The 54775-nt window shown below is 72.2% G+C and carries 58 protein-coding genes (2 of these 58 cut by a window edge); 35 read left to right on the plus strand and 23 right to left on the minus strand.

The genetic code is table 11. From position 1 onward, the window contains the following. The 9 genes from MILUP08_RS06765 to MILUP08_RS06800 form a co-directional block, all read left to right on the plus strand. Nucleotides 1-635: the 3' portion of a DEAD/DEAH box helicase gene (locus MILUP08_RS06765; RefSeq protein ID WP_007455991.1), read on the plus strand. 5716 nt of this gene lie to the left of the window's left edge; 635 of the gene's 6351 nt are visible here — the last part of the coding sequence; its start codon lies off the left edge, out of view; its stop codon occupies nt 633-635. Further along, nucleotides 635-2770: a UvrD-helicase domain-containing protein gene (locus MILUP08_RS06770; RefSeq protein ID WP_007455992.1), complete on the plus strand. Its 2136-nt coding sequence runs from the start codon at nt 635-637 to the stop codon at nt 2768-2770. The genes MILUP08_RS06765 and MILUP08_RS06770 overlap by 1 nt, the downstream gene beginning before the upstream one ends. Nucleotides 2771-2892: 122 nt before the next feature. Beyond that, nucleotides 2893-3879, plus strand: coding sequence for an HNH endonuclease (locus MILUP08_RS06775; protein ID WP_007455993.1), 987 nt, complete (start codon nt 2893-2895; stop codon nt 3877-3879). A 211-nt stretch (nt 3880-4090) separates the two neighbouring features. Beyond that, nucleotides 4091-5188: a DNA cytosine methyltransferase gene (locus tag MILUP08_RS06780; RefSeq protein WP_007455995.1), complete on the plus strand. Its 1098-nt coding sequence runs from the start codon at nt 4091-4093 to the stop codon at nt 5186-5188. Nucleotides 5189-5404: 216 nt separating this feature from the next. Continuing rightward, entirely contained in the window at nt 5405-5653 is a 249-nt protein-coding gene (locus tag MILUP08_RS06785) for a hypothetical protein (RefSeq protein WP_007455996.1), read from the plus strand. A gap of 25 nt (nt 5654-5678) precedes the next feature. Then, nucleotides 5679-5849 carry a hypothetical protein gene (locus tag MILUP08_RS35795; RefSeq protein WP_007455997.1) on the plus strand — a complete coding sequence of 57 codons (171 nt, stop codon included), beginning with the start codon at nt 5679-5681 and terminating at the stop codon, nt 5847-5849. A gap of 20 nt (nt 5850-5869) precedes the next feature. Next, the gene (locus MILUP08_RS06790; RefSeq protein WP_007455999.1) at nt 5870-6076 is read left to right on the plus strand and encodes a hypothetical protein; all 207 of its coding nucleotides are present in this window, start codon (nt 5870-5872) and stop codon (nt 6074-6076) included. 85 nt (nt 6077-6161) lie between these two features. After that, nucleotides 6162-6614: a hypothetical protein gene (locus MILUP08_RS06795; protein WP_039905529.1), complete on the plus strand. Its 453-nt coding sequence runs from the start codon at nt 6162-6164 to the stop codon at nt 6612-6614. Nucleotides 6615-7111: 497 nt separating this feature from the next. Then, entirely contained in the window at nt 7112-7804 is a 693-nt protein-coding gene (locus MILUP08_RS06800; RefSeq protein WP_007456003.1) for an 8-oxoguanine DNA glycosylase OGG fold protein, read from the plus strand. On the opposite strand, the gene MILUP08_RS06805 is transcribed toward MILUP08_RS06800, so the two are convergent. Beyond that, nucleotides 7718-8086: a DUF4180 domain-containing protein gene (locus MILUP08_RS06805; protein ID WP_007456005.1), complete on the minus strand. Its 369-nt coding sequence runs from the start codon at nt 8084-8086 to the stop codon at nt 7718-7720. The two genes, MILUP08_RS06800 and MILUP08_RS06805, sit on opposite strands and share 87 nt — an antisense overlap. Next, on the minus strand, nt 8079-8528 hold the full coding sequence (locus tag MILUP08_RS06810) for a helix-turn-helix domain-containing protein (protein WP_007456007.1): 450 nt from the start codon (nt 8526-8528) through the stop codon (nt 8079-8081). Before MILUP08_RS06810 ends, MILUP08_RS06805 begins: the two co-directional genes overlap by 8 nt. A gap of 186 nt (nt 8529-8714) precedes the next feature. Here MILUP08_RS06810 and MILUP08_RS06815 point away from each other — a divergent pair, with 186 nt between their 5' ends. Further along, the gene (locus MILUP08_RS06815; RefSeq protein ID WP_007456009.1) at nt 8715-12143 is read left to right on the plus strand and encodes an ATP-binding protein; all 3429 of its coding nucleotides are present in this window, start codon (nt 8715-8717) and stop codon (nt 12141-12143) included. A 22-nt stretch (nt 12144-12165) separates the two neighbouring features. Here the strand turns inward: MILUP08_RS06815 and MILUP08_RS06820 are convergent, their stop codons facing one another. Both MILUP08_RS06820 and MILUP08_RS06825 read right to left on the minus strand, forming a co-directional pair. Beyond that, the gene (locus MILUP08_RS06820) at nt 12166-13017 is read right to left on the minus strand and encodes an ABC transporter permease (protein WP_007456011.1); all 852 of its coding nucleotides are present in this window, start codon (nt 13015-13017) and stop codon (nt 12166-12168) included. After that, nucleotides 13014-14027 carry a daunorubicin resistance protein DrrA family ABC transporter ATP-binding protein gene (locus MILUP08_RS06825; protein WP_007456013.1) on the minus strand — a complete coding sequence of 338 codons (1014 nt, stop codon included), beginning with the start codon at nt 14025-14027 and terminating at the stop codon, nt 13014-13016. Before MILUP08_RS06825 ends, MILUP08_RS06820 begins: the two co-directional genes overlap by 4 nt. Before the next feature lie 141 nt (nt 14028-14168). Here MILUP08_RS06825 and MILUP08_RS06830 point away from each other — a divergent pair, with 141 nt between their 5' ends. Further along, nucleotides 14169-14684: a GNAT family N-acetyltransferase gene (locus MILUP08_RS06830; RefSeq protein ID WP_007456014.1), complete on the plus strand. Its 516-nt coding sequence runs from the start codon at nt 14169-14171 to the stop codon at nt 14682-14684. 24 nt (nt 14685-14708) lie between these two features. Here the strand turns inward: MILUP08_RS06830 and MILUP08_RS06835 are convergent, their stop codons facing one another. Beyond that, complete coding sequence (locus MILUP08_RS06835) at nt 14709-15695, minus strand: aldo/keto reductase (RefSeq protein ID WP_007456016.1); 987 nt, start codon at nt 15693-15695, stop codon at nt 14709-14711. An 83-nt stretch (nt 15696-15778) separates the two neighbouring features. Then, a complete protein-coding gene (locus MILUP08_RS06840) occupies nt 15779-16531 on the minus strand; it encodes an SDR family oxidoreductase (protein ID WP_007456018.1) in 753 nt (250 codons plus the stop codon). Between the two features lie 102 nt (nt 16532-16633). On the opposite strand from MILUP08_RS06840, the gene MILUP08_RS06845 reads away from it, so the two are divergent. Then, complete coding sequence (locus MILUP08_RS06845) at nt 16634-17476, plus strand: helix-turn-helix transcriptional regulator (protein ID WP_007456020.1); 843 nt, start codon at nt 16634-16636, stop codon at nt 17474-17476. A 66-nt stretch (nt 17477-17542) separates the two neighbouring features. Here the strand turns inward: MILUP08_RS06845 and MILUP08_RS06850 are convergent, their stop codons facing one another. Further along, the gene (locus tag MILUP08_RS06850; protein WP_007456022.1) at nt 17543-18394 is read right to left on the minus strand and encodes an aldo/keto reductase; all 852 of its coding nucleotides are present in this window, start codon (nt 18392-18394) and stop codon (nt 17543-17545) included. A gap of 97 nt (nt 18395-18491) precedes the next feature. Beyond that, entirely contained in the window at nt 18492-19460 is a 969-nt protein-coding gene (locus MILUP08_RS06855; RefSeq protein WP_007456025.1) for a LysR family transcriptional regulator, read from the minus strand. 51 nt (nt 19461-19511) lie between these two features. On the opposite strand from MILUP08_RS06855, the gene MILUP08_RS06860 reads away from it, so the two are divergent. Continuing rightward, nucleotides 19512-20426, plus strand: a complete 915-nt coding sequence (locus MILUP08_RS06860) for a serine hydrolase (protein ID WP_007456026.1) — start codon at nt 19512-19514, stop codon at nt 20424-20426. 154 nt (nt 20427-20580) lie between these two features. Further along, entirely contained in the window at nt 20581-21558 is a 978-nt protein-coding gene (locus MILUP08_RS06865) for an MBL fold metallo-hydrolase (RefSeq protein ID WP_007456028.1), read from the plus strand. A gap of 32 nt (nt 21559-21590) precedes the next feature. On the opposite strand, the gene MILUP08_RS06870 is transcribed toward MILUP08_RS06865, so the two are convergent. From MILUP08_RS06870 to MILUP08_RS06880, 3 genes are read right to left on the minus strand one after another with little or no spacing between them, the layout of a single operon-like run. Next, entirely contained in the window at nt 21591-22130 is a 540-nt protein-coding gene (locus tag MILUP08_RS06870) for a DUF1697 domain-containing protein (protein ID WP_007456029.1), read from the minus strand. Between the two features lie 29 nt (nt 22131-22159). Continuing rightward, nucleotides 22160-22828: a response regulator gene (locus MILUP08_RS06875; RefSeq protein ID WP_007456031.1), complete on the minus strand. Its 669-nt coding sequence runs from the start codon at nt 22826-22828 to the stop codon at nt 22160-22162. Beyond that, nucleotides 22825-23982, minus strand: a complete 1158-nt coding sequence (locus MILUP08_RS06880; RefSeq protein ID WP_063827242.1) for a sensor histidine kinase — start codon at nt 23980-23982, stop codon at nt 22825-22827. The genes MILUP08_RS06875 and MILUP08_RS06880 overlap by 4 nt, the downstream gene beginning before the upstream one ends. Nucleotides 23983-24150: 168 nt before the next feature. Here MILUP08_RS06880 and MILUP08_RS06885 point away from each other — a divergent pair, with 168 nt between their 5' ends. Genes MILUP08_RS06885 through MILUP08_RS06895 form a run of 3 tightly spaced genes read left to right on the plus strand, consistent with a single transcriptional unit; the run spans nt 24151 to nt 27758 of the window. Then, nucleotides 24151-24924 (plus strand): ABC transporter ATP-binding protein, encoded by a 774-nt coding sequence (locus MILUP08_RS06885; RefSeq protein ID WP_051065676.1) that lies wholly within the window; start codon nt 24151-24153, stop codon nt 24922-24924. Further along, nucleotides 24921-27347, plus strand: a complete 2427-nt coding sequence (locus MILUP08_RS06890; RefSeq protein WP_007456037.1) for an ABC transporter permease — start codon at nt 24921-24923, stop codon at nt 27345-27347. The genes MILUP08_RS06885 and MILUP08_RS06890 overlap by 4 nt, the downstream gene beginning before the upstream one ends. A 48-nt stretch (nt 27348-27395) precedes the next feature. Further along, entirely contained in the window at nt 27396-27758 is a 363-nt protein-coding gene (locus MILUP08_RS06895) for a hypothetical protein (protein ID WP_007456040.1), read from the plus strand. Between the two features lie 18 nt (nt 27759-27776). Here MILUP08_RS06895 and MILUP08_RS06900 read toward each other — a convergent pair whose 3' ends face one another. Genes MILUP08_RS06900 through MILUP08_RS06915 form a run of 4 tightly spaced genes read right to left on the minus strand, consistent with a single transcriptional unit; the run spans nt 27777 to nt 30803 of the window. Continuing rightward, nucleotides 27777-28340, minus strand: a complete 564-nt coding sequence (locus MILUP08_RS06900; protein WP_007456042.1) for an SOUL family heme-binding protein — start codon at nt 28338-28340, stop codon at nt 27777-27779. A 32-nt stretch (nt 28341-28372) separates the two neighbouring features. Continuing rightward, nucleotides 28373-29110 carry a YqeB family protein gene (locus tag MILUP08_RS06905; RefSeq protein WP_007456044.1) on the minus strand — a complete coding sequence of 246 codons (738 nt, stop codon included), beginning with the start codon at nt 29108-29110 and terminating at the stop codon, nt 28373-28375. Between the two features lie 2 nt (nt 29111-29112). Beyond that, nucleotides 29113-29910: an ABC transporter permease gene (locus MILUP08_RS06910; RefSeq protein ID WP_007456046.1), complete on the minus strand. Its 798-nt coding sequence runs from the start codon at nt 29908-29910 to the stop codon at nt 29113-29115. Continuing rightward, entirely contained in the window at nt 29907-30803 is an 897-nt protein-coding gene (locus MILUP08_RS06915; RefSeq protein ID WP_007456048.1) for an ABC transporter ATP-binding protein, read from the minus strand. Before MILUP08_RS06915 ends, MILUP08_RS06910 begins: the two co-directional genes overlap by 4 nt. A 132-nt stretch (nt 30804-30935) precedes the next feature. Here MILUP08_RS06915 and MILUP08_RS06920 point away from each other — a divergent pair, with 132 nt between their 5' ends. The 3 genes from MILUP08_RS06920 (at nt 30936) to MILUP08_RS06930 (ending at nt 33521) form a co-directional block, all read left to right on the plus strand. Continuing rightward, nucleotides 30936-32186, plus strand: coding sequence for a sensor histidine kinase (locus tag MILUP08_RS06920; protein WP_007456050.1), 1251 nt, complete (start codon nt 30936-30938; stop codon nt 32184-32186). Continuing rightward, the gene (locus MILUP08_RS06925; protein ID WP_039905539.1) at nt 32165-32902 is read left to right on the plus strand and encodes a response regulator; all 738 of its coding nucleotides are present in this window, start codon (nt 32165-32167) and stop codon (nt 32900-32902) included. The genes MILUP08_RS06920 and MILUP08_RS06925 overlap by 22 nt, the downstream gene beginning before the upstream one ends. A 127-nt stretch (nt 32903-33029) precedes the next feature. Continuing rightward, nucleotides 33030-33521 (plus strand): hypothetical protein, encoded by a 492-nt coding sequence (locus tag MILUP08_RS06930; protein ID WP_007456055.1) that lies wholly within the window; start codon nt 33030-33032, stop codon nt 33519-33521. A 94-nt stretch (nt 33522-33615) separates the two neighbouring features. On the opposite strand, the gene MILUP08_RS37070 is transcribed toward MILUP08_RS06930, so the two are convergent. Beyond that, the gene (locus MILUP08_RS37070) at nt 33616-34404 is read right to left on the minus strand and encodes a D-Ala-D-Ala carboxypeptidase family metallohydrolase (protein ID WP_007456057.1); all 789 of its coding nucleotides are present in this window, start codon (nt 34402-34404) and stop codon (nt 33616-33618) included. 305 nt (nt 34405-34709) lie between these two features. Here MILUP08_RS37070 and MILUP08_RS06940 point away from each other — a divergent pair, with 305 nt between their 5' ends. Then, nucleotides 34710-35348: a DUF6642 family protein gene (locus tag MILUP08_RS06940; RefSeq protein WP_007456059.1), complete on the plus strand. Its 639-nt coding sequence runs from the start codon at nt 34710-34712 to the stop codon at nt 35346-35348. A gap of 56 nt (nt 35349-35404) precedes the next feature. Next, nucleotides 35405-35869, plus strand: a complete 465-nt coding sequence (locus MILUP08_RS06945; RefSeq protein ID WP_007456062.1) for a PPOX class F420-dependent oxidoreductase — start codon at nt 35405-35407, stop codon at nt 35867-35869. 295 nt (nt 35870-36164) lie between these two features. Here the strand turns inward: MILUP08_RS06945 and MILUP08_RS06950 are convergent, their stop codons facing one another. Together MILUP08_RS06950 and MILUP08_RS06955 are read right to left on the minus strand one after the other, a co-directional pair. Further along, the gene (locus tag MILUP08_RS06950) at nt 36165-36806 is read right to left on the minus strand and encodes an NAD(P)-dependent oxidoreductase (RefSeq protein ID WP_007456064.1); all 642 of its coding nucleotides are present in this window, start codon (nt 36804-36806) and stop codon (nt 36165-36167) included. Nucleotides 36807-36859: 53 nt separating this feature from the next. Continuing rightward, a complete protein-coding gene (locus MILUP08_RS06955; protein WP_007456065.1) occupies nt 36860-38092 on the minus strand; it encodes a serine hydrolase domain-containing protein in 1233 nt (410 codons plus the stop codon). 94 nt (nt 38093-38186) lie between these two features. Between MILUP08_RS06955 and MILUP08_RS06960 the strand changes: the two genes are divergently transcribed. The 3 genes from MILUP08_RS06960 (at nt 38187) to MILUP08_RS06970 (ending at nt 40366) form a co-directional block, all read left to right on the plus strand. Further along, nucleotides 38187-38780 carry a pentapeptide repeat-containing protein gene (locus MILUP08_RS06960; RefSeq protein WP_007456067.1) on the plus strand — a complete coding sequence of 198 codons (594 nt, stop codon included), beginning with the start codon at nt 38187-38189 and terminating at the stop codon, nt 38778-38780. A 189-nt stretch (nt 38781-38969) separates the two neighbouring features. Next, a complete protein-coding gene (locus MILUP08_RS06965) occupies nt 38970-39938 on the plus strand; it encodes a hypothetical protein (RefSeq protein WP_007456069.1) in 969 nt (322 codons plus the stop codon). Between the two features lie 98 nt (nt 39939-40036). After that, the gene (locus MILUP08_RS06970) at nt 40037-40366 is read left to right on the plus strand and encodes a hypothetical protein (RefSeq protein WP_007456070.1); all 330 of its coding nucleotides are present in this window, start codon (nt 40037-40039) and stop codon (nt 40364-40366) included. Nucleotides 40367-40402: 36 nt separating this feature from the next. Here MILUP08_RS06970 and dacB read toward each other — a convergent pair whose 3' ends face one another. After that, nucleotides 40403-41995 carry a D-alanyl-D-alanine carboxypeptidase/D-alanyl-D-alanine endopeptidase gene (gene dacB, locus MILUP08_RS06975; protein ID WP_007456072.1) on the minus strand — a complete coding sequence of 531 codons (1593 nt, stop codon included), beginning with the start codon at nt 41993-41995 and terminating at the stop codon, nt 40403-40405. Between the two features lie 67 nt (nt 41996-42062). Then, entirely contained in the window at nt 42063-42779 is a 717-nt protein-coding gene (locus MILUP08_RS06980) for an MIP/aquaporin family protein (protein WP_007456074.1), read from the minus strand. Nucleotides 42780-43076: 297 nt separating this feature from the next. Here MILUP08_RS06980 and MILUP08_RS06985 point away from each other — a divergent pair, with 297 nt between their 5' ends. Continuing rightward, nucleotides 43077-43358 (plus strand): adhesin, encoded by a 282-nt coding sequence (locus tag MILUP08_RS06985; protein ID WP_007456076.1) that lies wholly within the window; start codon nt 43077-43079, stop codon nt 43356-43358. Nucleotides 43359-43419: 61 nt separating this feature from the next. Here the strand turns inward: MILUP08_RS06985 and MILUP08_RS06990 are convergent, their stop codons facing one another. Then, complete coding sequence (locus MILUP08_RS06990) at nt 43420-44490, minus strand: beta family protein (RefSeq protein WP_007456078.1); 1071 nt, start codon at nt 44488-44490, stop codon at nt 43420-43422. A gap of 91 nt (nt 44491-44581) precedes the next feature. On the opposite strand from MILUP08_RS06990, the gene MILUP08_RS06995 reads away from it, so the two are divergent. The 4 genes from MILUP08_RS06995 to MILUP08_RS07010 all read left to right on the plus strand — a co-directional run bounded on the left by MILUP08_RS06995 (nt 44582) and on the right by MILUP08_RS07010 (nt 49612). Continuing rightward, nucleotides 44582-45469 carry a sulfotransferase domain-containing protein gene (locus MILUP08_RS06995; protein ID WP_007456080.1) on the plus strand — a complete coding sequence of 296 codons (888 nt, stop codon included), beginning with the start codon at nt 44582-44584 and terminating at the stop codon, nt 45467-45469. Between the two features lie 292 nt (nt 45470-45761). Then, nucleotides 45762-46154 (plus strand): cupin domain-containing protein, encoded by a 393-nt coding sequence (locus MILUP08_RS07000; RefSeq protein WP_007456082.1) that lies wholly within the window; start codon nt 45762-45764, stop codon nt 46152-46154. A 42-nt stretch (nt 46155-46196) separates the two neighbouring features. After that, nucleotides 46197-47993 carry a glycoside hydrolase family 15 protein gene (locus MILUP08_RS07005; protein ID WP_007456084.1) on the plus strand — a complete coding sequence of 599 codons (1797 nt, stop codon included), beginning with the start codon at nt 46197-46199 and terminating at the stop codon, nt 47991-47993. Between the two features lie 242 nt (nt 47994-48235). Continuing rightward, nucleotides 48236-49612 (plus strand): pectate lyase, encoded by a 1377-nt coding sequence (locus MILUP08_RS07010; RefSeq protein WP_007456085.1) that lies wholly within the window; start codon nt 48236-48238, stop codon nt 49610-49612. A gap of 39 nt (nt 49613-49651) precedes the next feature. Here the strand turns inward: MILUP08_RS07010 and MILUP08_RS07015 are convergent, their stop codons facing one another. After that, nucleotides 49652-50842, minus strand: coding sequence for a threonine synthase (locus MILUP08_RS07015; RefSeq protein WP_007456086.1), 1191 nt, complete (start codon nt 50840-50842; stop codon nt 49652-49654). Between the two features lie 14 nt (nt 50843-50856). Then, entirely contained in the window at nt 50857-51906 is a 1050-nt protein-coding gene (locus MILUP08_RS07020; protein WP_007456087.1) for a DNA polymerase ligase N-terminal domain-containing protein, read from the minus strand. Between the two features lie 94 nt (nt 51907-52000). Here MILUP08_RS07020 and MILUP08_RS07025 point away from each other — a divergent pair, with 94 nt between their 5' ends. The 5 genes from MILUP08_RS07025 to MILUP08_RS07040 all read left to right on the plus strand — a co-directional run. Next, entirely contained in the window at nt 52001-52789 is a 789-nt protein-coding gene (locus MILUP08_RS07025) for an aldo/keto reductase (RefSeq protein WP_007456088.1), read from the plus strand. Between the two features lie 125 nt (nt 52790-52914). After that, a complete protein-coding gene (locus MILUP08_RS35800) occupies nt 52915-53070 on the plus strand; it encodes a hypothetical protein (RefSeq protein ID WP_007456089.1) in 156 nt (51 codons plus the stop codon). Then, nucleotides 53070-54032, plus strand: coding sequence for a golvesin C-terminal-like domain-containing protein (locus MILUP08_RS07030; RefSeq protein WP_007456090.1), 963 nt, complete (start codon nt 53070-53072; stop codon nt 54030-54032). Before MILUP08_RS35800 ends, MILUP08_RS07030 begins: the two co-directional genes overlap by 1 nt. A gap of 108 nt (nt 54033-54140) precedes the next feature. Then, nucleotides 54141-54599: a hypothetical protein gene (locus tag MILUP08_RS07035; RefSeq protein WP_007456091.1), complete on the plus strand. Its 459-nt coding sequence runs from the start codon at nt 54141-54143 to the stop codon at nt 54597-54599. A gap of 46 nt (nt 54600-54645) precedes the next feature. Next, a protein-coding gene (locus MILUP08_RS07040; RefSeq protein WP_237747040.1) for a hypothetical protein crosses the window boundary here: on the plus strand, nt 54646-54775 show its beginning. The gene runs 233 nt beyond the window's last position; only the first 130 of its 363 coding nucleotides appear in the window; its start codon is at nt 54646-54648; the stop codon falls past the right edge of the window.

Raw genomic sequence — 54775 nt, forward strand, 5'->3', positions numbered from 1 at the left:
TCCAGGTCTCCGAGACGGTGGCGCTGGAGGAGGTCGGCCGGGCGGTCCTGGTCGACGAACACCTGCCGGCCGGTGACCGGCGTGTGTTCGTCCGCCGCGCGGGCGCGCTCGCTGTCGTGGTCGAGATGTCGTCGACGATGGTCGTGCAAGTCGCCGCCGTCCTCGACGATCGTGACGAGGTCCTCGACGATGCCCACGCGAAGGCGTGGCGGGCCTGGCTCCGCTTCTCCAACGCCCTCGCGCTGCGCGACTGGCCGACCGTCGTGACGACGACGAGCCTGGTTGCTGGACCGTCGGGCAGCGCCTCCGTCGCAGACCCTGTCGGACCTGGCCGTCCACTGGGTGCGTGGGCGGACGTCTACGACGCAGCCGCCCCCGGCGAAGAGCGCAACCTCGTCGCCGCCCTCGCCGCCCAGGACGGCCTCGCTCCACCCGTGGTCGGTGCCGAAGGCCCTGACGGCATCCCGCTCGACCTATCCTGGCCCGACCAACGGGTCGCGGTTGCGTTCCCACACATGCCACGCCAAGATCGAGTCGATCTTGCCGCTGCGGGTTGGCGCGTCCTCGATCCCTCGCCCGACCGCGTGGCCGCCACCTTGGCCGGCGCCGCCCCTGAGAAGCACGGAGACGGTTGATGCCGACGATCATCATGGGCAAGCTCGCCAGCAAGATCGACGGCTCGATCCGCGGCAAGGCGATGACCTTCCTGCAGAAGCTCGGCGCCGACGACACGACGCCGGGCCTGCACGTCGAACCGATCAACGACTGCGTCGACCCGCGGGTGCGCACCGGTCGTGTCGACGACTTTTGGCGAGCGGTCATGTTCCGGCTTGATGGAGACGGCGAGACCCACTACGTCATCCACGGCATCTGGGCGCACGACGACGCGATCGCCGTCGCCCGACGTGTACGGCTCAAGGTCAACCCGATCAACGGCCTACCGCAGATCGACGAGATCGCCCCGCCGACCGCGGCCTTGCCCGTCACCCCTCCGGCGGCAGAACAGCCGGCGAAGCCGCTCTTGGTTCGCCTGGGGCACGATCCCGTCGATCTCGTCGAGACCCTTGGCCTGCCCGACGACATCGTCGATCGGGCGATGGCCGCCGCCGACGAGGACGCCGTGCTCGATCTCGCCCAACGTCACGAAGGGTGGATCGGCAGCATCCTCGTCGATCTTGCCGCAGGCGACACGGTCGATTCGATCGTCGTCCGCATGCAGCTCGAGAAGACCCCGCCGTCCGACGACGCCGACGCCGACGTCCTCCAGTCCCTCAGGCGACCCGCCGCTGCACTGCAGTATGCGTTCATCGACGATCAGGACGAGCTTCGCAGGGTCATCGAAGGGGGCGACTTCACTGCGTGGCGGATCTTCCTGCACCCCGAGCAGCGTCGCTACGTAGACCGCAGCTACAACGGCCCGTTCCGACTCTCGGGCGGGGCCGGCACCGGCAAGACGGTGGTGCTCATCCACCGTGCTCGCTCTCTCGCCCAGCGCAACCCCGATGCCCGCATCGTCCTGACGACCTTCACCACGAACCTCGCGGAAGCTCTCGGCGACGGTCTCACTCAGCTCGACCCGCGCGTGCGTCAAGCCAAGGCGCTCGGCCAGCCTGGTGTCCACGTCGCCGGCGTCGACGCCCTTGCCGCCGCGGTGCTCCGCGGGGCCGGCAGCAGCCTCACCGAGGCCGTTCGCAAGGTGCTCGGCGAGGAACGCTCCGCCCCGCTGGCTCGCACGGTTGGAACGCGGTGGCGTGAGGTTGTCGAGTCGACCGGCACAACCCTGCCGCACGAGCTGGCCAACGAGACCTTCCTGTCCACCGAGTACGCCCACGTCGTGCTGCCGAACAAGATCCACGACGAGGCCGGCTACCTCCGGGTACGCCGCCCCGGGCGCAGCGTCGCCCTCGACCGCGCAAAGCGGTCGGCCGTGTGGGCGTTGATCTCCGCGTATCGGTCCCAGAGCCGTATCGACGGAAGCCTCGACTTCACCGAGGCCGCTGCCGTCGCTGCCACCCACTTGGCGCAGCAGGGCGACCACCCCGCCGATCATGTGCTCGTCGACGAGGGGCAAGACCTCTCTCCCGCCCACTGGCTGTTCCTGCGTGCCCTCGTCGGGGAACACGCCGACGACCTGTTCATCGCCGAGGATTCCCACCAGCGCATCTATGGCACACGGGTCGTCCTCGGTCGATACGGCGTCGCCATCGTCGGTCGTTCCCAGCGGCTCACGCTGAACTACCGCACCACCGCGCAGAACCTGCACTACGCGATGAGCATCCTCGACGGCGGCCAGTACGTCGACCTCGAGGAAGAAGGCGAGACGACGGGCTACCGTTCCGCTCGCACCGGTCCGGCACCCGCCATCGAGTCGGTCGACTCACTCCCCGGCGAGCTGGGGGCGATCGTCGACCACGTTCGCGGCTGGCTCGACGACGGAGACGCCCCCGAGACCGTAGCGGTCCTGGTGCCGGACCGGTTCCATCGAGACCGCGTGGTCACCGCCCTCACCGAAGCGGACGTCCCGGCCCGCGCCGTCGATCGTGAACGGCCGCAGGCCGACAGAGTGCCGGTCATGACCATGCATCGGGCGAAGGGTACGGAGTTCTCCAAGGTCGTCCTCGTGACTGGCAACCCGTCGCCCGCCGAATTGGCACGTCTCGAGTCGTTGGACCCGTCTGAACGGGCGGATGCGCAATTGCGGGCCCGATCCCTGAGGTACGTGGCAGCTACCCGAGCCCGAGACCGACTGGTGGTGGTGACCCGAGGCTGAGCGGAGGTCGGGGAGGCAGGTGCCCGCCAGCAGGCGAGCGAAAGGATCGGGACCGTGGCGGCGGCAGCTGGCGGAAGTTGCGGCTGTGCCCGCGGTCGAAGGGCATGCAAAGGAGCGCATCGATGCCGACCATCGGCGACTATCTCGATCTGAGCGCCGGGCAGGCGGTGAGTCAGTGGAGGTCGATCCTCCGACGGACTCCCAGGCCTGGAGCCAGGCAAGAGGACTTCACTCCCGTCGAGACCCTCCTGTGCCTTGCGGCCAGTCTCGTCTTCAACCATCGCCGGTACCGCGGATCGACCGCCCACCTCGCCGAAGAACCGATCCCTACGCTCGCCCGGCTGTTCAGGCGCCCGAACGGCAGCCTGATCGCCAAGATGGGGAACCTCGATGGTGGCCTGGCCCACGGGGCCCGGTACGAGGTTCATGTCGCATCGACCCTCCTCGCCGACCCCGGGCGGCTGGAAGCGACCTACCGGCTCATCCTGGAAGCAGGCCGTGAGGCAGGGATCGGGCCGGACGACCTGCCCGACTTCCTAGGCTTGGAGAGCGGCGACGAGCTGCAGCTCCTCGGGCAGGAAGAGCTGACCCACTCGGACCTGGAGGTGGCGGTCCGGGAGAAGGTCGCCGCCTGGTCGCGGAAGGCACCGGACCTTTCGGAGCAAGTGACCGAAAGACTGCTCATGGCTGCGGTGCGGGTCGGCCAGCATCGGTTTGCGCGCGACGTCCTCCATAACCATGGCCATCGGTGCGCCTTCTGTGGCTTGGGCGTGAAGACGAAGGGCCGCGCGGCCCAACGGATGCTCGTCGCCAGTCACATCAAGCCGTGGCGGGTGAGTACCTCCGCCGAGCGGCTAGACCCGCAGAACGGTGTTGCTGCCTGCCCCACGCATGACGTCGCCTTCGACACTGGGCTCCTAGCAATCGACCACGAGCTGCGGGTGCACGTCCGTCCAGACGTGCAGGAGGCGGTCCGAGCGGATCCGGCGGCGCGTTCGTCCTTCGGAAGTCCACCGCTATCACGTCGGCTGCTGCTGCCAGAGGGAGCCACGGCACCTGCAGAGCGCTACCTGGCCTGGCACTACGCGAACATCTATCAACGGTCGTGATCGAGGTGCAAACCAGCCCAGACGGTCCTATCAACCTGAAGGAGTCGGGCTCACAGTCGCTCCGGCATGTCCTGCTGTCAGTTGCTGCTGATCTTTACTCCCAGCCGTGCGTGAGAACGGTAGGGTCGGCTGAATTTTGTCCATGCGATGGAGCCCACGTCGCGCACCCGCCCGACACCGCCTCCGCTCCGTGATCTACTACAGTCCCAGCATGCCCGCCCGAGCTGTCAGGATCTCCGCCGTCGATCTCTTCTGCGGCGTCGGAGGGCTCTCGCACGGGCTGCAGGATGCAGGCATCCACGTAGCTGCCGGCGTGGACCTCGACCGTACGTGTGACTATCCGTACCGACGGAACGTTGGGGCGCCATTCCATAGGCGAGACGTCCGTGACCTCACCGTCGAGGAACTGTCGGCCATGTGGCCCGCCGGCGCCGTCCGCGTCCTCGCTGGGTGCGCTCCGTGTCAACCATTTTCCTCTTACCGCCGCGGCGTCGACACGTCGAAGGAAGCCCAGTGGCCACTCGTAGATGAGGTTCGCAGGCTGGTCCAAGGCACGATGCCAGAAATCGTCACCATGGAGAACGTCCCTCGGATCGGCGGCACGCGGATCTTCAGGGACTTCGTCGAGCAGTTGCGCGAGTACGGATACCAGGTGGACTTCGGGTCCTGCTATTGCCCGGCCTACGGCGTGCCTCAGCACCGCCGACGTCTGGTCCTGGTCGCCTCGTTGCTTGGTGACATCGCCGTGCCCAAGGGTTCCATCACTCCCGCCGAATACACCACCGTCCGCCAGGCGATCGGCAGCCTGCCGCCGATCGGAAACGGCGAAACCCACTCCGGGGACCCCCTTCACAAGAGCCGCACTCTGACACCGCTGAACCTCGAGCGAATCAAGCGGTCCAGCCCCGGCGGCAGTTGGGAGGAGTGGCCGGAAGAACTGCGCGCTCCTTGTCACCGCAAGGCGTCAGGTGCAACGTTCAGGAACGTGTATGCCCGCATGATGTGGGACGAGCCGTCGCCCACCATCACCACCTTGGCGTACAGCTTCGGTGCGGGACGATTCGGGCACCCCGAGCAGGACCGAGCGATGACACTCAGGGAGGCTGCCATCTTGCAGAGCTTTCCCGAGGACTATGAATTCGTCCGACCGGGTGAGCCGGCGCAGTTCGCGCCGCTTGGACGTCTCATTGGCAATGCAGTGCCGCCACTGTTGGCGAGGGCTGTAGGTGCGACGGTCGTGGAGCACGTCGCAGCGGTGAAGGGTGGCGTGCGCAAGGTTGCGCGTACTACGGCCCTGGTAGAGGGCTGAGGAGTCCCGCAACTGCCGTATCGTCATCGATCGGGACGGCGGCTGCCCCGTTTCTGCATGACGAGTCGCTGGGCTGTCTATCCGTCGCGAGCGCGAATCCAGCCTCGACGGCCCGCGCTGTCGCAACGACCGCGCACCCCAACCCTGCCGGCTGCACCGCTGGGGCCGCCGGGTCCGCCACGCAGCTCAAGGTTCCCCGAACAGCCGTTGGCGGCGATGACCTCACCCCGGTGGATCATCCACCTTCCCACGACCCTCACCAGCCTCGACAGGGCCACCACCCTGGCCGCAGCCCTACGCGACTCGCTCGGCCACGTCACCGCCCTCGACTTCGGCGAGACCACCCTCAGCGAGGAAGATCAGCAGTTCTTGCGTACCCGAATCTGGTGTGACGCCCCGCTCGACGGTGCCGGCCCGCTGCCGACGCCGCGAGGACCACGACGGCCCATGCGGGGCCACGGATGAGGACCCACCCCGGTAGCGTCCGGGGATGCCCGACACCACGCACGAGGTCCTGCTGGCCGGCTTCGGCGCTGCTCAGCCTTACACCATGGAGGCCGCCGCCCCCCGCTCGCCCGGCGGGCACGTGGTCCTGGACCGCGGCGTGGTCGTCTACGTGGCCACACCCGAAACCTGCGGGCTCGTCTCCGGCAGCACCTGACCGGCAACCGGGGCTCGTCGGTGCTGCACGAGCAGGTCGGCCAACTCCTCGACACCCCGGGCAGCGCGGCGTCGGCCGCCGACATCGCCGACTGGCTGGGCCGGTGCGAGGTCCGCTGGCAGGAGACCGACAACCCGGAGGGTACGAAGGAGGCCCTGGTCCTGGCCCTCAAGCCCCGCTTCAACCGGCAGGAGCCGAAGCCGCGTCACGCGAACGGTGGTGAATAGGGGATCTCGCCCGCCGGCCGGATTCCTCTATGTTGGCCTGCGTGCCCGGCGTCCGACCTGGTGGATTGCGGGCATCGTCTACCTGGTGATCGGCTGGACGGCCTTCGCCACTATCTGCGAGAACGGCGTGACCGGTGAGGGCGTCGTCGACGACTTCCGCCCCAACGGTGGGGTTGCGGCCGCACCGACCTCGGTGAACGTCGGCGCATACGAGTCGGACGCCACCGTCCTGAACTTGTCCGTGACCGCGTACGCCATCTGCGCCAACCCGCTGCCCGGCCTGGTGCGGGCGTCCGTGGTGGGCGCCAGCAACTCCCTCGACTTCCGCAGCGTCGTCGCCACCTGCCCGGTCGGGAAGGTGCTGACTGGCGCCGGCTACGAGCTGAACGGCGTCACCGGCGAGGGCATCGTGGACGACTTCCGCCCCAACGGTGGTCCCGCGACCGCCCCGGTGTCGGCCGCCTCGGGTGCGTACGAGGAGGACGCGTTCGCCGGCAACTGGTCCGACACGGGGTACGCCATCTGCGCGACGGCGTAACAACAACTCATCCGGTGTAGCCGCCCCGCTAACGCGCGGGGCGACTACACCGTTGACGGGTTAGATCAGGAGCCTCCCTGACGGTGTACGCGTCCCTCCCGGGCGACAGTGGATCGGCCCTGGTCGCGTTCAGTGCCGGCGGAGCCGGTCGCGGTACGGCGGTGCCGTTGGTCGGGCGAGTGTTCCATGGGCGAGCCCTGGCGGCCCGGAGCGCCGCTGCCCGAATGCCGCCGGCCTCGTGCCGACTCGCCGCCGCTGTCGTGTTTGTTCTGCTTGTGGCTACCCATGCATCGCGCGTACCCGGCCACTGTGCGGCTAGTCCTGAGCCCAGGTCCGGCTGTGGGCCGTCTCCCCGGCGGGCGCAATCGGACACGGTGGAGACGCGATACCGCGATATGGCGTTCTCGGGCAGCCGGACGGTTGAGGCCGGCCATAACGTGCTGGCGGCGGACATCCCCACGTAGGGCGGACTGCTCCGCGACCTGAGGGAGGTAACCATGCGCAGGCCATGGCCGGGAGAGCGGGCCCCGATCATCGTGAAGGTCGACCGGTGGCGGGCGGGGCTGCCGCCAGATGCCTGGCCCGACAACTTTCCATCGAGCGGCGAGGTCTGGCGGCGTGACGTCTTCGCCGTTGCCGATGCGTACCGAGCGGGCAACGCCAGCGCGCGGCAACTGCTGACCGCGGTGCTGGTCTGGGGCTACGGCCCCATCGGGTACGGGCCGTGGCGGGCCGCCAGGTCGCTCGGTGCCGATCCGGACGGCAAACGCCTGGCGTACGCGCTCGAGGAGGTGTCCGCGTCAGCGCCCGACGAGGACGGGCTCCGCACGGCTTACCGCCGCTTCCGCGACCCCAACCACGCTCGCCTGCCGTGGTTGGGGCCGGGGCTGTTCACGAAGGTCCTCTACTTCGTCGGCTACCGGCGAGGGGTTGGCGGTGTGCAGCCGCTGATCCTCGACCGCGTCGTGGCCAGCCGTCTCCCTGCGGAGGCCGGTGTCGGCCGCCCGAACGGCTGGTCAGCCGAGGAGTGGCTGGCCTATCTGCGCTGGGCGGCCGAGCAGGCCCACCGCCGCGGTGTGGAAGCGGACGCGGTGGAGATGGCGCTACGCCGTGGCGCGGAGGCGGGCGTCGAGGGCGTCGAGGTCGGGGACGAACCAGATGTGCCCGGCCTGGTTCGACTCGTGCACTAGGGCCCGTAGCGCCGAGCTGCCGTCCAGGTGCGCCGAGATGTCACCGACGACGGCCAGGCGCAGCCGGTAGTTGACGAACTTCTGCATCACGTCGCCGGCGAAGCGGGTGCCCAACGAGAAGAAGCGTTCGTCGAGTCGGTTGGCCGGCACTGCGACCACCTGCGCGCCGGCGAAGGCCGCGCCGATCAGGTCCAGCGCGTCCTGTTCGGTGGCGACGGTCGGGCCGGCCGGGTCGCAGACCAGCACCGGCACTCCGGCGCGTTCCTGGATCTCGTCAGGCATCGTGGACCTTCCGGTGGAGTAGGCCGTTGTCGGCATTGAGGACGGCGTCGAGCAGGTGCAGCACCTCGGCGGTGCCGGCGGGATCACCGAGGATGATGATCTTCAGGCGGCGACGGTCATCGTCGTGCACGGTCTGCACCCGCAGCGGCCGGGCCGGGTCGTGCCCGGTGTTGACGCTGGCCAGCACGAGCGTGCCGAGTCGGTCGGCGGCGGCCCGGTCGACGCCGTCGATCTGCACGATGCTCGACACCTCGGCCTGCCCGGCCACGGTGGTGGTGGGCGGCCGTCCGGTGAGCGCGTCGAGATCGCTGGCGGCGATCCGGTACTGCTTGCCGATCCGCACGGCGCGCAGCCGGCCAGAGCGGATGTAGCCGCGCACCGTCCGCACGTGCAGGCCGAGTCGGTCGGCGACCTGTTCAACTGAATACATTTCTTCCGTCATCGTTCCCTATCCTAACCTCATAGGGAAGTTTGAGGAGGCATGGGATCGATTCGTTGCCGACATCAGCTCGACAGGCTCCGGCTGGCAGGTGGTGCGTGGCCACAGCAGTTGCCAGGGAGCCGGGGTGCCCGCGGCGTTCGAATCTCGACGCTCAACGTCGGTGGGGTCCAGTACCGTCTGGGAACCATGGACGCGCGGGTCGGCGACGCCATCATCGGGCGGGATCACCCCGCGGGTCTGCTGCGCGCCGAGCTGGATCGGGCCGCCACCAGCCACGGCGGTCTCGTCCTGGTCACCGGTGAGCCGGGCATCGGCAAGACCACCCTCGTCACCACCGTGGCGCGGGAGGCCCGCAGGCGCGGGGCGCTCGTGCTCGGCGCGGCCTGCTGGGATTCCGACAGCGCCCCCGGCTACTGGCCGTGGGTGCAGGTGCTGCGCGTCCTGCGGCGCTCCGCCGACGACTGGGCGCTCGCCCGGCCGGACGCCGAGCCCGCCCTCGCCGCCCTGCTCGGCGAGACCAGCACCGCCGACGTCCCCAACCTCGCCGCCGCCTGGCCCGCCCCCAACGACGGTCGGGACGACGGCCGGGACGTCGCCGATCAGGAGGCGTTCGCCCTGTACGACGCGGTGACCGCCGCGCTTGTCGCGGTCTCCCAGCACCGGCCGGTGGTGGTCGTCCTCGACGACCTGCACTGGGCCGACCCGGCCTCGCTGCGGCTGCTGGCGTTCGCCGCCCAGCACACCTGGTTCGAGCGGCTGTTGCTGATCGGCACGTACCGCGACGCGGAGGTCGAGGCGGGCGAGCACCCGTTGCGCCCGCTGCTGATGCCGCTCGTCGCCAAGGCCACCACGATCACCCTCACCGGCCTCGCCCGCGACGAGGTGGCCGCGTTGATGGCGCGTACCGCCGGGCGGGAGCCCGACGCCGACCTGGCCGACGAGGTGCACAGGCGTACCGGCGGCAACCCCTTCTTCGTCGAACAGACCGCCCGGCTGTGGCACGCCGACGGCACGACCGGCACCATCCCACCCGGCGTACGCGAGGCGGTGCGCCGACGGCTCGACCAGTTGCCCGCGGCGGTGGTCGAGGCGCTCACCGTCGCCGCCGTGCTGGGCCGCGAGTTCCACCGGGAAGTCCTATCGGCCAGCGTGGCGGCCCCGGCGGCGCAGCTCGACCGCCTGCTCGACCAGGCGGTGACCGCCCGGCTGGTGGTCGCCCGAAGCGGCGGCCGGTTCGCCTTCGCCCACGACCTGGTCCGGGAGACCCTCTACGACGGGCTCACCGCCGACGACAGGCACGCCCGGCACGCCGCGGTGGTCCGTGCGGTGGACCCGCCGACGGCGCTGACCGACCGGCTGATCCCGGCCGACCTGGCCCGCCACGCCTACCTGGCCGGCCCGGCGCTCGACCGGGCCCGGGTCGTCGAGCTGCTGGTCGCCGCCGGGCGGGACGCGTTCGCCAGGCTCGCCGCCGACGAGGCGGCTGTGCACTTCCGCCGGGCGTTGGAGGTCGTCGAGGACCGGGCGCAGCGGGTCCGGCTGCTCGTCGACTTCGGTGAGGTGCAATATCACCACGCCGGTCGGGACGAGGCCGTACGCCTGCTCGCCGAGGCCGCGACGCTGGCCCGCACGCTCGACGACCCGGTGCTGCTGGCCCGCGTCGCCCTCACCGTGCACCGCTCCCGCCAGGTGGACACCATCCACTCGGTCGACACCGCGGACCTGGTACGCGAGGCGTACCAGCGGTTGATCGGCGAGCCGGCCGCCACCGCGTCGGTGGGCACACTGGTGGCGGATCTGATCACCGCGACGGAGACCATCGCCCGTTCCGGCCGCGACGACGAGGCGCTCACCTTCAGCCTGTGGGCCCGCCACGACACCACCTGGGGTCTGGGCACCGCGGCGGCGAGAGCCGCGCTCACCGCCGAGATCCGGGACGTGGCCCGCCGCTCGGGCGACCGGGAGACCGAGCTGTGGGCCACCTCGCTGCGCTGGGTGGCGCTGCTGGAACTGGGCGACCCGCGCTTCGTCGAGGAGTTCACCGCCTTCGTCACCGCGGGCCAGCAGGATGACCTGGCCCGCCCTCGGATGGCGGCAGCCGTGGACGGCGGGATCATCGCGGCGTTCCGGGGTGACTTCGCCGAGGCCGACGAGCGGTTCACCGTCATCGCCGACCTGTCCGACCCGGGGCATGCCGAGTTCGCCTTCATGGGCCATCACCTGCGCTGGGCCCGGCTGCTGTTGCAGGGGCGGTTCGACGAGATCGACGCGTTGCTGCGCGAGTGGGCGCCGACCGACTACCCGTACCGGGAGCTGCTGTCGGCGATCACGGCGGCCGAGCGCGGCGATGACGAGACGGCGGTGCGGCTGACCGCCGTCATCGAGGCCGCCGACATTCGCTACCCACGTCCGGTGTCACCGCTGTGGCTGCGCCTGCGCGCGCAGGCCGCCGCCGCGTCCCGCGACCCGCAGCGCTGCCGCGACGCGCGTGCCGCGCTGACCCCGCACCGGGGGCGGTGGGCGGTGGGGCTCTTCGGCTGCGACATCAGCGGGCCCGTCGACCACTGGCTCGCCGTGGTCGACGCCGCCGAGGAGCGCTGGGACGACGCGATCGCCGGCTTCACGGCGGCCCGCGAGGCCGCCGACCGGATGGGCTCCCGACCCTGGTCGCTCATCGCCCGCGCCGGGCTGGTGAACGCCCTGGCCGGCCGCGACCATCCGGGCGACGCCGCGACGCTTGCCGAGCTGCGCGCCACCACCTCCCGGGACGCCACCGCCCTCGGCATGCGACAGGTGCTCCTCCGGCTCGCCGCCCCGGATCCGGCCCGCGCCGAGTCGGGCCACGTCACCGGCCGGGCCCAGGACGCCGGGCCAGGCCGAGTCGCCCGTCCGGGCGACACCACCGAGGCAGACCAGGTCGCCCTCCCGGCCCGGGCCGCAGGGCCAGACCAGGCCGTCCGCCCGGCCCAGGCCGCCGAGGCAGGTCGAGTCGCCGTTGCGGGCCGGGCCGCCGGGCCAGGCCAGGTCGTCGGGCGGCGCCGGGTGACGCCGCCCGACCCGCCGGTCGAGGGGTACGCCTTTCGGCGCGACGGCCCGGTCTGGCAGCTCGCGTACGCCGGGGTCGTGGCACACCTGCCCGACGCCAAGGGCCTGCACGACCTGCACCTGCTGCTGAGTCGACCCGGCAGCGACGTGCCGGCGGTGGAGCTGCTCGACCCGGCCGCCGGACCGGAGCTGGTGGCCGCCCGCCGGATGGGCGGCGATCCGGTCCTCGACGACGAGGCGAAGGCCCGCTACCGGCGGCACCTGACCCGCCTCGACGACGAGATCGACCGAGCCGCCGCACGCGGCGACGAGCGCAGGGCCGCCGCGCTGGACGCCGAGCGCGGCGCGCTGCTCGACGAGCTGCGCGCCGCGGCGGGGCTGGCCGGCCGGAGCCGGCGGCTGGGCGACGAGGCCGAGCGGGCCCGCAAGACGGTCACCGCGCGGATCCGGGACACGCTGCGCAAGCTCGACGAACGCCATCCCGCGCTCGGCGGTCACCTGCGCGAGTCCGTCTCCACCGGCAGCACCTGCCGCTACCTGCCGCCCGAGCCGCTGCGCTGGTGGCTCTGAGGCGGTGATTCGAGGGGCACGGTCAGCGGCGGTTGTACTTGTACATGGTCAACGTGCCGAAGACGAGCACGAAGCCGACGCTCCACGCCAGCAGCCACATCGTGGCCGACGGATCCGACTCGCCGGCCATCACCGCGCGCACCGACGCCACCAGCTGCGTCACCGGGTTGACCTTCACGAACGCCTGGAGCCAGCCGGGCATGGTGCTCGGCTCGACGAAGACGTTGCTGAGGAACGTCAGCGGGAACAGCACCATCATGCTGACCCCCATCACCGACTTCTCGCTGCGCAGGATCAGTCCGAAGAACGTCCACACCCACGAGAACGCGAACGAGAAGACCACCAGCAGGCCGATCCCGGCGGCCACCCCGGCGACGCCGCCGTCGGGTCGGAAGCCGAGCGCCAACCCGACGCCGAGGATGACCAGGGCGGCGAGGATGTAGCGCAGCACGTCGCCGAAGATCATGCCGACAAGCGCAGCCGGCCGCCAGACGGGCAGCGTCCGGAAGCGGTCGAAGATGCCCTTCTCGATGTCGGTGTTGAGACCGATACCGGTGTACATGGTGATCATCACGACGCTTGTCACCATGATGCCGGGCAGGAAGAACTGCAGGTAGTCGCGCGGGCTGTCGGCGAGGGCGCCACCGAACAGGTACGTGAACATCAGCACCATGATGATCGGGAACGCGGTCACGTCGAAGAGCTGCTCCGGCACGTGCTTGATCTTCAGCAGCGCCCGCCAACCGAAGGTGAGCGACGCCCCCAGCGCGCTGGGTCGGCGGGGTCGCGCGCCCGGCGCCAGGACGGTCGCCAGCGCCTCGGCGGACGGTACGTAGACCGACGGCGCCCGTTCGGTGGTGGTGGTCTCGCTCATCGGGCTGCCTCCAGCTCGTCGTCGCGCTCGTCGGCCGACACGGCCGGATGATCGGTCAGGGCCAGGAAGACCTCGTCCAGGCTCGGCTGGCCGAGCGAGAAGTCGTCGACGACGATGCCGGCGCGGGCCAGGTCACCCAGCGCGCGGGCGGCCTGCGCGCTGGCGTCGAGGTCGCTGCCGGCCTCGCCGACCCGGGCGGTCAACGCGACCGGATCCGCGGCGAGCTGCACCGGCACGTCGAGCGCCTCCCGGAGCACCAGCTCGGCCTGCGGCCGCTGATTGGGTTCCCGCAGTCGCAGGTGGACGGTGCCGGAGCCGACCGACGACTTCAGCTCGCCCGGGGTGCCCTCCGCGATCACCCGGCCGTGGTCGACGACAGCGATCCGCCCGGCGAGCTGGTCGGCCTCGTCGAGGTACTGGGTGGTCAGCAGCACTGTCGTCCCGTGCGACACCACGGCCCGGACGATCTCCCACACCTGGTTGCGGCTGCGCGGGTCGAGACCCGTCGTCGGCTCGTCGAGAAAGAGCAGGTCGGGCGTGTTGAGGATGCTCGCGGCGATGTCGATGCGCCGCCGCATCCCACCCGAGTACTTCTTCACCTGGCGGTCGCTCGCCTCGGTCAGCCCGAACGCGGCGAGCAGCGCCGCCGCGCGCTCGCGGGCGGCCGGCTTGCGCAGGCCGAGCAGGCGGGCGAGGAGCACCAGGTTCTCCGTACCGGTCAGGTCCTCGTCGACGGAGGCGTACTGGCCGGTGAGGCTGACCCGGCTGCGGACCTTGTCCGCCTCGGTGACCACGTCGTGCCCGAACACCCGCGCGGTGCCGCCGTCGGGGCGCAGCAGCGTCGCCAGCACCCGAACCGCGGTGGTCTTGCCCGCCCCGTTCGGGCCGAGCAGGCCGTAGACGGTCCCGGCGGGCACCCGCAGGTCCATGCCGGCCAGCGCCCGGGTCTCCCCGAAGGATCGGGTGAGCCCCTCGGCCTCGATGGCCAGGCCGGTGGAACGTCTATTCATGATCTTTACCTCTCGTCCGACGTGTGCACACACGAGGCGCGAGGTGACGACCGACCGCCCGCTAGATCGGATCTAGCGGGCGCTGTTTCGGGACGGAATGTCGGTGGGATCGGCTTGACTGGGGTCGACGAGGGGGACGGAATGGCGCAGGTACGCATCGAGCCGTGGCACGAGGATGATCTCGATCTGCTGCGGCAGCTCAACTCACCCGACACGCGCCGACACACCGGCGGCCCGGAGACCGACGAGCAGGTGCTCGCCCGGCACGACAGGTACGTGCACTTCGCCGAGGGCGGGCAGGGGTGCATGTTCACACTGGTGCTGCCGGACGGCGCGCGGGCGGGCAGCGTCGGCTACTGGGCCCGCGAGTGGCGCGACCAACAGGTGTACGAGCTGGGCTGGGCGGTGCTGCCCGCGTACCGGGGGCAGGGGCTGGCCACCGTCGCGGTGCGCGCGGCTCTCGACGTGGCCCGCGCCCGACGGGACCGGCGCTACGCACACGCGTACCCGTCGGTCGACAATCCCGCCTCGAATGCGGTCTGCCGCAAGGCGGGCTTCACCCTCCTCGGCGAGACGAATTTCGAGTACCCGCCCGGGCACCTGATGCGTGCCAACGACTGGCAGCTCGACCTGACCGCCCCGCCGACCGACGACTGAGGTCGGCGGGGCGGCCGTCGCCGGTCACCAGGTGGTGTCGAGGCGGTGCCGCTGCTCGGCGGTCAGGTCCAGGTCGACCGCTGCCAGGCTCTCCTCCAGTTGGGCCACCGAGGAGGCGCCCACCAGCGGGATCGACGGCAGGTCACCGCCCAGCAGCCAGGCGAGCACCACCTGGTTGACAGTCGCGCCGGTCTGCCCGGCCACCTCCCGCAGGGCGGCCAGTCGCCGGGGCGCGCTCGGCAGGTCGTACGCCGGGCTGAGCGGCTTGTCCGCCCGGGTGAACGCCCCCTTGAGCAGCGGCGAGTACGCCACCAGGGTCAGCGCCGGCTCGGCGCGCAGGTAGCTGAGCAGGTCGCCGCCGACGCCGCCCGGCTCGCCGTCCGGGTCCAGCTCACTGACCAGGTCGGTGCGGTTGGGCAGGTAGCTGCGGTGGTACTGGAGCACCTCGTACCCCGGGAGGCCGGCGGCCGCGGCGAGCGCGCGGGCCCGTTCCACCCGCCACGCCCGGTGGTTGCTCGCGCCCAGCAGGCCCACAGTCCCCTCGGCGACCAGCTCGGCGAAGCCCTCCACGGTCTCCGTGAGCGGCACCGTCCGGTCCTCGATGTGTGCGTAGAGCAGGTCCAGCCGTTCCACGCCGAGCCGGTCGCGACTGCGCTCCGCCGACTCGCGGATCACCTTTGCCGACAGGCCCTCGGCGTTGTCCAGGTAGCTGGTGCCGGGGGCCAGCGGGCGGGCGCCCAGCTTGGTGGCGATGACGATCTCGGAGCCGATGCCCCGGCTGCGCCGCCACCGCCCGAGCAGCTCCTCACTCTGGCCGCCCTGCGAGCCGTCCATCCAGAACGCGTAGTTGTCCGACGTGTCGATGAACGTGCCGCCCGCCTCGACGTACCGGTCGAGGATCGCGTACGAGGTGGCCTCGTCGGTGGCGCTGCCGAACAGCATGGCCCCGAGGCTGAGCACGCTTACCTCGCGCCGGGTCGCCGGGTCGGTGCCGATCGTGCGGTACCGCATGGGATCTCCTTCCGTGCGCCCTGCCGGTGGGCGCCCGAGGATCACCCTGGTGGCTGGAGTGCGCTCCAGGTCAAGCGCTCGTCTCACCAGGGGAGTACGCCGTACCCGCCGCCGGCGTCCATCTGGAAGCCCCACAGCAGTCCGCTCGGCCCGTCGGCCGGCAGCGTCGCCAGGCGCACACTCACCTCGGCGCCCTGCTCGGCGGTGCGGAAGCCGCCGTTGCCGTTCAGGTCGGTGGCGCAGTAGCCGGGGTTCGCCGCGTTCACCTTGATCGGGGTGTCGCGCAGCTCCTTGGCGTACATGGCGGTGAGCATGTTCAGCGCCGCCTTCGACGACGGGTACGGCACGGAGGTCAACTCGAACAGCGCGCCGTTCGGGTCGGTCATCACGGCGATCGAGCCGACCTCGCTGGAGACGTTGACGATCCGGGCGGCCGGCGCCCGGCGCAGCAGCGGCAGCAGCGCGTTGGTCACCGTCACCACCCCGAAGACGTTCGTCTCGTACAGCCGGCGCAGCGTCGCCACAGTTGTCTCGCTGGGAAGCCCTCGCGCACCGTCGGCGAGGACGATGCCGGCGTTGTTGACAAGCACGTCCAGCCGGCCGTACTCCGCCTCCACCAACTTCGCGGCGGCGGCCACCGACCCGGCATCGGTGACGTCAAGCGGCACGAACACCGCGTCCACACCGCCGTCGCGCAGCTCCTGCTGCGCGGCCCGCCCCCGCTCGGCGTCGCGTGCACCCACCAGGACGGTCATGCCGAGGCCGCCGAGCTGTCGTGCGGTGGCGAAGCCGATTCCCTTGTTGGCCCCGGTGATCAGGGCGACCATGTTCGTCATGCCGTCGAGCTTCACCCCGGCGGCGGCCCGTGGACAGGGACGGGCCGAGGCTGGGACCGGCGGTACCACCCTGGCCGGCCCCGCCCGGGGCATGCTGGTGGGATGACGAGCAGCGGCCTGCGACGTGACGAACTGGCGGCGTTCCTGCGCACCCGCCGCGCCCGCCTGAGCCCCGCCGAGGTCGGTCTCCCCGACGGGATCCGTCGGCGCACCCCCGGGCTGCGTCGGCAGGAGGTCGCCCAGCTCGCCGGGATGTCGATCGACTACTACATCCGGTTGGAGCAGGGTCGCGGCCCACACCCGTCCCGGCAGGTGCTCGCCGCGATGGCCCGGGCGCTGCTGCTGAGCCGCGACGAGCGGGAGTACCTGTTCCGGATCGCCGGGGAGCACCCGCCCTCGACCGTCGGCCCGAGCCGGGAGGTGACCCCCGGGCTGCGGCACCTGCTCGACGCCATGACCGAGTCGCCGGCATACCTCGTCGACGCCGCGTACCACGTGCTGGCCTGGAACCGTCTGGCCACGCACTTCGTGGGGGATCTCGCGGCCGTGCCGGACGCGGAGCGCAACATGATCCGCTGGACGTTCCGGCAGCCGATGACCGACGCCCACTGGACCGACGCCGACGCCCGTCGGTTCGTGCACAGCACGGTGGCGGACCTGCGGGCCGCCTACGGCCGCTACCCGGCGGACCCGGCGATCCGCGAGCTGGTCACCGAACTGCTCGGCACCTCGCCCCGGTTCGCCCGGCTGTGGGCCGAGCACGACGTCGAGGAGCGCCGTCCCGTCGTGAAGCGGGTGGCGCATCCCGAGCTGGGGCCGTTGGAGTTCGAGTGCCGTGTGCTGCTGGTGCCGGAGACCGAGCAGCGGCTGATCGTCTACGTCGCCGAGCCGGCCTCGCCGACCCAGGCGGTGTTCCGCCGATTGGCCGAGCGCGTCGGCTCCTGAACCGGGGGCGAGCGTGCTGCCGCTCAGTCGGCGTGCGGACCGAGCGGCAGCACCAGCAGAAGAGCGTCAGCGGGGGACGTAGGCGAACGTGTCCGGGTTCGGGCCGGTCCGCCCGGCCTCACCCTTGTCCAGCCCGGTGATCCGCTCCATCGCCGCGTCGTCCAGCTCGAAGTCGAAGATCCGGGTGTTCTCCTCGATCCGCTTCGGCGTGGTCGACTTCGGGAAGATGATGTCGCCGCGCTGCACGTGCCACCGCAGCACCACCTGCGCCGGGGTGCGGCCGAGCTGCTCGGCGATGTCGACCACCGTCGAGTCGTCAAGCACCTTGCCCTGGGCGATCGGCGACCACGCCTCGGTGAGGATGTTGTGCTCACTGCCGTAGGCGCGGACCTCGTCGTTGACGAAGTACGGGTGCGCCTCGATCTGGTTGACCGCCGGCACCACGCTCGCCTCGTCGGCCAGCCGCCGCAGGTGCGGCACCTGGAAGTTCGACACGCCGATCGAGCGGGCCCGACCGTCGCGCTGGAACTCCTCCAGCACCTTCCAGGTCGAGACGTAGTCGCCGTCGTACAGCGTCGGCAGCGGCCAGTGGATCAGGAACAGGTCGATGTAGTCCATCTTCAGCGCCGCGAGCGTCGAGTCGAACGCCTTGCGGGCGTCGTCCGGGCGGTGGAAGCCGTTGTTCAGCTTGCTCGTCACGTAGACGTCGCCCCGGTCGAGGCCGGACACGCGGACCGCCTCGCCGACCTCGGCCTCGTTGCCGTACATCTCGGCGGTGTCGATGTGCCGGTAGCCGGTCTCCAGCGCCGTGGTCACCGCCGCGACGGTGTCCTTCGGTTCGATCTGGAACACCCCGAAGCCGAGCTGCGGGATCGTCGTGCCGTCGTTCAGGCTGATGTCAGGAATCGTGTTGCCCATTGCGGCTCCTTCGCGTCTTCGGTATCCGTCATCCATACCCGGGCGGGTGGACGATGCACCGCCCAATACGGGGTGACGAGCGCAACGTCGGCCTGGTTCACCCGGTGGTGTCGAACAACACCGGCCAGGGCCGTTCGGCAGGCACCGAGGGCGGCGTGGACGGCGTCGGTGACGACGGCTCGGCGACGGCCAGCACCTCGGCCGCGAGCTGCCCGACCATCGGGGCCGCCGGGTGCGCGGAGCGTTCCGGCCAGACCGCCGAGGTGCGTTTCGCGAGCGCGGCGTCGGCGATCGGCCGCCACGCGATCCGGGGTTCCCGGCGTGCCAGCGTCGCCGGCTCCACGGCCACTCCGCCGCCGGCCAGCACCAGCCCGAACAGGAACTCCGGGTTGCGCGCCGGTCGCACCCGCGCCGGTCGCCACCCGTGCCGCCGGCACACCGCGAGCAGGTGGTCGTGCCAGCCCGGCGCGGTGGCCCGGGGCGCGGCCACCAGGTCCAGGCCGGCGAGCGCCGCGAGCGGCACCTCCCGGCCGCGGGCCAGCGGCGAGGTCCGCGGCAGCAACACCCCCAGGGGTACGTCCACCGGGGCGCCGAAACGCAGCCCGTCCGCCTCGACCGGATGGTGCACGAGCCCCACGTCCAGGGTCCGTTCGGTGAGCATGCGCACCTGCTCGGCGGTGGTCAGCTCGTGCAGCTCCACGTCGAGGCCGGGCGCTCGACAGGTGAGCTGGTCCAGCAGGGCGCGCAGCGTCACCGCCGGGGTCTCCGGCGGCACACCGGCACGAAGGACGCCCAGCTCGCCCGCGCGGACCTGGCCCATGAGGTTGCGCAGCCGGCCCTCGCCGGCGAGCAGCTCCTCCGCCTCGGCGAGCAGCAGACCGCCGGCGGTGGTGAGCCGCACCTGGCGGCGGGACCTGTCGAACAGCTCGACCGCGAGCTCCCGTTCCAGCCGCTGGATCGACTGACTCAGCGGCGGCTGGGCCATCCCGAGCAGTTCGGCCGCCCGCCCGAAGTGCAGCTCGTGGGCGACCACCACGAAGTGCCGCAGGTGCCGGAGCAGGTCCACGGCCGGACCCTACGCCAGCGGCGGAACACCGCCACTGGATACCGTGCCCGGGTGGATGTGGGGGAGCGGATCGAGGCCATCTTCGCGGGCGTCGGGGTGACGGCCAGCCTGCACGTCGTCGACCTGGACGCGGTGGACGTGGACGCCGTGGACCCGGACGCCGTGGACCGGCAGGTCGGGGTGCGTGCCGACGAGCAGGTGGTGATCGCGTCGATCTTCAAGATCCTGCTGGTGCTGGAGTTCGCCCGGCAGGTCGACGCCGGCCAGCTCGACCCCACCGAACGGGTACTGGTCACCGCCGCCGACCGGCTCGGCGGGTGGGGGCTGGCCGGTTGCGCCGACGACGCCGAGGTGTCGCTGCGTGACCTCGCGTACTTCGCCATGTCGGTCACCGACAACACGGCCGCCGACCTGCTGCTGCGTCGGGTCGGCCCGGACCTGCTGCCGATGCTCGCCGCCGAGCTGGGGCTGACCCGCACCCGCGTCCTCGGCGGTCCTCGGGAGCTGGTCGAGCTGATGCTCGCCGACGTGGGCGCGCGGACCGAGGCGGAGTTCGCGCGGATCTTCCCGACGCTGCCGCCGGAACGGGTCCGGGCGATGCGGGTCTTCGACCCCGCGCACACCACAAGCAGCACCGCCCGGGAGATCACCCGGCTGCTCACCCTCATCTGGCGGGACGAGGCCGGGCCGGCGGCGGCCTGCGCGATGGTCCGCACCTGGATGGCCCGGCAGATCTTCTGGACCCGGCTGGCGGCCGGCTTCCCGCCCGGCGTCCGGGTGTCCGGCAAGACCGGCACCCTGCCCGGCCTGCACCTGGAGGCCGGCGTCGCCGAATACCCCGACGGCGGCCGGTACGCCATCGCCGTCTTCGCCCGCGCCGACGAGCTGACCCCGCGCCGGATCGACGTGGACCTGGCGATGGGCGAGGCCGCCCGCACGGCCGTCGAGGCACTGCGCGGCGAGTGAGTTTTCCGCGCGTCCGGGGGCCGAAGCGCAGTCGTTGAGCAGGCACGATATGCCGGGACGTATGGGAGGGAACAGCGTTCGATCTTGGACCGGGAGGCGGTGGCGCTGGTTGGCTCGTGTCGACCGATCACCCGAACACGGGGAGTAGATCCGCATGTCCCACCTCGACCGCCGTCGCTTCCTGCGCGACGCCGCAGCCACCACCGCCCTGGTCTCGGCCGGCGGCCTCGTCGCCACCTCCACCACCCCGGCCCAGGCCGCGCCGACGACCGCCGCGCCGACACCCGCCGGCCGCCGCACCGGCGCGGTCAGCTTCCGCTGGTGGGGTACGGCCGGCTGGCGCATCGACATCGCCGACCGGACCGTCCTGGTCGACCCGTTCCTCAGCCGCATCGACACCGGGCTGTTCGCCGGCGCGTTCCGGACCGACGCCCCGTTGACCGTGCGCACCGACGTGATCGATCCGCGCGTCGACCGGGCCACGACAGTCCTGGTCACGCACACCCACTGGGACCACTTCATGGACGTCCCGTACATCGCCGGGCGCACCGGCGCGCGGGTGTTCGGCACGCTCACCGCGTACCACCTGGGGTTGGCCTACGGGGTGCCGGCGGCGCAGCTCAGCGCGGTGAAGGGCGGGGAGGTGCTCGACTTCGGCGACCACAGCATCGAGGTGGTCGGCTCGCTGCACAGCCGCAACGCGTCGTACTCCGTGGCCTTCCCCGGGGTGCGGGTGACCCAGCCGGCGCGGCCGGCGACCATCGCGGACCTCCCGGAGGGCGACACGCTGGGATACCTGCTGCGCGTCGAGCGCGGCCCGTCGGTCTACTTCACCGGGGCCAGCGACGTGGCCGAGCGCAACCTCACCGGCCTGGCGCCGGACGTGGCGATGGTGGCCATGCAGAGCGCCACCACCACCGGCGACTACCTGCCCCGGCTGCTGGAGGGTCTGGACTACCCGAAGGTCGTGGTGCCGGTGCACTGGGACAACTTCGAGACGCCGTTGCAGAACCCGCCGGTCGTGGCACCTGCCGACCGCGCCCGGCTCGACGACATGATCGCGGCGGTGCGTCGGATCTCGCCGCGCAGCCGGGTGCTGGTGCCCGAGTACGAGACCGCGTACCACTTCTGACCGGGCCCGGGCGGGCGCCCGCGCCCGCCCGGTCAGCCGGCGACCAGCTCCGCCAGGGCGCGCACCGACTTCCAGTTGCGGGTGGTGGCCACCACGCCGAGCTTCTTCTCCAGGTAGGCGTTCGTGAACTTCGACCGGCCGTAGCCGCCGTCGGGGAAGTGCAGGAAGACCTCCCGGCCGGTCACCGTGAACGACACGTTCTCACCGCCGGGCACGACGAGCGCATCCACCACGGACTTCTTCGGAGGAGTCGCCAGGAAGGCCACCAGCAGGCGCGTCGGATCGTCCTCGACCTCGGCGTACGGGTTGCCACCCACCACCGCCGCCAACTCCCGGCCGCTGCGCACCAGCACCGGCACGGTCAGCCCCAGCTCGTCGGCGAGCGCCCGCTCGATCCCGGCGGCCAGCTTCTCCGCGTCGCGCACGGTGCTGCCGAAGGCCACGTTGCCGCTCTGCAGGTACGTCTTCGCGTCGTCGTGGCCCAGGTCGGTGACGATCCGGCGCAGGTCGGCCATCGCCAGCCGGGTGGTGCCGACGTTGACCCCGCGCAGCAGGGCGACGTAACGGGTCATGGCTCCTCCTCGGGTTCGGGTCGACCGGCTCAGCGTAGGCCGCTCGGCCCCACCAGACCCGTTTCGTAGGCGACGATGACCAGTTGCGCCCGGTCGCGCGCCCCCAGCTTGGTCAGCAACCGCCCGACGTGCGTCTTGACCGTCGCTGGGCTGAGGTTGAGCCGGGTGGCCAACTCCGCGTTGGACAGACCACGGGCGATCAACGTGAGTACCTCCCGTTCACGCTCGGTCACCCCGTCCAGGTGGCGCGGCAACGGCCGGGTCGGCTCCGCCCGCCGGGCGAACTCGTCGATCAGCCGGCGGGTCACCGTGGGCGCGAGCAGCCCCTCACCGGCGGCGACCACCCGGATCCCGGCCAGCAGATCCGCCGGTGGGGTGTCCTTCAGCAGGAAGCCGCTGGCGCCGGCGCGCAGCGCGCCGTAGACGTACTCGTCCAGGTCGAACGTGGTCAGGATGATGACCCGGGTGCCGGCCGTCGCCGGGTCGGCGCAGATCCGCCGGGTCGCCTCGATGCCGTCCATCTCCGGCATCCGGACGTCCATCAGCACCACGTCCGGACGGTGCTGGCCGGTCAGTGCGACCGCTTCCACGCCGGTGCCCGCCTCGCCCACCGTCGTGCAGTCCCCGGCGAGATCGACGAGCAGTCGGAAACTGCCGCGCAGCAGCGCCTGGTCGTCGGCGATCAGCACCCGGATCACGCGGCCACCCGGTAGGGCACGCTGGCCGTCACCGCGAACCCGCCGTCGGAGCATGGACCGGCCCGAAACTCCCCGCCGTGCAACGCCACCCGTTCCCGCATGCCGATCAACCCGTGGCCCTCCCCGCCGAGCAGGACCGGACGTCGGCCGTCGTCGGTCACCTCCACCCGCACCTCGTCGGGGGTGACCGTCACCAACGCCCGGCAGCCCGCCGGTGCCGCGTGCTTCACCACATTTGTCACCGCCTCCTGCACGATCCGGTACACCGTGAGGCCCACCGACTCGGGCACCTCGCCGTCCGGTTCCTCGCGTCGCACGTCGAGCCGGACGTCGACGCCGCCGATCGCCGCCTGCCGGGCGAGCGCCGGCAGCTCGTCCAGGCCGGGCGTCGGCGCGTACGGGGTGTCCTCCCGCAGGACGCCGAGCACCCGACGAACGTCGGTGAGCGCGGTGCGGCCGGTCTCCTCGATCACCCGCAGGGCGGCCCCCGCCTCCCGCGGGTCGGCCTCGGCGACGTGGTTGGCGACGGCCGCCTTCACCACGATGAGGCTCAGCGTGTGCGCGACCACGTCGTGCAACTCCCGCGCCACCCGTAACCGCTCCTCGGCGGCGGCCTGCCGGACCATGTGCTCGCCCTGCCGGGCGGCGAGGGCACGTCGCTCCCGCAGCAGCCAGCCGATCACCCAGGCCGGCGCGATCATGACGGTGCCGTAGACGACCGCGCCGGTCCGCGACCAGAGGTCGCCCGCGGTCAGCACCAGGGCGACGCTCACCAGAGCGAGACAACCGGCGGCACTGAGCAGCGACCGGCGCGTGGGAGTCGACACGGCCACCGTGTAGAAGGACAGGCCGATGGCGAGGGCCGGCGCGGCGGCGGCGAAGTTGGGAATCACGCCGGTGATCAGGGCGACGGTGGTGACGGCGCTGATCACGACGGCGACCGGGATCGGCCACCGTCGCCGGGCGGCCAGCGGCAGCCCGATGGCCATCCCGACGAGCACGGACACCCAGAGCGGTTCGTCGATGCCCCCGCGCAGCGGCGACTCCAGCGCCGCGTACGGGCAGAGCAGCCCACCGACCGCCACGGCGAGCACGGCGTCCACGACGTACAGGTCCACCGGTCGCAGCCGCCGGGTGAGCAGGAGAGCGGTCACGCCCCAGACGGTAACGGCCGGCCGGATCGACCGCGTCCACCCGTGGGCGGTCATCCCCGAGGACGACGGCCGGCGCTCGGGGGCCTTCGACTCCGCCCGGGGGAGGGCGGGAAAGTGTCCACTCCGGCACGACGCGCCGCACCCTGCGCGTTCGGCACCGTAACGGCCATGACCACACACACGGTGACCCTGACGGGGCTGCGCGCGGTGTACGGCACCGGAACCCGGCGGGTGACGGCGCTCGACGGCGTGAGCACCAGCTTCGCGAGCGGCACGTTCACGGCGGTGATGGGCCCCTCGGGCTCGGGAAAGTCCACGTTGCTGCACTGCGCGGCAGGGCTGGACACCCCGACCGAGGGAGTCGTCACGATCGACGGCACCCGCCTGAACGACCTCGGCGAGGACGAGCTGACCCGGTTGCGGCGCGACCGCATCGGCTTCGTGTTCCAGGCGTTCAACCTGGTGTCCACACTGACCGCCGCGCAGAACGTCGAGCTGCCGCTGCGCCTGGCCGGCCGGCGCCCGCCGGCCCGGGACGTGACCGCGGCGCTCGACGCCGTGGGCCTGGCCGACCGGGTGGGGCACCGGCCGAGCGAGTTGTCCGGCGGCGAACAGCAACGCGTCGCCGTGGCCCGCGCGCTGATCACCCGTCCGGCGGTGGTCTTCGCCGACGAACCGACTGGCGCACTGGACAGCGCGGCGTCCCGTCAGGTGCTCCGACTGCTGCGCGCGCTCGTCGACGACCACGGGCAGACCGTGGTCATGGTGACCCACGATCCGGCCGCCGCCGCGTACGCCGACCGGGTCCTGCTGCTCGCCGACGGCCGCGTCGTCGACGAGTTGAACGGCCCGATCACCGCCGCGGTCGTCGCCGCCCGGATCGCCGAGCGGGAGACGGGCCCGTCCTCGGACGTGACGACGCCTGCGGGGTCGTCGTGGTGAGCATCCGACGGTCGGCGAGCGCGTTCGTGGCCGTCGCCATCGGAGTCGCGCTGGTCGCGGCGGCCACCCTGCTGCTCGCCGCCGGCCGTCCCCAGGTCCCGGACCGGCTCGCGCGGGCCGAGGTCGTGGTGCAGAGCCCCGAGGCGGGCGCGTCGGCCGACTCGTTCCTGCCGACCCGGCCCTGGTCCGCCACCGCCACGGCGGGACTCGTCGACCGGCTGGCCGCCCTGCCCGGCGTCACGGCGGCGGTGCCGGACCGGACCTTCTACGCCCAGCCGCTCATCGACGGCCGACCCTCGGGCACCGACACCCGGCGGGAGGAAGCCCACCAGGGACACGGCTGGTCCAGCGCCCGACTGGGCGGGTTGCACCTGACGGCCGGCGAGCCGCCCCGCCGGCCCGGCGAGGTGGTCGTCGACCGCGCGCTCGGGCTGCGTACCGGTGCGCCGGTCACCCTGCTCACCGCGGCGGGCCCGGAGTCGTACACCGTCACCGGTCTGGTGGACGCGCCCGGCGTCCGGGTCGCCGACGAGGTGGCCGCCACGCTCGCGCCCGGCGTCCGGGCCATCGGGCTGGTGCTCGCGGCGGGGACCGAGCCCGAGCGGGTCGCCACGGCGGCGCGCGGCGTCGTCGGCCCGGACGGACGGGTGCTGACCGGCGACGCGCGCGGCGCGTTGGAGCCGCGCAACGATGCCCGCACCCGGTGGATCGGCATGCAGGTGCTCACCGGCACGGCGGCTCTCTCCGGTTTCGTCACGGTGTTCGTGGTCGCCTCCACCTTCGCGTTCACCATCGCGCAGCGCCGCCGTGAGCTGGGCCTGCTCCGCGCCGTCGGCGCCACCGGACGCCAGGTCCGCCGCCTGGTGTACGCCGAGGCGTTCGTCGTCGGCATCGCGGCGGGACTCGTCGGTCTGCTGGTGGGCGCGGTGCTCGCCCCGCTGCTGGGTCGGCTGCTCGTCGATGTCGGCTTCGAGCCGTCGACGTTCCAGGTGCGGTACACCCCGTGGCCGATCGCGCTCTCGCTCGCCACCGGGCCGGTGATCGCGCTGCTGGCCGTCTGGTCGGCGTCGCGCCGGGCCGCCCGGGTCCGACCGTTGGAGGCGTTGCGCGAGGCGGCGGTGGAGCAGCGGCCGATCGGGCGGCTGCGGCTCGGCACCGGCGCGCTGCTCGTCGCGGCGGGGGTCGCCCTCAGCGTCGGGACGGCGACCGCCGAGGAGGCCCGCATCGGGGCGCAGTACGCCCTGTACGCGGTGATGGCCCTGGTGGCCGGTGCCACAGTGCTCTCCCCGGCGGTGGTCGGGCCGGTGGTGCGACTGCTGCGCTCTCCGATCCGGCGGCGCGGTGGCGCGATCGGGATGCTGGTCCGGGGCGGGGCGCTGACCGCGACCCGGCGGACCGCGTCCACGGCCGCCCCGGTGCTGCTCACCGTCGCCTTCGCGGTGCTGGTGTCCGGGATGGTGCGGACCACCACGGCCGCGTACGCGGCAGGTCGGGCGGACGACGTGAACGCCGGCTGGATCGTGGTGCCCGACCGGTCGCCGGGTCTGTCGGACCAGGCGGTCGTGGCGACCGGTGGCACCGCCCTCCTGCCGACCACGGTCTTCCGCACCGACCCCGCAACGGCGCCGGCGGACCGGCCGCTGACCGCGCTCGGTGTGGACCCGGTCGGCTTCGCTGCCGCGAACCGGGCGCTCACCGTCGTTGCCGGCTCGCTCGACGACCTGCGCGGCGACGACACGGTGGTGGTGACCGCCGCGGCGAACCTGCGGCCGTCCGAGCCGTACGCGGTGGTCTTCGCCGACGGCGAACTGGTGTCGCTGCGCGTCGTCGCCGTGGTCACCGACGACTCGCTCCCCGGCGATCTGCTCCTGCCCCGGGCGGTGGTGCGTACGCACGACCCGTCGGCGCTGACGTCCACGGTGTACGTCCGGGACCGGATCGAGCCTCCGGTCGGCGCGCGGGTCGTCGACGTCGCCACCTGGGCGGCCGAGGCGGACGCCGCGGAGGACCGCCTCGTCTGGCTCTTCACGCTGCTGCTGATCGGTGTGTCGGCCGGCTACGGGGCCATCGCGGTGGCCAACACGCTGCTGCTTGCCGCCGCCGGCCGGGCGGTCGACCTGCGGCTGATCCGCCTGGCCGGGGCGACCCGGCGGCAGGTCATCTGGTTGGTCACGGCCGAGTCCGCCCTGGTGGTGCTGATCGGCGCGCTGCTCGGTGGGACCGTCGCGTTCGTCGGTCTGCTCAGCATCCGCGCCGGCCTCGCCGAGCAGGTCGGCGCGTCCGTCGACCTGGTGGTGCCGTGGTCGGTGATCGCCGGGGCGGTGGGGCTGTGTCTGCTGCTCGCCGTGCTGGCCAGTGTGCTGCCGACGTGGCGGATGCTGCGGAACCGCCCCGCGCGGTCACGGGTCGGCGTCGTCGGTTGACGACGTTCCCACCCCCCGGGAGAGCGACCGGACGGCTACCGTCTCCGGATGCGATCCGCGCGGCCGCTCGGGCTGCTGCTCTCCGCCGCCGCCGTCGTGCTCTGGGCGTTCGGGGTGACCGTGCTGCAACCGCTGACCGAGCTGATCGGCGTCCGGCCGACGGTGCTGTTCGCCGTCGGCGGTTGCGTGGTTCTCGGGGTGCTGGCGGCGGCCCCGGCGCGGTCGGAGTCCCGCGTCGGGCTGGCGGCCGGCGTCACCGTGGCGGCGCTGCTCGGCGTGGGGCTGGTCCGGGCCGTCCCGCCCGAGACGAGACTCCTGCCGGAGATGGCCCTCGGGGCCGTGCTGCTCACCGGGGTCACCCTGCTGGCCTGGCCCACCGCCGACAACCGCTCGCTCGACGACCGCCGGTAGCCGGACGGCATCGTCGGCTCACTCGACGACCGGCAGCACGACCTCGTTGCGGCGCAGGAACCACGGCTTCCACGGCAGGTCGAAGCGCACGTACCGGATCGCGCCGGTGGGTTGCAGCCCGGCCGCGGTGACCGAGCGGCCGAGCAGGGTGGCGCGTTGGCTGAACGCCTGCTCCGTCCACCGCCCGGAGAACCGCATCGCCGCCGCGAGTTGCCCCGGCACCTCACGGGTCCGCACCCTCGGGTCGAGAGGTTCGGGCAGGGTGGCGGCGGTGAAGGTGGCCGGCATGACGAACTGGATCAGGTACGCGCCGGGCCACTCGCCCTCGATCTGGACCACCGGCACGGTCATGGCGATCTTCTCCGAGTCGCTGGCCGCCGGCATCGCCGGCGCGGCCGACCCGATCGGGTGTCGGGCCCGGTTGGCGCCGCCGATGTAGGCGGCCAGCGGCCGGAACGCCTCGATCGGCGCCCGGGTGAACGACGCCTGGATCTGCATCTCGGCCACCAGGTGAGCCGGGTAGCGGCGCAGCTCGAAGCCGGGGTGTCGGGACACCACCCGGTACGGCTGCTGCTCGGTCATCGCGCACTCCCAGGATCTCTCTGGGACAGACGCTACCGCCCCTCCTGCTCCCGCTCGGCAGAAGTCGGTCGTCCCGCTCCGGGGACGACTGCCCGCCAGTACTGGCGTTTGCCCTCGTCGCGCAGCACCACGCCGATCCGGCCCAGTTCCCGCCGCAGTTCCCGGGCGTCGTCGCGACGGTCCCGCTGGATCGCACGCTGCCGGGCACGCAGCAGCGCGTCCGCGCCGGGGGGCAGGCCGGGCAGGTCGGGCACCCACAGCCGGTACGCCGACCGGTGCGGGTCGCCGTCCGCCCAGGCCCAGCCGTGCTCCCGGAACGCGGCGGCGAGCCGCGCGGCCGGCAGGTCCGTCGACTCCCGGACCAGTTCCGCCCCGTCGGCGTCGAGCAGCACCAGGTGCTTGTCGGCGAGGAAGACCACCCGGGTGTCGGCCCGCGCGACGGCACGGTCCTGGTCGGAGCGGCGCAGCCGGACCTGCGCCGTGTCGACGGTGACGATCAGCCGTTCGGCGGTGCCCATCCCGGCGAGGACCAGGCCGGCCAGGACGCCCGCCCCGATCGTGCCGGCGGTGGCCTGCGGCTCGGGCAGCCGGTCCAGCCACTCGATCAGGTCGCTGAACGGCACCCAGGGCAGCCGGGCGAGCCAGCCCGTCGTCGCCGCGAGCAGCCATCCGGTGCCCGCGCCGACAAGCGGAAAGCCACCCCACATGACGGCCAGCTCGACCAGGCCGCCGCTGACCACGGTGCGTGGTCGGTAGCCGGCGACGTCCATGGTCAGGACACCTCGCGGCGCAGCGTCCGGAACAGGCCTGCGGCCAGCGGCAGGACCATCCAGACCAGCAGGGACACCGCCATCCGTCCCCACTGCCCGCCGGTGACGGCGTCGCTGCTGAACAACGGCTCCATGGTCTTGCTGGTGTCCAGCCACTCGGACGGGCCGCGCAGGGGCTTGACCATCTCACCGAGCACCCCCCACAGGGTGGGCAGCAGCAGGTAGCCGACGATGGCCAGCGGCGTGTTGAGCAGCAGCAGACCGAAGGCCGCGCCCATCAGCACGCTGGTGACCTGGATCACCACCGCGTTCAGCAGCAGCGACCAGTCGAACTGCCAGGTGCCCGCGCCGCCGATGGCGGAGGCCACGAGCGTCCCGACGGCGGCGACGGCGAGGCTGGTCAGCACCGAGGCCAGCGCGGTAAGCGCCACGGCGAGCAGCTTCGCGGCCACCACCCGCTCCCGGCGGGGCACCAGCGCGTACGTGGTGAGGGCCGTCCGCTGCGACCACTCGCTGGTGATCGACAGGATGCCGAGCACCGGCAGCAGCACCGACACCGGCAGCAGTGAGGGGACGAAGAAGTTGAGGAAGGTCTGGTCGGCCTCCTCCGCGTAGATCAGTTGCAGGGTGACGATCGCGGCGGTGAGCAGCCCGATGGTGATCAGGAGCCAGCGACCGGCCCGGGTGTCGACGAGTTTGCGCAGCTCCGCGACGGTGAGCCGGAGCAGCGACGGGCGGCGTACCGCAGTGTGCTGCCGGGGCGCGACGGCGCCGGCGGTGGGCGTGGTGGTGGTGGTCATCGGACGGCCTCCTTGGTGGATTCGCCGGCGGTCAGGGTGAGGAAGAGCTGTTCGAGGCCACCGCCGGCGGCGGGGCGCAGCTCGGCCAGCGCGACGCCGGCATCGGCGGCGGCCTGGCCGACCGCCTCGGCGTCGGCCTGCACGAGCAGCCCCTCGGAGCTGTCGGCGGCGCTCAGCCCGGCCAGTTCCAGCGCCCGGCGCAGCGCCGCGTCGTCGCGGGCCCGGACCACCGTGCCACCGCCCGCCAGCAGTTCGTTCTTGTCGCCCTGGGCCACGATCCGGCCGCCCCCGATCACCACCAGCCGGTCCGCGACCGCCTCCACCTCGCGCAGCAGGTGGGAGGAGAGCAGCACTGTGCCGCCCCGGTCGGCGAAGTCGCGCAGCAGGCCGCGCATCCAGAAGATCCCCTCCGGGTCCAGGCCGTTGGCCGGCTCGTCGAGGATCAACACCCGGGGGTCGCCGAGCAGCGCCTGCGCCAGCCCGAGCCGTTGGCGCATGCCCAACGAGTACGCCCGTACCCGACGCTTCGCCGCCACCGCGTTCAACCCGACCAGGTCGAGCTTCGCGGCGACCTCGCGCCGGTCCAACCCCATGGTGTACGCGGACAGCGTCAACGCCTCGCGGCCGGTGCGCCCGGCGTGCTGGGCGGAGGCGTCCAGCAGGACCCCGACCTCCCGCCCCGGGTTGGGCAGCTCCCGGTACGGGTGCCCGGAGACGGTGGCGCGGCCGGCGGTCGGGGCGGTGAGCCCGCAGATCATCCGCATGGTGGTGGACTTTCCCGCGCCGTTGGGGCCGAGGAAGCCGGTGACGGTGCCCGGCTCGCACTGGAACGAGACGTCGTCCACGGCCGGGTGTGGCCCGTAGCGCTTCGTGAGGTTCTCTACCGTGATCATGCCGATGAGCGTGCCCGCGCCGACCGGCCATCCGCTGCGGCCGCCGGTCGGTGCCGCACCGACCTTGGTCGACGCTCCGGTCGATACTTTGGTAGCTGGTCGTGGTGCCCGTCGGCTGCCTAGCATGGGGCCGTGACCAGCCTCGCCGTCCCGGAACACCCCTGGCTGCTGCCGGGGGAGCTGGTCGTGCCGGGCGAACGTGACCGGGCCCACCCGCGCCGCACCACCCGCGACTGGATCGTGGACAGCCTGGCGTTCCTGGTCTCTCTGGTCTGGGTGTTGTTCGCCACGGCCGACGCCCTGTCGCCCGACCCGACGATCACCACCGCGGTCCCGCACTGGATGGTCGGCGTCGACGCGCTGATCGGGCTGGTCTGCTGCGGGCTGCTCTGGGTGCGCCGCCGGTGGCCGCTGGGGCTGGTGGTGGCGACGATACCGCTGACCCTGTTCTCGTTGGCCGCCGCCGTCCCGCTGTTGATCTTCTACTTCACCGTGGTGGTGCACCGCCGCACCGCCGTCGCGATCGGGGTCACGGGCGCCGGCCTGATCACCAACCTGGGCTTCAGTTGGCTGCGTCCGGACCCGAATCTGACGTACTGGGAAACCGCGGCGTGGGGTGTGGTGTTCAGCCTCGTCGTGCTGGCCTGGGGGATGTTCGTCCGGGCCCGGCGACAGTTGATCGTGTCGCTGCGCGACCGGGCCGAGCGTGCCGAGTCCGAGCAGCAGCTCCGGGTCGCCCAGGCCCGCCACCTCGAACGCACCCGGATCGCGCGGGAGATGCACGACGTGCTGGCCCACCGGATCTCGCTGCTCAGCCTGCACGCCGGCGCGCTTGAGTTCCGCCCCGACGCGCCGGCCGACGAGGTCGCCCGGGCCGCCGGGGTGATCCGGGGCAGCGCCCACGCCGCGCTGCAGGACCTGCGGGAGGTCATTGGCGTGCTCCGGGCCGAGGACGACCCCGGCGGAGCCTCCCCGGAGCCGCCGCAGCCCACCCTCGCCGACCTGCCGGCCCTGATCGCCGAGTCGCGCTCGGCCGGGGTACGGGTCAACGTCAGCGACACCGTCGACCGGTCGGGGGAGGTTCCGGCGGCGCTGGGCCGGGCCGCGTACCGCATCGTGCAGGAGGGGCTGACCAACGCCCGCAAGCACGCGGCCGGCGCGGCGGTCACCGTGGACGTCGCCGGCGGGCCGGGCGCCGGCCTGACCGTGGCGATCGGCAACCGCTGGCCGGTCGGTGCGCCGGCCGGCGGCACACTGCCGGGCGCCGGCACCGGCCTGGTGGGCATCAGCGAGCGCGTCACGCTGGCCGGCGGTCGGCTGGCGTACGGCCGGGACGACGCGGGCGACTTCCGTCTCGCCGCCTGGCTGCCGTGGCCGGCGTGACCGGCCCGACCGGCCCGACCGGCGGGGCCGGGACCGAGTCGGGCACGCCGCCGGTGCGGGTGCTGATCGTGGACGACGACGCGCTGGTCCGGGCGGGGCTCTCGATGATCCTCGGCGGCCTGCCGGACCTGCTGGTGGTGGGCGAGGCGGCCGACGGCGGCGAGGTTCCGGCGGCGGTCGCCGCGTACGCCCCGGACGTGGTCCTGATGGACATCCGGATGCCCCGGGTGGACGGGCTCACCGCCACCGAGGCGCTACGTGCCCAGCCGCACCCGCCGGAGGTGCTGGTGCTGACCACCTTCGACGCCGACGAGCAGGTGCTGCGGGCGCTGCGCGCCGGGGCGGCCGGTTTCCTGCTCAAGGACACCCCTCCGGCGAACATCGTGCACGCGGTACGCCGGGTCGCCGCGGGTGAGGCGACGCTCTCCCCGACGGTGACCCGCACGCTCATCGACCACGTCACCGCCGCCGCCCCGGCCCTGGCCGGCCCGGACCCGCGTCGCGAGCGGGCGCTACGGCTGCTCGGCGGGCTCAGCGAGCGGGAGCGTCAGGTGGCGGTCGCGCTGGGGCGGGGCCGCACCAACGCGGAGATCGCGGGGGAGCTGTTCATGAGCGTGGCGACGGTGAAGGCGTACGTCTCCCGGCTGCTGACCCGGCTCGATCTCAACAACCGGGTCCAGGTGGCCCTGCTGGTGCACGACGCCGACCTCGTCTGAGCGCTCCGACAGGGGAACGGTTAGGGGCTCCGGGATTGAACTTTCGTCCGATGCCGGCCGTACCACTGCCCGAGGATGTCGGTGCGGTGAGTCCGCCGTACCGCTGCCGAACTGCGGGAGGCCTGCCGTGCGTGTTGGTGAGCAGTCGACGGATCCCATCGACCTGGTGCTGGGTGAGGTGCCGGTGCCGGCACCACTGACCCCCGAGGATGTCCGGCTCGCGGTCCGGGCGGTGGTCGTGCACACCGCCGAGGAATGGCCGACCGGGCCGCTGTGCCGCAACGACGGCGCCTCCTACCCGTGCCGACTGCACCGGTGGGGGCGTCGGGTTCTGGAGACACACGGGCTCAACGAACGGCAGATCGAGGCGTTGATCCAGCACGGCAACCCCTTCGTACACGTGCCCTTCCCGTTCACCGCGACCGGGCCGTCGTCCGCGCGCCCCACCGGCGCCCGACCGGCGACGACGGCCGGCTACCCGGCGCCGGCCCCCGGCCGCGGCGGGCTGCCGGCGCGGCACCAGGCCGCCCGGGTCACCCCTGCGGCCGTACGACAGGCCTCTGCCGGCCGGCCGGTGACTCCCCCCGTCACCGCGCCGCGCTGGCCCCGGGCGAGCTGAGCGGTCCCCACCCCGCCCTGCCCGGGGCGACACGACGGCGGCCCGACGCGGAGATCCCCACCCGCGCCGGGCCGACGTCACGCTGCCGGCTCGTTCAGTCGTTACCGGCGCCGATGCCGCAGTCCGGCGCGGACCAGCTCGTCGTGTTCGAGCTGTTGTCGCTGTTGTTCTCGCGCCGAGAGTCGACGTGCACGTGGTCGTCGTGGTCGGGGTAGCCCGGCCCGTAGATGCCGCTGAAGCCGTTGTTGCGGGCTTTCTTGGCCACCGTGCACAGCGAGGACGTCCGCGAGGTGACGTCGGCGGCGTTGCCGTACAGGTGCTGGCTGTCCGACGCACCGCCGACCTGGTTGTTGCAGGCGCGGCTGCGGAAGCCGCTCGACACGTTCAGCGGCTTGTCGCCGAGGCTCTTGCGCAGCGCCTCCAACTTCCACATGGTGCGCAGCGCGTTCTGCTTGGTCTGGCTCGCCGACACCGGGCCGCCGCTCCACCCGCTGCCGCCGCACCCGTTGTCCAACTCGTTGTAGGTGAAGTGCGCGGGCGTGCAGTCGTTGTCCTGGAGCTGGTACAGCTTGGCGTAGGTCTGCGGGCCCGCGACACCGTCGGCGCGCAGCCCGTACGCCTGCTGGAACCGCTTGACCGCAGCGGCGGTCTTCGGTCCGTAGCGGCCGTCGTTCTCCACGATGTCCCGGTAGCCGGCCCAGCCGGCGACCCGGATCTGCAGCTGACGGACATCGTCGCCGGAGCGCCCCTGGTACAGGTTGCGGTTCCAGGTGTAGCAGCCGTCCGCGTACGCTGCCGGCGCGGCGACCACCGAGGCGATCGCTGCCCCGGGCAGTGCCAGGGCGAAAGCGACAGCAACTCGCTTCAAGGTGTTTACGCGCACAGAAGTCCTCCCGATAGGAGAGCGAATGGGGTTGCTTCGGGACATCGACCGGGACGTCCCGTGATTTCCACCCTCGCACCGATGAGTGCGCTAGGTGGCAATTAACGAGAATTGTCCTCACGATTCGTTGTTCCTGGGCATCGGCTGTGAATTGGACTGATTTGTGAAACAGCCATTTCCCCCCGATCGACTCGGTGGCGGGAAAACTGCACCGAACGTCGCAATCGGTCACACCCAGGGTGATGTTCCTCGTCCATCGGGGGCCGGTAACGTCAGCCCCGGGCGGCGGACTGGCGGAGGTGCACGTGGCACGCGGTGGCGTCTTCTGTGTCGAGGGTCAGTGGCACCGTGACCTCAACGAACGCGGTTCCGTGCTGCCCACCCTCGAGCTGCTGGAGCGGCTGGGCAAGATCCGCTTCATCCACAAGGACGCGGCCACCCGCGACGAGCTGTTCTACTTCCTGGACCGCTGGCTGCTCAAGCAGTACGCCGACCACCGCGTCGGCTTCTTCGCCATGCACGGCGAGCCGAGCCGACTCTGCCTCACCGACTGGCAGTCCGTGGAGCTGAACGAGGTGGCCGAGCTGATGGCCGGCCGCTGCGAGGGACGCCGGCTCTATTTCGGCAGCTGTTCGGTCCTCCGCGCGTCGGACGCGGTGCTGCGCGAGTTCCTGGAGGTCACCGGAGCCGCCCTGATCTGCGGTTTCACCCGCGACGTCGACTGGGTCGAATCGGCCGCCTTCGAAACCGTCCTGCTCGACGTGCTGGCGAACGGGCAGCGGCACAATGCCGCCGAACTGCGGATGGGCTCCGCGCACTGGGCGCCGCTGGCCTCGTACCTCGGCTTTCGGGTGATCTATGCCAACGGCCGGGCCTGGCGCCCGGCCGGCCGGCCCCGCGTGCCCACCCAGGCGGTGCACCGCGCCGCCGCCGACCCCCGCTGACCCGCCGCGGCCGACCTGCCGCCGTTGGTCGGTGGCCACCCTGGTAGGAACGAGTGATGGCGCGCAGCATCGCGAAGAACACCCGGGTCGACCGGGACACCCTGCTCGACTTCCTCCGGCCCCGGCACCGTGTCGTGCTGATGACCACCCGGGCCGACGGCCGCCCGCAGGCCTCCCCGGTCTCCGCCGGCATCGACGGTCAGGGCCGACTCGTCGTGTCCACCTACCCCGAGCGGGCGAAGGTGACAAACATCCGTCGTGACCCCCGGGTCTCGGCCTGCGTGCTGTCCGACGACTGGAACGGCCCCTGGGTGCAGCTCGACGGCACGGCCGAGGTGCTGGACCTGCCCGAGGCGCTGGAGCCGTTGGTCGAATACTTCCGCAGCATCTCCGGCGAACACCCGGACTGGGACGACTACCGGGCGGCGATGGTGCGCCAGGGCAAGTCGCTGATCCGGGTCACCATCGACGCCTGGGGGCCCATCGCCACCGGTGGCTTCCCGGCCCGCCTCGCCGACTGACCGCCCCTTCTCAGTACGCGGCGGTGGCCGCCACCCCAGGTCCGGCGCCGCTCGATCAACCGAACGCGCCCGCACCCACGGGGTGGGTTGGCGTGCTGTAGAGCTGCCCCAGATCTGGGGCGGACGACGAGGGCGGCGTGTCCGCCGCGTGCGGATGCCGTGCTGTGCTGTGCGGCTCGCCGCGCGTTGCTGTCCTCTGCGCGTTGCCGCCCGCGTCTGCCCCATCTCTGGGGCAGCTCTACAGGGGGTAAGGGGAGGTCGGTCCGGCGGCCTCGACCGTCGGTTGCCGCGATGGTCAGTACGCGGCGGTGAAGCGCGCGTTGACGTACCGGGGCTGCTCGATCTCGTCGACGATCGCGACCGCCAGGTCCTCGTAGGTGAGCACCGACCGGCCCTGGTCGTCGGTGACCGGCTCGTCGGTGCCGGTGCGGTAGTGCCCGGTGCGGTCGCCGGGGTGGAACTCCAACGGCGGCGGCGAGACGTAGGTCCAGCTCACCCCGTCGGCGGCGGTGCGGTAGTAGTCCAGGGCGTCGGCCTGGCCCAGCGCCGCGTCCCGGTACTGCTCCGGGAAGTCCGGCTCGTCCAGGATGCGGGTGCCCCGCGGGGTGAGCAGGGTCGAGCCGCCGCCCAGGTGGATGATCCGCGGTGCGGCCGGCATCGACCGCAGGGTGGTGACCAGGTTCTCGGCGGCGTCGCGCCACAACCCACGCTCGCCGCCGCCGATCGCCACCACCAGCGCGTCCGCCTCCGGCGCCAACTCCCGGACGCTGCGCTCGCTTGTGGCGTCCCCGGTGATCGTCCGCACCCCCGCCGGCAGGTACGAGGTGGCCTCCGGGCGGCGGACCGCGGCGATCACCCGGTGCCCACGATCGACCGCCTCTGCGGTGACCCGCGACCCGGCGGTGCCGCCCGCGCCAAACACGACGATGCTGCTCACCAGCTCAGGCTAGGGACCGGGCCGCCCGCCCGTCGCCGGAACGGCGATCCCGGTCACTCGACGAGGGCGGCGTAGACGAGCTGGCGCAGTTGGGAGCGCAGCGGGTACGTGCTCGACGGCATGAGCTGGGTGAACAGCAGCGCGGTGATCTCCTCCGCCGGGTCGACCCAGAACGCCGTGCTGGCGACCCCACCCCAGTAGTACTCGCCGACGCTGCTCGGCACCCGGCTCGGGATCGGATCCTCGACCACCGCGAAGCCGAGACCGAAGCCGATCCCGTCGAGGGTGGTCTCGGCGAAGCCGCCGGTGGACAGCGTGCCCAGATCCTGCCCGCCGGGCAGGTGGTTGCGGGTCATGAAACGCACCGTGCGCGGCCCGAGCAGCCGTACGCCGTCCAGCTCGCCGCCGCGCAGCAGCATAGACGTGAACCGGTGGTAGTCGGCGGCGCTGGAGATCAGGCCACCGCCTCCGGAGAGCAGGCCGGGCTTGTGGTGCGCGAGCGCGCCGAGCCGGTCGTAGCGGACCGCCCGCCCGCTGCGCGGATCCGGCGCGTAGAGCGCGGCCAGCCGCTCGGTCTCGTCGCCCTCGACCCACCAGCGGGTGTCCGTCATGCCCAGCGGGCCGAAGATCTTCTCGGCGAAGAAGGCGTCCAGGCTCTGCCCGGAGACCACCTCGACCAGCCGGCCGAGCACGTCCGTGGCGACCGAGTAGCCCCAGGCCGTGCCGGGCTGGAAGAGCAGGGGCAGTTCGCCGAAGGCCGCGCAGGCGCCTGCCAGGTCGACGTCCGCAGGCGGGTACAGGTCGTAGCCGGCCGCCCGGTACAGCCCGTCGACCACCGAGGTCTGCATGAAGCCGTACGTCAGGCCGGCGGTGTGGGTGAGCAGGTGCCAGACCCGGATCGGCTCGGTCGCCGGCACGGTGTACGGCTTGAGAGCCGAGCCCTTCGAGTAGACCCGCAGATCGGCGAACTCGGGCAGCCAGCGGCTGATCTCGTCGGTCAGCTCGAAGCGGCCCTCCTCCCACAGCAGCATGGCGGCGACCGAGGTGATCGGCTTGGTCATCGAGTAGATCCGCCAGAGCGTGTCGGCCTCGACCGGGGCGCCCGACTCGCGGTCGGCCAGGCCGTACGTCGAGGAGTGCGCCACGTCGCCGCCCCGGGTGACCACCACCTGCCAGCCGGCCAACCGGCCGTCGTCGACGTACCTGCCGAAGTGTTCGTCGATCCGCGCCAGCCGCGCCGGGTCGAAGCCGATCTGATCGGGGTCCTTGCTCCGCGCCACACTCACGTCGCCGAACCTACTCGCCGGTACGCCGCCATCGGAAGGGGCCGCCCGACCGGGCCGTCCCGGGGGCGTCGGGGGGCGGCACTAGCCTGGCCGAATGCCGGAGTTGACCGAGGACACGACGTTCCGCCACGAGGACTGGTACGCCGAGGAGCTGACCGACCGCCAGTTCGTGGCGTGCGAGTTCTTCGACGTGGACCTGACCGAGGCCGTCACCCGGGGCGCGGTCTTCACCGGCTGTACGTTCGGCAACGTGCAGTTCAACGCGTCCCGGCACCTCGACTCGGCGTTCACCCGCTGTGTCTTCCGGCGCTGCAACTTCTTCGAGGCCGAGTTCACTGGCTGCAAGCTGGTCGGGAGCACCTTCGTCCAGTGCGAGCTTCGTCCGCTGCGGGTCGACGGCGGCGACTGGTCGTTCGTCGCGCTGCCCGGCGCGGACCTGCGTGCCGTCCGGCTGAGCGACGTGCGGATGCGCGAGGCCGACCTGACCGGGGCCAACCTGACCGGCGCCACGGTGACCGGCGTGGACCTCTCCGGGGCACAGCTGCACAACTGCCGTCTCGGCGGGGCCGACCTGCGGCGTAGTGACCTCACCGCACTGGATCCGACGTCTGTCGAACGGGCCGGCGCGATCGTGGACGTGGAGCAGGCGCTCGTCATCGCGCAGGCGCTCGGCTTCCGGATCGGCTGACGCGGGGTCGTTCCCGGTCGATCGATCGCGGGATCGCCGGCCGTCCCATACCGTCCCGATCCGGACTGGACACACCAGCCTGTCCCGATTTAGCGTGTCGACCACGCCTGTGCAAATCGTGAAGCGACCCACAGTGGACGGTCGATCCGTCGCGTGCGGTGGTGGCCGGGCGGCGGACTGGAGGGGTCGGTGGCGGACGAGGACCGTACGCGCTCGGATGCGCGGGCCGAGGACGCGCCGACCGGCCGACCGGCGTCGCACCGGCCGCGGACCCTCGCCGCCGGACTGAACCACCGGACGCTGCGCCGGCTCGCCCGCACCCGGCAGCGGCGGCGGCGTTGGGCGTTGGAAGGGCTCGGCGCACTCGTCTGCCTGGTGGTGCTCGTCGCCTATGTCGGCACGCGGTCCGACCCGGAGTCGGGCGACGGCCCGGCCGGTGGCTCGGGTGGCGTGCCCGCCGGAGCCACCCGCCCGACGACCCTTCCCGCCGCCGACGGGCACGCCACCGATGCCGGGCCGGCGCTGCCCGGTCTGCGCCCCCGGGAGCGGCCACCCTCGCCCGAGCCGTCTCCGTCGACGAGCACGCCCGCCCCGCCGTCGAAGAAGCCGGGGGCGTCGCTGCTGTCGGTGAGCCGCGCCGAGGTGCCCGCCGAGGTCGACCTCACCGCCGTGGGCACCCGCGACTGGATGCACTGGGGGCTGCGCGGCGGCAACTCGACAGTGCGTAAGCGCTCCGGCTCCGGCGAGATCGTCGACGGGGGTGGGAGGGGCACCCGGATCGGCTGGGACGGCAACCAGGAGGTCATCCGCTGGTCCGACGGCGCACCCGAGCGGGCGGACCGGGGCAGCTCAAACGGCGTCTACACCTGTGGCGTGGGCAACGGGTTCATGCTCGCGGTCGCCGGCAGCGGGGCGCCGCGCACCGTCCAGCTCTACGCCGGGATCTGGATGGCACGGGGTCGGCTGGACGTGCGGCTGTCCACCGGCGGGCCGGTCAGCACCCTGCGCCTGGAGGATCCGTACACCAGCCAGAGCGCCCAGTTCACCATCCGGTTCGAGCTGCCGAAGGACGCCCGGCTGGTGCTGACCTGGACCGTCGAGAAGGTCTTCACCGAGCACTGCGGCAACGTCGGCCTCCAGGCCCTCGCGCTGCGCTGAACCGCCGAGTGGCGGGACAGTTTGTCCGTCGCTCTCGGTCGAGAACGACGTAACTTTCTGCTGTCCCCGTCCCACCTTCCATTGTGGAGGAAGCGCAGATGAGCAGCAGTACCGCCCACCGCGTCCGTCCCGCCGTCTCCTCCGGCCCCGACGAACTGCCCGGCGACGTGCTCCGCGACATTCCGCTGCCGCCGTACGTGACGGGCGAGGACGCCCAGTTCGCGGTGCGCGCGGTGGTGGTGCACGCGCCCCGGCGCTGGTCCGGCGGTGTCGTCTGCCGTAACGACGCCAGCCCGCACCCGTGCCGGCTGCACCGTTGGGGCACCCGCGTGCTGACGCTGCGCGGCCTGCGGGCCGCCGAGATCGCCGCGCTCATCGAGCGCGGCGACCCCACGGCGGTGCCCCCCACACCGGACCGCCCGGCCTGACCCCCAGGCCGGGGTACGCGTGCTCGCGGTCCCCGGTCAGCAGGTGATCGGCTTCACCCAGGAGCACTCCACGCCCTCCGGCGTACGCGGCGTCTCCGGCACTGCGGGCGGCGCGACCCGTGCGACACGTGCCGCGCTCGCCCCGTCGTCCCGATGGCCGGCCAGCGCCACGGCGATCTGGTCCTCAAGCGGCTTGACCGACGCCGTCAGGTAGTTGTTCAGCAGGATGGAGAACGCCAGCAGGTGGCCGTCCGCGCTGGTGACGTAGCCGGACAGCGCGGAGACCCCGGTGAGGCTGCCGGTCTTGGCGTGCACGTTGCCCGCCGCCGGGGTGCCGGCCATGCGGCTGCGCAGCGTGCCGCCGACGAACCGTTCCGGCTGCCCGGCGATGGGCAGCGCCGCGTACCAGGTGGGGAACCAGGGCTCGGCCCGCACGGCGGCCAGGAGGTCGACGAACTCCGTCGCGGGCACCAGGTTGCGGCGGGACAAGCCCGAGCCGTCGCGCTGGCGCAGGGTTCCGGTGTCCATCCCGGTGTCGGCGACGTACTCGCTGATCGCCGTGAGGCCCGCGGACCAGGTGCCCGCGCCGGAGAGCACCCGGCCGATCTCCTTGGTCAGGACCTCGGCGTGCCCGTTGTTGGAGAGCTTGAGAAACGGCGTCATCAGCTCGGCCAGGCTCATCGAGTCGTGTCGCGCGACCGGCTGGGCCGCCTCCGGGGTGGGCTCGCCGAGCACGGTCCGGCCGAGCACCCGTACGCCGTGCCGGCGCAGCGCCGCACGGAAGACCTCGGCCGCGTAGCCGGTGGGCTCCCAGACGGTCACCCAGTCGCTGGCCGGCGCGTCGCCGACGGCGATCTGGCCGGTCACCACGATCGTGTTGCCGCCGTGTTCGCGCTCGATGGAGATCGAGGTCTCGCCCTCGCTGACGGTCTCGGCGCGGTTGTCGATGCGGACGTAGCCGGTGGGCGGCGTGGTGCTGACCACCGGCCTGACGCCGGCCCGGCTGCCCGGGGCGGCGTGCACGATCACTGTGCCCGCGTCGTAGTCGGTGTCCGGCGCGACAGTGAGCGCGGAGACCTGCGCGGCGTAGTAGTAGGGCTCGTCGTCCCAGGTCCAGTCGGGGCCCAGCCGGGTGCGGTCGTAGCGGGTGTCGTCGGCGACCAGGTTGCCGGTCACGACCCGGACGCCGTCGGCGGCGACCTGTGCCGCCAGGGCGTCGTAGTCGGCCGCGAGCATGGTCGGGTCACCGCCGCCGCGCAGGTACAGATTGCCGGAGAGCAGCCCGGCGCGGCGCTTGCCGGTGGTGTGGACGTCGGTGCTGAAGTGGTGCCCCGGGCCGAGCAGTTCCAGGGCTGCGGTCGAGGTCAGCAGCTTGGTGTTGGAGGCCGGGACCAGCCGCCGGTCGCCGTTGCGGTCGTAGAGGGTCTGCCCGGTGCTGGTGTCGACGACGACCACCGACGTCTGCGCGTCGGCCAGTCGGCTGTCGGCGAGGATCGTGTCGATGGTGGCGCGCAGTCGGGTCGTCGCGGGGGTGGGCGACTCGGCGGTGGCGCCGGAGGCGCCGACGCTGGCCGCGGTGACGGCCAGCGCGAGCAGCGCGACAGCGCGCGGGAAGAGACGACGATGCATGCGCCGATGCTGTCACGAAGGTAATCGCCAGAGAAGAGCCTCGGTCGAAGGTTATTGCCGCGAGCGTCTACTTCGGTCGGCCGACCGACCTGTCGTGCCCACCCCAGTAGTGCCGCTGCGCGCCCATCACCAGTGGCGCCACCAACGCGGCGAGAGCGCCGCCGAGCAGCGGGAAGACGATGAACACCCAGAGCTGGCGGAGCGCCGTACCACCCTCGAAGACCGCCGGACCGAAGGCGCGGGCCGGGTTGACCGCGGCGCCGGTAAGCGTCACGCCGACCAACTGGGTCGCGGCCAGGGCCAGCCCGATGGCGACGCCCGCGACGCCCGGGTTCTCGCTGCGGCTCGTCACGACCAGGATGACCAGGACGAACAGGAAGGTCAGTACGATCTCCAGCACGGCGGCGCCGCCCCGGTTGATGTGTGCGCCGTACCCGTTCGAGCCCAGCGCCCCGGTCTGGTCCGCCACGTCACCCCAACGGGTCAGCGCCCAGAGCAGGAAGCCGGCCACGGTCGCCCCGACGAACTGGGCGATCCAGTAGGCCACCGCGCCGAGCACCGAGATCTTGCCGGACAGCAGCACGCCGAGCGTCACCGCCGGGTTGACGTGACTGCCGGAGAGCGGGCCGATCGTGTAGACCAGGGCCAACATGACGAACCCGAAGGCCAGCGCGACGACCACCACGCCACCCTGGACTCGCGCGGCGACGGCCGCACCCACGCCGAAGAAGACCAGCAGCAGGGTGCCGAGGAACTCGGCGGCGGCACGACGGACGTCATCCATTTGCCCAGCGTAAGGATGATTCGGGCAAAAGGGTGGGGGAATCCGGGGGTGTGCGCAGAGCGCCCACCCGCAGTGGGCGCAGCGGGGCCCCCTTGCGGGACTGATCCGGCTCTATTTGACGGATCGCCTGGCAGCGGGCACCGTGGGCAGGGACGGGGCCCGTCAGCTGCCCCGATGCGATGCGACGGCGATGACCGTCCGTCCCTCCTGTCGCCTCCCACGCGCTCGTACGCGGGCCATTTGTCCGGTCTGCGCGACAACCGACCGCGAGCCGAGAATCCACGAGGAGTTCCGCCAATGCTCACCATGACCGACAATGCCGTGCTCGTCATCCGTGACCTCGCCAACCAGCAGGACGTGGCCGAGGACGGTGGTGTGCGGATCGCCGCCGACGCCGACGCCGGATCGCTCACCGTGGAACTGGTGCCCGAGCCGGAGCAGGGCGACCACGTCGTCGACAACCAGGGCGCCCGGATCTTCCTCGACCCGGATGCCGCCGAACTGCTCGGCGACGCCTCGGTGGACGCCACAGTCGACGACGAGGGAATCATCCAGTTCGGCTTCACCGAGCAGCAGTAGCCGCGGTTCTCACCGCGGTGCTTCCTGGGCGGTTCTCACCGCGGCGCTTCCTGGGCGGTTCTCACCGCAGCGATCGCCCTCGCTGCGGCGGGCCCGACGGGGGGTCCCATCCCGACCCGTTGGTGTCGTCCGGTCGCACCAGCGCGGCGAGCACGTGCGCCAGGTGGTGCGACGTGCTCCACGCCGTCCAGTTGGCGACCGACCCGGCGCCGGCGCCCCGACGGGCGCGGCGCAGCAACTCGTGGTCGCCCCAGGAGAACGCCGCCCCGGCACGCGACCAGTGCGGCGCCGCCACCAGCGTGCGGCACAGGTCCGCGAAGCGGTCGTCGCCCCGGCCGCCACGGCGTGACCAGCGGTAGACCCACCAGCCGTCGTCGGCGGTGTACCGCACGGTCAGCATCCGGTCACCCGGATCGCCGTGCTCGGCAAGCGCCGGACCGACGCCGTAGTCGCCGTAGTCCACCCCGACGTCGGTCAGCCGCCGCCAGAGCTGCCAGTCCCAACGCTCCAGCCGGGTCGGCTCGTCGGTGGGCAGCCGGGACAGCGTCGGCGGCATACCGCCGGCCGCCACCGTCGCCGAGCGCCAGGCGTGGCGACGGGCCCAGTCCAGCAGTCGGCGTACCCGCGGTTCGGCCACCCGCACATCCGCCGGGCAGCAGACGTCGCCCGCGTCCACCAGCAGGTCGCACTCCTCCGGCGCGAGGCCGGTGAACCGCCAGATCCGCTCGACGGCTGTCGTGTCCGCGTCCGGCCCCGCCCGGTCCTGCGCGACGCGCAGCCGGATCAGCGCCCGCCGCGCGTACGCCCGGGCCGCCGTGCCGTGCGTGACCAGCCGCCGGTCACCCTCCGCGAGCCCGATGACGGGCATCAGCGGTACGTCCCACCGGGCCAGCTCCGTGTCCGCCGAGTCGGGCAGGCCGGTGACGTCGACGGCCGGCAGCAGGCCGACCGGCAGGCGGCGCAGAGCGTCCCGGGTGGAGCGATCGACCGTGCCGATCTCCAGGATCGGGGCGAGCAGCGGGGCGACCGCGGGGTCGAGGTGGTTCAACGCTTCCAGCTCGCCGCGTCGGCGGGTGGCGAGGATGGGACGGTAGACCGGTTCCGCCGCCCGGCCCTCGTGGGCGGGCACCATACCTCAATCTAGTCAGACATTCGCATACGTCCACAGGTTCCGTCCGGAAAAATCGCTGCCCGGCTGTCGCTTCGGCGACTACGCTCGCCCGATGTCCGCGTCACCTCACCGCTACCGCTCCGACGACGAGGACAGCGCCCGCTGGATCGGGTTCCCGTTCCGCGACGGCGACATCGTGATCAGCACCCGGTCCAAGAGCGGCACCACCTGGATGCAGATGATCTGCGCGCTGCTCGTGCTGGGCACCCCGGAGCTTCCGGCGTCGCTCACCGAGCTGTCACCCTGGCTGGACTGGCTGGGCGAGCCGCGCGACGAGGTGTACCGGCGGCTGGCCACCCAACCGCACCGCCGGTTCATCAAGACGCACACGCCGCTGGACGGGGTGCCGCTCGACCCTCGGGTGCACTACGTGGTGGTGGCACGGCATCCGCTGGACATGGCGGTGTCCCTCTATCACCAGTCCGGCAACCTGAACCGGGTCCGGATGGCCGAGCTGACCGGCCAACCCGTGCCGACGGGCCCGCCGCGGACCCGTCCGTCGGCGCGGGAGTGGTTGCCGAGCTGGGTCGACCACGAGGTGGACCCGCGCGCCGAGCTGGACTCGCTGCCCGGCGTGCTCTGGCACCTGGGCGACGCCTGGGCCCGCCGACACGAGCCGAACGTCGAGCTGGTGCACTACGACGACCTCCGGGCCGACCTGGGTGCCCAGATGCGCCGGCTGGCCGACCGATGGGGTGTCCCGGTGCCCGCCGAGCGGTGGCCGACGCTTGTCGAGGCGGCCACGTTCGACCGGATGCGGGAACGCGCCGACCAGCTCGCCCCGGACATGCTCGGGGTGCTACGGGATCGTCGGGCGTTCTTCCGCCAGGGTGGCTCGGGGCAGGGGCGAACCCTGCTGGACGCGGCCGGTCTGGCCCGCTACGAGGAACGGGCGAGGGCACTGGCCCCGCCCGACCTGCTCGCCTGGCTGCACCGCTAGCCGAAGCTCGCCTGGCTGCACCGGCAGCCGAAGCTCGCCTGGCTGCACCGGCAGCCGAAAAGAGCGCACGGCGCCGCTTCGACAGTGGTCGGAACGTCGCCGCGCTCTGGCCGTCTCCCACCACCGCAGCCGTTCGGCGGTACGCCGGCGGGGACCTGGCTCGACCGGCCGCTCGCGCCGGTCTGGGTTTGTCGATCCCCGGTCGGCGCGGATCCAAACCTGCCGGCCGTGGGGAATTCCACCATCTGCCAGTCCCGGCGTGACGCGCGACCGAACGGGGTATGAGCGGGCCATGGAGCATTTCACGATCGCGACCGTCGCCGAGAAGAGCCCGGACTTCCGGCGGGTGCTGTGGACCGGCGAGCACACCCAGCTGGTGATCATGACCATTCCGCCGGGTGGCGAGATCGGCGAGGAGGTGCACGAGGGGATCGACCAGATCCTGACCTTCGTCAGCGGAACGGGCGAGGCCCGCGTCGCCGGGGACAAGCGGGAGGTCGTCGCGGGCGACCTGGTCGTCGTGCCGTCCGGGACGAAGCACAACTTCGTCAACACCGGCCCGAACCCGCTCGTGCTCTACACCGTCTACGGCCCTCCGGAGCACGCCGACCAGGCCGTGCACCACACCAAGGAGGAGGCCGACAGGGCCGAGGAAGCCGGCGAGGACGAGCCGCCGACCGCGTGACGGCGGCGGCCTGAAGCGGGCCGATCCGGGTACGCGCGGCGAGTGCAGCAGCTGCGGATCTCCGACTACGGGTACCTCTCGGACGCCCGCTCCGGGGCGCTGGTCGGCATCGACGGTTCGGTCGACTGGTGGTGTCCGCCCCGGTTCGACGGCCCCTCCGTGTTCGGGCGGCTGCTCGACCCGAACGGGGGACACTTCCGGCTGGCACCGGTCGGCGCCGGCGACCCCGGTTACCGGGTCGAGCGCGCGTACCGACCGGACACGCTCGTGCTGCGCACGGTGCACCACACCCCGTACGGCAGCGTGGCGGTGACGGACGCGCTCGCCGCCGAGATCGGCGCCCGCGCCCACGACCTGGGCAAGAACTCGCCGGCCGTGCTCATCCGGGTGGTCGAGGGCCTGTCCGGGCGGGTCCGGATGGCGCTGGACTTCGCCCCCCGCCCGGAGTACGGGCTGCTCACGCCGTACCTGCACGAGCAGCCCGGCGGCGGGGTGCTGGCCGGTGCCGGCCCGACGGTGCTGGTGCTGCGCGCCGGAGACCTGCCGCTGCGGGCCGGCCGGGACCGGGTGACCCACGAGTTCGAGATCTCCGCCGGCCAGGTGGTCGGGATGGACGTGGCGTTCGGGCAGACGTACGGAACGCCGCCCGTCCGGCTGGACCCGGTGGCCGCCCTCGCCGAGACGACGCGGGCGTGGGAGGCGTTCCGGGAGACGCACGGGTACTCCGGCCGCTACCCCGAACTGGTCCGGCACAGCGCGACGGTGCTGGCTGGCCTCACGTACGCCCGCAGCGGAGCGGTCATCGCGGCCCCGACCACCTCGTTGCCGGAGCGGATCGGCGGCGATCGCAACTACGACTACCGCTACTCCTGGCTGCGGGACTTCTCGCTCACCATGCGTGCGCTGTGGGTGGCGGCCTGCCCGGACGAGACGTCGCGGCTGTTCGCCTGGGTGGCCCGGTCGATCGGCCGGGTCGGCGACGAGCCGGTGCCGGTGCTCTTCGGCGTGGAGGGCGAACGTGACGTCTCCGAGCACCACTGCCATCACGTGCGCGGATACCTCGACAGCCGACCGGTGCGGATCGGCAACGACGCCTGGCGGCAGCGGCAGCTCGACGTGCCGGGTGAGGTGATGTCGGCGGTGTGGAGGCTCCGCGACTACCTCGGCGGCTCGTTCGAGGAGGAGCTGCGGGAGATGGTGCTCGGGCTGACCGAGCAGGTCGCCTCGACCTGGCATCTGCCGGACCGGGGCATGTGGGAGACCCGGGAGGAGGAACGGCACTACCTCTCCTCGAAGGTCTCCTGCTGGCTGGCCATGGACCGCGCGGTGGGGCTCGCCGACCGGCTCGGTGATCGAGCCGACCCGCGTCGCTGGGCCGGCGTACGCGACGAGATCCGCGCGGCGGTGCTGCGCGAGGGGTGGAACGACCGGATCGGCGCGTTCACCGGCGCGTTCGGGTCGCCGGAGCTGGACGCCTCGGTGCTGGCCCTGCCGGTGGCGCACTTCCTGCCGGCCACCGATCCACGGATGCGGTCGACGATCGCGGTGGTGGAGCGGGAGTTGGGTACGGACAACGGCCTGGTCCGGCGGTGGGCGACGGACCCCGCCGGGTTCCTGCTGTGCTCGTTCTGGCTGGTGGAGTGCCTGGTGATGGCGGGTGAGCCGCGCCGGGCCGAGGAGCTGTTCGAACGGGTGGTGGGCAACGCCAACGACGTGGGCCTGTTCAGCGAGCAGATCGACCTGACAAGTGGCGCGCAGCTCGGCAACACGCCGCAGGCGCTGTCGCACATCGGGTTGATCAACGCGGCGTGGCGGCTCACCGAGCCGGAGAGCTTCTGACCGGCCCGCCGGAATCCTGCAACAGACCTGCAAACGCCAGGCATTGACGTTCATGCGTGCGCGGTCCTAGCCTCGAAGAGGCGGGAAAGCCCTTTCCCACGGCTTTGGTCCCGCTTCACCCCGCTCCGGATCCGGGCATCCGACGGGGCCACACCGATCCCGGGCCGGCGGCACGCCATGCCGGCATGTCTTTCCGACGGACGGCCGTGGGATCACCACCACACGCGTCAAGGAGGACAACCGTGCGCAAGAGACAACTCCCCGGACGGCGACCACTGCTGCTGGCGGTGGGCGCCGGCGTGACCGTTGCGGCCCTCGCCGCCGGCATGACCTCGGCCTTCGCCGCCACCGTGTTCAGCGACACCTTCAACGACGGCGACGCCTCCGGCTGGTCCAAGTCCGGCGGCACCTGGGCGGTCGACGGCTCGGGTGTGCTCAACCAGTCCAACGCCGGCAGCGAGCTGGCCCGGCAGTTCGCCGGTCAGACCAGCTGGACCGACTACTCCGTGCAGGCCCGGGTCCGACCGGCGAGCTTCGGCTCATCCAGCGCCCTGGTCGGGCTGGCCGCCCGGTCCACCAGCAGCACCAGGATGTATCGCCTCGCCCTGCTCGGCTCCGGCCGGGCCGAACTGCAGGCCGTCAACGGCAGCAGCAGCACCGCGATCGGCTCCGCGTCGTTCGGCGTCGTCACCGGAACCTGGTACACCCTGCGCATCGAGGCCAGCGGCAGCACCGTCCGCGCCTTCGTCAACGGCACCCAGATCGCCTCCGGCAGCAACAACCTGGCCAGCGCGGGCCGGATCGGCCTGGTCACCGCGTACGCCAGCGGCGGCTTCGACGACGTGGTCGTCGACTCGTCCGGCGGCGGCACCCCGACCACACCGCCGGCGACGACGGGGCCGCCGAGCACCCCGCCGCCCACCACGTCGGGCCCGACCACTCCACCGCCGGCGGGGTGGCCGACGCCCACCGGCAGCCAGAAGGTGGACGCGACCGTACCGGTGACCGGCACCTTCGACGGTGGGCTCAAGCGCTACTACGGCATCGGCGACGGTGGGCAGAGCGAGAGTCAGGACCCGATGTTCGAGCTGGCCGCCGGCGCCACCCTGCGCAACGTCATCATCGGTGCGCCGGCCGGTGACGGCGTGCACTGCGAGGGCAACTGCACGCTGATCAACGTCTGGTGGGAGGACGTGGGTGAGGACGCGGCCACCTTCCGCGGTGGCACCACGTACACCGTCGACGGTGGTGGCGCCCGCTCCGCAAGCGACAAGGTCTTCCAACACAACGGCTCGGGCACCGTCTACATCAAGAACTTCCGGGTGGAGAACGCCGGAAAGCTCTACCGGGCCTGCGGCAACTGCTCCACGTCGTACCAGCGGCACGTGGTGATCGACAACGTGGTCGTCCGGGACACCGACGCGATCGCCGGCATCAACACCAACTGGGGCGACACGGCCCGGTTCAGCCGGATCACCATCGTCGGCGACCCGGACCGGGAAACCTCGATCTGCGTCAAGTACAAGGGTGTGCCCAAGGGCAGCGAGCCGACGAAGATCGGCGAGGGCGCCGACGGCGTCAACTGCTTCTACGCACCGTCCGACATCACCTACCAGTAGGCCCGGCCGCCGGCACCCCGCCGTCCCCGGGGTGCCGGCTCAGGCCAGCACGGGTACGCCGGAGACGTCGACCGTCTCCGGATACTTCAGCCCCGCGCCGGTGTTGAGCACCACCACACGTTCCCCGGCGCGGATCCAGCCACCGGCGCGTAGCTGCCGCGCCGCGGTCAGGCAGGCCGCGCCCTCCGGGCAGAGCAGCAGCCCCTCCCGGGCGGCGAAGTCCCGCAGGTCGGCCAGGATCTCCGCGTCGTCGACGGCGACCGCGGTACCGGCCGACGCCCGCAGCGCGGCCAGGATCAGCTCGTCGCCCAACGGGGACGGCACGGTGATGCCGAACGCCACCGTGTGCGCGTCCTCCCACGGCTGGGCCCGGGACTCGCCGGAGGCGAAGGCGCGCACGATCGGCGCGCAGCCGGTCGACTGCACCGCCACGAGCCGGGGCAGCTTGTCACCGACCCAGCCCAGCTCGCGCATCTCGTGCAGCGCCTTGTGGATGCCGATCAGCCCGACCCCGCCACCCGTCGGATAGATGATCACGTCGGGCACCTGCCAGCCGAGCTGCTCGACGATCTCGTACCCCATCGTCTTCTTGCCCTCCAGGCGGTAGGGCTCGCGCAGCGTGCCGGCGTCGAAGATCGCCCCGTCGGACTCGGCGATCAGCTCCGCCACCCGGCGGCCCGCGTCGCCGATCAGCCCGTCCACCAGGCGCAGGTCGGCGCCGGCGGCCACGCACTCGCGCCGGCAGATGGTCGGCGCCGCCAGCGGCATCACGATTGTGGCGCCCATCCCGGCGCGTGCCGCGTACGTCGCCCACGCCGAACCGGCGTTGCCGTTGGTGGGCATCGCGATCCGCTCGACGCCCAACTCGCGAGCCCGACTCACGCCGACCGCCGCGCCGCGCGCCTTGAACGAGCCGGTCGGGACCAAACCCTCGTCCTTGACCATCAGGTCCGCGATGCCGATCTCCGCGCCGTACGACGGCGTGCGCAGCAGCGGCGTCCAGCCCTCACCGAGCGTGGTGACGTGCCGGGGATCGGCGACGGGCAGCAGCTCCCGGTACCGCCACAGGTCGGCCGGGCGCAGGCCGAAACGCTCCGGGGTGACCGCCTTCGCCACCGCCGGCAGGTCGTAGCGGGCCAGCAGCGGCGAGCCGCACTCGCAGAGGTTCTGCAGCTTGTCGGCGGCGTACTCCAGGCCGCAGCGTGGGCAGTCCAGATGGGTCAGGTACACGTCGCTCCTCGCCGTCAGGCCGCGTCGATGCTCAGCCACCGTCGGCTGCGCCGGCCCGGCTCGTACACCGAGTCCAGCCGCTTGGCGACCACACCGGGCAGCCCCTGCTCCCGCCCGGTGCGCAGGGCCTCGTCGCCGGCACCGGGAAACCACGGCGGAGTCTGCCAGTGCGTACCGGCCAACGCCAGCCCATCGAGCAGTTCCCGGCGTTGCGTGTACGGGACGTCGACGCTGCTCACGCCCTCCAACCACAGCAGGTCGACGAGCAGGTACGCCGCGCCGGCCGGAACCCGACCACCGCTTGCGGGACGCGCGGGTCGCACCCGGCCGGAGCCGTCGATGCGGACGAGCACGCCGTCGAGCACCGCCTCGGTGGGCGCCATCGCCTCGGCCAGCGCGCGCAGCCACGGGTAATCGCCGGTGATCTCCTCGTCGGTCTCGGAGAGCAGCCGCAACCGCCCGCCGGAGACGTACGCCATCGCCCGGACCCCGTCCCAGCGCAGCTCGTACCCCCACGCGGCGCGGTCGCGGGGCAGCCCGGCGGCGGGCGTGGCGTGCATCGGGCGGACCAGCTCGGGCATCGGCGTCCAGCCCGGCGGCGCGGGATCGGTGCGGCGGATCATCCAGTCCCGGCCACCGGTGGCGAACAGCGCGTAGCGGCCGGCGGTGCGGTCACCGGAGAGCGCCACGATGACCTCGTCGTCGCGCCACTTCTCACAGCGGTACGTGCCCCGATCGTGGATGACCATCCGGCCGCCCCCGTACTCGCCGGCGGGGATCTCGCCGGAGAAGTCCAGGTACTCCATCGGGTGATCTTCCGTGTGCACGGCGAGGTGGTTGCGACCCGGGTCGCGGGGCAGGCCGCGCGGCACCGCCCAGGACGCGAGCACCCCCTCGTGCTCCAGCCGCAGGTCCCAGTGCAGGCTGCGGGCGTGGTGCTGCTGGATGACGAAGCGTCCGGCGCCCTCGTCGGGCCCCGTCGCCGTGGGGCCGCGCTCCGGCACCGGTTCGGGCGTACGGGCGGCGTCGCGCCGGCGTCGGTACTCCTCCAGCCGGTCCGTCACACCGGCATTCTCCGCCAAACCGGCCCATTGCGCTGACCGCCGGAGTGTCCGGTTCGCTCGGCGTCCGAGGGCGCGGCGGGGTAGAACGGACCTCATGGACCTCAGCGACCAGCCCACCGCCCTGCTCCCGGGTGACGTGCGGATGCCCCTGCTCGGCTTCGGCACCTGGCAGGCCACCGGCCAGGCGGGTTACGACGCCGTGCTGGCCGCGCTCGACACCGGCTACCGGCACCTCGACACCGCTACCGTTTACGGCAACGAGCGGGAGGTCGGCCGGGCGGTGCGGGAGAGCGGGCTCCGTCGCGAGGACGTCTTCATCACCACCAAGCTCCCTCCGGACCGGATGGGCCGGGAACGCGAGACGTTGGAGGCCAGCCTGGAGGCGCTCGGCGTCGACCAGGTGGACCTCTGGTTGATCCACTGGCCGCCGTCGTCGCCGGCGGACAGCATCCCGCTGTGGCGCGAGTTGCTGGCCGCCCGGGACGAGAACCTGACCCGCGCCGTCGGGGTCAGCAACTACAGCACGGGCGAGATCGACGAGTTGATCCAGTCGACGGAGGAGAACCCGGCGGTCAACCAGATCCGGTGGAGCCCCGCGCTGTACGACAGGCAGCGGCACGCCGAACACCGGGACCGGGGCGTGGTGCTGGAGGGGTACAGCCCCTTCAAGACCAGCGACCTCAGTGATCCGGTGCTGACCAGGATCGCCGCGGCGCACGGCGTCTCCCCGGCGCAGGTGGTGCTGCGGTGGCACATCGACCACGAGATCGTGGTGATCCCGAAGTCGGTGACCCCGGAGCGGATCAGCGCCAACTTCGACGTCTTCCACTTCTCGCTGACGGCGGAGGAGATGCGGGACATCGACGCGCTCGGCGACGCCTGAGCCGGCGGAATCCTTCACAGAATGACCGGAAGGTGAAGGCTATCGACATTGACGCTCGTGACGTTATAGCGTGCCGTCATCACGTGCGTCGATGCGTGTGAACCCCTCGCCGCTGGAGGACCGCCATGGCCCGATCCCCGTCCGTCCGTCTGCGCCGCCGTGGGGTGCTCGGCATCCCCGCCCTGGTGGCCGCCGCGCTGACCACACTCGCCGTCCGACCCGCCGCGGCGAGCGCCGCACCGAAGGCCGAGTGCCTGGCCGACCTGTTGCAGGACTCCTGATGGCGACCATCCCGTGGCTCGTGGACGTGCTGCGCGGCGCCGGAGTCCAGGTCGTCGTCGAGGGCGACTGGCTCAACCGGATGCGGCCCGGCTCCTTCGACCCGATCGGGGTGCTCTGGCACCACACCGCCTCGACCTCCAGCGCCAGCAACCCGCACCCGGCGCTCGGCATCTGCATCAACGGCCGCTCCGACCTGGCCGGCCCGCTCTGTCAGGCGCTCGTCGACTACAACGGCGTCTTCCACGTCATCTCCGCCGGCCGCTGCAACCACGCCGGGGTCAGCGGGGGCAGCGGACCCATCCCCGCCGGTGACGGCAACACCCTGATGATCGGGTGGGAGATCGACTACAACGGCGTCGACCAGGAGATGACCGCCGCGCAGTACAGCGCGTCGATCGCCGCGACCGCTGCCGTGCTCACCCGGCTCGGCCGGGACAGCAGCTACGCCCGGGGCCACCGGGAGACAAGCACCACCGGCAAGATCGACCCATCCTTCATCGACCTGAACGTGATGCGCGCCGACGTCGCCGCGAAGATGGCCGGCGGGACGGCGTGGTCCTCCACCGTGGACAACACGACCTCCGGCCGGTTCACGGCCAGCGCCAACTGGGGTGTCTCGACGTTCTCCAGCCAGCGGTACGGCGCCGACTACCGCTACGCCGACCCGGTCGCGGCCAGCGATCCCGCCTGGTACCGGTTCAACGTGCCGGCGACCGGCACCTACCGGGTCGAGGCGTGGTGGCCGACGAACAGCGGCTACAACAGCGCCACCCCGTACATCGTCGCCACCACCACCGGCAACAGGACGGTGTACGTGGACCAGCGGGCGACCGGCGGGCAGTGGCGCGTCCTCGGCACGTTCACCCTGCCGGCGGGCGACGCCAATCGGGTGGCCGTGAGCCGCTGGAGCAACGCGACGGGCCTGGTGATCGCCGACGCCGTACGCCTCACCCGCGTCTGACGCGCCCTGATCGACTCGATTTCCTGGAAGTCGGGGTGTCCCACGTGCGAGGATGCCCCGACTTCCAGGAACCCGAGTGGATCTCGGCAGGGTGGGGGTGTCCGAGGAGTGCCTGACGTCCAAGGTCTGCTCGCCGAGTTGTACGCCCTGCGCGGATTGACCGCTCAGGGCGCACATGTGCGCGATGGAGACATCCTGCAGTTCAGCCTTCTCGATGAGGCATGGGCGTATCGATGGGATGTCCGGGTCTACTCCATCGCCTGGCGGATCGAGTCCGAAGCAGACGTGGTGGTCGGCGCCGGTGACGACGGAGACGTTCTGCGGCGGGCCGTTGCGATCGTCGACGGCAAGGTTCTCGGTGCGGTGCAGGTGGAGGCGCCGAGCCTCGACACGACTCTCATCTTCGACGGCTGCCGGCTGCGCATCTTTCCCGTGACCGCCAGGTCCGACCCTAGCCGCTGGCAGCAGTGGTCGCTGCGATCGCCCACCGGGCGAATATTGGATGTCGGGCCTGGGCCTTCCTGGGGTTGGCGGAAGCGTGGAACCGGTGGCGCTGACTCAAGCTGACCAGAGACAGGTGCAGGGGCTGCTGACGCAGCTTGAGGGGGCCGTCGTGCGAGAGGCTCGTCTGAGCCCTCTCGGTGGAAGTTGGATAAGCGTCGAGTTGGGCCGCTCTCTGCTGTTCGTCAACATGGCCGCCTGGAGGCTCGAGAGCGACACGGACTTCCTCGCGGCCTGCGAAG

The sequence above is a fragment of the Micromonospora lupini str. Lupac 08 genome (genome assembly GCF_000297395.2).
Taxonomy (GTDB): domain Bacteria; phylum Actinomycetota; class Actinomycetes; order Mycobacteriales; family Micromonosporaceae; genus Micromonospora; species Micromonospora lupini.

Excerpts from the sequence above, each read along its gene's own strand:
- MILUP08_RS06870 (WP_007456029.1), bottom strand. The coding sequence starts at position 22,130 with ATGACCCGTTACGTCGCCCTGCTGCGCGGGGTCAACGTCGGCACCACC.
- MILUP08_RS06865 (WP_007456028.1), top strand. The coding sequence starts at position 20,581 with ATGTCCCACCTCGACCGCCGTCGCTTCCTGCGCGACGCCGCAGCCACC.
- MILUP08_RS06785 (WP_007455996.1), top strand. The coding sequence starts at position 5,405 with ATGACCTCACCCCGGTGGATCATCCACCTTCCCACGACCCTCACCAGC.
- MILUP08_RS07030 (WP_007456090.1), top strand. The coding sequence starts at position 53,070 with ATGGCGACCATCCCGTGGCTCGTGGACGTGCTGCGCGGCGCCGGAGTC.
- MILUP08_RS06815 (WP_007456009.1), top strand. The coding sequence starts at position 8,715 with ATGGACGCGCGGGTCGGCGACGCCATCATCGGGCGGGATCACCCCGCG.
- MILUP08_RS06825 (WP_007456013.1), bottom strand. The coding sequence starts at position 14,027 with ATGAATAGACGTTCCACCGGCCTGGCCATCGAGGCCGAGGGGCTCACC.
- MILUP08_RS06895 (WP_007456040.1), top strand. The coding sequence starts at position 27,396 with ATGCGATCCGCGCGGCCGCTCGGGCTGCTGCTCTCCGCCGCCGCCGTC.
- MILUP08_RS06845 (WP_007456020.1), top strand. The coding sequence starts at position 16,634 with ATGACGAGCAGCGGCCTGCGACGTGACGAACTGGCGGCGTTCCTGCGC.
- MILUP08_RS06840 (WP_007456018.1), bottom strand. The coding sequence starts at position 16,531 with ATGACGAACATGGTCGCCCTGATCACCGGGGCCAACAAGGGAATCGGC.
- MILUP08_RS06885 (WP_051065676.1), top strand. The coding sequence starts at position 24,151 with ATGACCACACACACGGTGACCCTGACGGGGCTGCGCGCGGTGTACGGC.
- MILUP08_RS06995 (WP_007456080.1), top strand. The coding sequence starts at position 44,582 with ATGTCCGCGTCACCTCACCGCTACCGCTCCGACGACGAGGACAGCGCC.
- MILUP08_RS06830 (WP_007456014.1), top strand. The coding sequence starts at position 14,169 with ATGGCGCAGGTACGCATCGAGCCGTGGCACGAGGATGATCTCGATCTG.
- MILUP08_RS06805 (WP_007456005.1), bottom strand. The coding sequence starts at position 8,086 with ATGCCTGACGAGATCCAGGAACGCGCCGGAGTGCCGGTGCTGGTCTGC.
- MILUP08_RS07000 (WP_007456082.1), top strand. The coding sequence starts at position 45,762 with ATGGAGCATTTCACGATCGCGACCGTCGCCGAGAAGAGCCCGGACTTC.
- MILUP08_RS06775 (WP_007455993.1), top strand. The coding sequence starts at position 2,893 with ATGCCGACCATCGGCGACTATCTCGATCTGAGCGCCGGGCAGGCGGTG.
- MILUP08_RS06810 (WP_007456007.1), bottom strand. The coding sequence starts at position 8,528 with ATGACGGAAGAAATGTATTCAGTTGAACAGGTCGCCGACCGACTCGGC.
- MILUP08_RS35800 (WP_007456089.1), top strand. The coding sequence starts at position 52,915 with ATGGCCCGATCCCCGTCCGTCCGTCTGCGCCGCCGTGGGGTGCTCGGC.
- MILUP08_RS06770 (WP_007455992.1), top strand. The coding sequence starts at position 635 with ATGCCGACGATCATCATGGGCAAGCTCGCCAGCAAGATCGACGGCTCG.
- MILUP08_RS06800 (WP_007456003.1), top strand. The coding sequence starts at position 7,112 with ATGCGCAGGCCATGGCCGGGAGAGCGGGCCCCGATCATCGTGAAGGTC.
- MILUP08_RS06980 (WP_007456074.1), bottom strand. The coding sequence starts at position 42,779 with ATGGATGACGTCCGTCGTGCCGCCGCCGAGTTCCTCGGCACCCTGCTG.
- MILUP08_RS06900 (WP_007456042.1), bottom strand. The coding sequence starts at position 28,340 with ATGACCGAGCAGCAGCCGTACCGGGTGGTGTCCCGACACCCCGGCTTC.
- MILUP08_RS06910 (WP_007456046.1), bottom strand. The coding sequence starts at position 29,910 with ATGACCACCACCACCACGCCCACCGCCGGCGCCGTCGCGCCCCGGCAG.
- MILUP08_RS06905 (WP_007456044.1), bottom strand. The coding sequence starts at position 29,110 with ATGGACGTCGCCGGCTACCGACCACGCACCGTGGTCAGCGGCGGCCTG.
- MILUP08_RS07025 (WP_007456088.1), top strand. The coding sequence starts at position 52,001 with ATGGACCTCAGCGACCAGCCCACCGCCCTGCTCCCGGGTGACGTGCGG.
- MILUP08_RS06985 (WP_007456076.1), top strand. The coding sequence starts at position 43,077 with ATGCTCACCATGACCGACAATGCCGTGCTCGTCATCCGTGACCTCGCC.
- MILUP08_RS06990 (WP_007456078.1), bottom strand. The coding sequence starts at position 44,490 with ATGGTGCCCGCCCACGAGGGCCGGGCGGCGGAACCGGTCTACCGTCCC.
- MILUP08_RS06820 (WP_007456011.1), bottom strand. The coding sequence starts at position 13,017 with ATGAGCGAGACCACCACCACCGAACGGGCGCCGTCGGTCTACGTACCG.
- MILUP08_RS06780 (WP_007455995.1), top strand. The coding sequence starts at position 4,091 with ATGCCCGCCCGAGCTGTCAGGATCTCCGCCGTCGATCTCTTCTGCGGC.
- MILUP08_RS06850 (WP_007456022.1), bottom strand. The coding sequence starts at position 18,394 with ATGGGCAACACGATTCCTGACATCAGCCTGAACGACGGCACGACGATC.
- MILUP08_RS06835 (WP_007456016.1), bottom strand. The coding sequence starts at position 15,695 with ATGCGGTACCGCACGATCGGCACCGACCCGGCGACCCGGCGCGAGGTA.
- dacB (WP_007456072.1), bottom strand. The coding sequence starts at position 41,995 with ATGCATCGTCGTCTCTTCCCGCGCGCTGTCGCGCTGCTCGCGCTGGCC.
- MILUP08_RS06970 (WP_007456070.1), top strand. The coding sequence starts at position 40,037 with ATGAGCAGCAGTACCGCCCACCGCGTCCGTCCCGCCGTCTCCTCCGGC.
- MILUP08_RS06945 (WP_007456062.1), top strand. The coding sequence starts at position 35,405 with ATGGCGCGCAGCATCGCGAAGAACACCCGGGTCGACCGGGACACCCTG.
- MILUP08_RS06915 (WP_007456048.1), bottom strand. The coding sequence starts at position 30,803 with ATGATCACGGTAGAGAACCTCACGAAGCGCTACGGGCCACACCCGGCC.
- MILUP08_RS06960 (WP_007456067.1), top strand. The coding sequence starts at position 38,187 with ATGCCGGAGTTGACCGAGGACACGACGTTCCGCCACGAGGACTGGTAC.
- MILUP08_RS35795 (WP_007455997.1), top strand. The coding sequence starts at position 5,679 with ATGCCCGACACCACGCACGAGGTCCTGCTGGCCGGCTTCGGCGCTGCT.